The organism is Candidatus Desulfovibrio trichonymphae (assembly GCF_002355955.1).
Lineage (GTDB): Bacteria > Desulfobacterota > Desulfovibrionia > Desulfovibrionales > Desulfovibrionaceae > Desulfovibrio > Desulfovibrio trichonymphae.
This window is the reverse complement of record NZ_AP017368.1, coordinates 1288082-1345752: the sequence shown is the minus strand read 5'-3', so window position 1 is coordinate 1345752 and position 57671 is coordinate 1288082. Positions and strand designations below refer to the sequence as shown.

General features: G+C 52.4%; 48 protein-coding genes, 3 tRNA genes, 2 other RNA genes and 3 pseudogenes (2 of these 56 running past the window's edge). 21 read left to right on the top strand and 35 right to left on the bottom strand.

Annotation, left to right across the window (positions count from 1 at the left end):
- Both wbaP and RSDT_RS06515 read left to right on the top strand, forming a co-directional pair.
- A protein-coding gene (wbaP, locus tag RSDT_RS06520) for an undecaprenyl-phosphate galactose phosphotransferase WbaP (RefSeq protein WP_231941838.1) crosses the window boundary here: on the top strand, positions 1-34 show its 3' end. The gene continues 1346 nt to the left of window position 1, outside the view; 34 of the gene's 1380 nt are visible here — the last part of the coding sequence; its start codon lies off the left edge, out of view; its stop codon occupies positions 32-34.
- Positions 35-87: 53 nt separating this feature from the next.
- On the top strand, positions 88-600 hold the full coding sequence (locus RSDT_RS06515; RefSeq protein ID WP_231941837.1) for a hypothetical protein: 513 nt from the start codon (positions 88-90) through the stop codon (positions 598-600).
- Here the strand turns inward: RSDT_RS06515 and RSDT_RS06510 are convergent.
- From RSDT_RS06510 to RSDT_RS06490, 4 genes are all read right to left on the bottom strand, one after another.
- On the bottom strand, positions 516-1502 hold the full coding sequence (locus tag RSDT_RS06510) for a DNA polymerase III subunit delta' (RefSeq protein WP_231941836.1): 987 nt from the start codon (positions 1500-1502) through the stop codon (positions 516-518). The two genes, RSDT_RS06515 and RSDT_RS06510, sit on opposite strands and share 85 nt — an antisense overlap.
- Entirely contained in the window at positions 1492-2790 is a 1299-nt protein-coding gene (locus RSDT_RS06505) for an adenylosuccinate synthase (RefSeq protein WP_096400154.1), read from the bottom strand. The genes RSDT_RS06510 and RSDT_RS06505 overlap by 11 nt, the downstream gene beginning before the upstream one ends.
- Positions 2791-2853: 63 nt before the next feature.
- Positions 2854-3183, bottom strand: a complete 330-nt coding sequence (locus tag RSDT_RS06500; protein ID WP_231941835.1) for a hypothetical protein — start codon at positions 3181-3183, stop codon at positions 2854-2856.
- Positions 3184-3971: 788 nt separating this feature from the next.
- Positions 3972-4047 (bottom strand) — tRNA-His (locus RSDT_RS06490).
- Positions 4048-4194: 147 nt separating this feature from the next.
- Here RSDT_RS06490 and murA point away from each other — a divergent pair.
- Together murA and RSDT_RS06480 are read left to right on the top strand one after the other, a co-directional pair.
- On the top strand, positions 4195-5445 hold the full coding sequence (gene murA, locus RSDT_RS06485) for a UDP-N-acetylglucosamine 1-carboxyvinyltransferase (RefSeq protein ID WP_096400150.1): 1251 nt from the start codon (positions 4195-4197) through the stop codon (positions 5443-5445).
- 5 nt (positions 5446-5450) lie between these two features.
- Entirely contained in the window at positions 5451-5999 is a 549-nt protein-coding gene (locus RSDT_RS06480; RefSeq protein WP_096400148.1) for a BON domain-containing protein, read from the top strand.
- 516 nt (positions 6000-6515) lie between these two features.
- Here the strand turns inward: RSDT_RS06480 and RSDT_RS06470 are convergent.
- Positions 6516-7019, bottom strand: coding sequence for a cob(I)yrinic acid a,c-diamide adenosyltransferase (locus RSDT_RS06470; RefSeq protein WP_096400615.1), 504 nt, complete (start codon positions 7017-7019; stop codon positions 6516-6518).
- A gap of 339 nt (positions 7020-7358) precedes the next feature.
- On the opposite strand from RSDT_RS06470, the gene purM reads away from it, so the two are divergent.
- Positions 7359-8411 (top strand): phosphoribosylformylglycinamidine cyclo-ligase, encoded by a 1053-nt coding sequence (gene purM, locus RSDT_RS06465; protein WP_096400146.1) that lies wholly within the window; start codon positions 7359-7361, stop codon positions 8409-8411.
- 135 nt (positions 8412-8546) lie between these two features.
- Here the strand turns inward: purM and RSDT_RS06460 are convergent, their stop codons facing one another.
- From RSDT_RS06460 to RSDT_RS06440, 4 genes are all read right to left on the bottom strand, one after another.
- Complete coding sequence (locus RSDT_RS06460; protein WP_096400144.1) at positions 8547-8969, bottom strand: hypothetical protein; 423 nt, start codon at positions 8967-8969, stop codon at positions 8547-8549.
- Positions 8970-9707: 738 nt separating this feature from the next.
- Positions 9708-9827 carry an MvaI/BcnI family restriction endonuclease gene (locus RSDT_RS07955; RefSeq protein ID WP_197702135.1) on the bottom strand — a complete coding sequence of 40 codons (120 nt, stop codon included), beginning with the start codon at positions 9825-9827 and terminating at the stop codon, positions 9708-9710.
- Positions 9828-10127: 300 nt separating this feature from the next.
- A complete protein-coding gene (locus tag RSDT_RS07235) occupies positions 10128-10394 on the bottom strand; it encodes an MvaI/BcnI family restriction endonuclease (RefSeq protein ID WP_197702105.1) in 267 nt (88 codons plus the stop codon).
- A 1269-nt stretch (positions 10395-11663) separates the two neighbouring features.
- Positions 11664-11740, bottom strand: a tRNA-Arg gene (locus tag RSDT_RS06440).
- A gap of 94 nt (positions 11741-11834) precedes the next feature.
- On the opposite strand from RSDT_RS06440, the gene RSDT_RS06435 reads away from it, so the two are divergent.
- Positions 11835-12611, top strand: coding sequence for a sirohydrochlorin cobaltochelatase (locus tag RSDT_RS06435; RefSeq protein WP_096400140.1), 777 nt, complete (start codon positions 11835-11837; stop codon positions 12609-12611).
- 393 nt (positions 12612-13004) lie between these two features.
- Positions 13005-13223 carry a hypothetical protein gene (locus tag RSDT_RS07230; protein ID WP_197702104.1) on the top strand — a complete coding sequence of 73 codons (219 nt, stop codon included), beginning with the start codon at positions 13005-13007 and terminating at the stop codon, positions 13221-13223.
- 193 nt (positions 13224-13416) lie between these two features.
- Here RSDT_RS07230 and RSDT_RS06425 read toward each other — a convergent pair whose 3' ends face one another.
- The 3 genes from RSDT_RS06425 to fba form a co-directional block, all read right to left on the bottom strand.
- Positions 13417-14106: an anaerobic ribonucleoside-triphosphate reductase activating protein gene (locus RSDT_RS06425; protein WP_096400138.1), complete on the bottom strand. Its 690-nt coding sequence runs from the start codon at positions 14104-14106 to the stop codon at positions 13417-13419.
- Between the two features lie 35 nt (positions 14107-14141).
- Positions 14142-16244 carry a ribonucleoside triphosphate reductase gene (locus RSDT_RS06420; protein ID WP_096400136.1) on the bottom strand — a complete coding sequence of 701 codons (2103 nt, stop codon included), beginning with the start codon at positions 16242-16244 and terminating at the stop codon, positions 14142-14144.
- Between the two features lie 145 nt (positions 16245-16389).
- Positions 16390-17316, bottom strand: coding sequence for a class II fructose-1,6-bisphosphate aldolase (gene fba / locus RSDT_RS06415; protein ID WP_096400134.1), 927 nt, complete (start codon positions 17314-17316; stop codon positions 16390-16392).
- A gap of 441 nt (positions 17317-17757) precedes the next feature.
- Between fba and nifJ the strand changes: the two genes are divergently transcribed.
- From nifJ to RSDT_RS06400, 3 genes are all read left to right on the top strand, one after another.
- Positions 17758-21288, top strand: a complete 3531-nt coding sequence (gene nifJ / locus RSDT_RS06410; protein WP_096400132.1) for a pyruvate:ferredoxin (flavodoxin) oxidoreductase — start codon at positions 17758-17760, stop codon at positions 21286-21288.
- Between the two features lie 76 nt (positions 21289-21364).
- Positions 21365-23473, top strand: a complete 2109-nt coding sequence (gene pta, locus RSDT_RS06405) for a phosphate acetyltransferase (RefSeq protein ID WP_096400130.1) — start codon at positions 21365-21367, stop codon at positions 23471-23473.
- A 61-nt stretch (positions 23474-23534) separates the two neighbouring features.
- A complete protein-coding gene (locus tag RSDT_RS06400) occupies positions 23535-24746 on the top strand; it encodes an acetate kinase (protein ID WP_096400128.1) in 1212 nt (403 codons plus the stop codon).
- A 251-nt stretch (positions 24747-24997) separates the two neighbouring features.
- Here the strand turns inward: RSDT_RS06400 and RSDT_RS06395 are convergent, their stop codons facing one another.
- Positions 24998-25507: a peptidylprolyl isomerase gene (locus tag RSDT_RS06395; protein ID WP_096400126.1), complete on the bottom strand. Its 510-nt coding sequence runs from the start codon at positions 25505-25507 to the stop codon at positions 24998-25000.
- A 227-nt stretch (positions 25508-25734) separates the two neighbouring features.
- On the opposite strand from RSDT_RS06395, the gene mutY reads away from it, so the two are divergent.
- Positions 25735-26838: an A/G-specific adenine glycosylase gene (mutY, locus tag RSDT_RS06390; protein ID WP_231941834.1), complete on the top strand. Its 1104-nt coding sequence runs from the start codon at positions 25735-25737 to the stop codon at positions 26836-26838.
- A gap of 323 nt (positions 26839-27161) precedes the next feature.
- Here the strand turns inward: mutY and ybgF are convergent, their stop codons facing one another.
- Genes ybgF through ileS form a run of 4 tightly spaced genes read right to left on the bottom strand, consistent with a single transcriptional unit; the run spans position 27162 to position 31608 of the window.
- Positions 27162-28067: a tol-pal system protein YbgF gene (ybgF, locus tag RSDT_RS06385; RefSeq protein ID WP_096400124.1), complete on the bottom strand. Its 906-nt coding sequence runs from the start codon at positions 28065-28067 to the stop codon at positions 27162-27164.
- Positions 28068-28095: 28 nt separating this feature from the next.
- A complete protein-coding gene (locus RSDT_RS06380; protein ID WP_231941833.1) occupies positions 28096-28272 on the bottom strand; it encodes a hypothetical protein in 177 nt (58 codons plus the stop codon).
- Positions 28269-28775, bottom strand: coding sequence for a signal peptidase II (gene lspA / locus RSDT_RS06375; protein WP_096400122.1), 507 nt, complete (start codon positions 28773-28775; stop codon positions 28269-28271). The genes RSDT_RS06380 and lspA overlap by 4 nt, the downstream gene beginning before the upstream one ends.
- Entirely contained in the window at positions 28759-31608 is a 2850-nt protein-coding gene (gene ileS, locus RSDT_RS06370) for an isoleucine--tRNA ligase (RefSeq protein ID WP_096400120.1), read from the bottom strand. The genes lspA and ileS overlap by 17 nt, the downstream gene beginning before the upstream one ends.
- Positions 31609-32201: 593 nt before the next feature.
- On the opposite strand from ileS, the gene infA reads away from it, so the two are divergent.
- A complete protein-coding gene (gene infA, locus RSDT_RS06365; RefSeq protein ID WP_096400118.1) occupies positions 32202-32420 on the top strand; it encodes a translation initiation factor IF-1 in 219 nt (72 codons plus the stop codon).
- 56 nt (positions 32421-32476) lie between these two features.
- Here infA and RSDT_RS06360 read toward each other — a convergent pair whose 3' ends face one another.
- The 6 genes and pseudogenes from RSDT_RS06360 to RSDT_RS06335 all read right to left on the bottom strand — a co-directional run.
- Entirely contained in the window at positions 32477-32947 is a 471-nt protein-coding gene (locus RSDT_RS06360) for a phosphatidylglycerophosphatase A family protein (protein WP_096400116.1), read from the bottom strand.
- Positions 32948-33226: 279 nt separating this feature from the next.
- Entirely contained in the window at positions 33227-33949 is a 723-nt protein-coding gene (locus tag RSDT_RS06355; RefSeq protein ID WP_096400115.1) for an ABC transporter ATP-binding protein, read from the bottom strand.
- On the bottom strand, positions 33946-34713 hold the full coding sequence (locus tag RSDT_RS06350; protein ID WP_096400114.1) for an ABC transporter ATP-binding protein: 768 nt from the start codon (positions 34711-34713) through the stop codon (positions 33946-33948). The genes RSDT_RS06355 and RSDT_RS06350 overlap by 4 nt, the downstream gene beginning before the upstream one ends.
- Before the next feature lie 20 nt (positions 34714-34733).
- Positions 34734-35810, bottom strand: coding sequence for a branched-chain amino acid ABC transporter permease (locus RSDT_RS06345; protein WP_096400112.1), 1077 nt, complete (start codon positions 35808-35810; stop codon positions 34734-34736).
- Between the two features lie 12 nt (positions 35811-35822).
- On the bottom strand, positions 35823-36740 hold the full coding sequence (locus RSDT_RS06340) for a branched-chain amino acid ABC transporter permease (RefSeq protein ID WP_096400110.1): 918 nt from the start codon (positions 36738-36740) through the stop codon (positions 35823-35825).
- 29 nt (positions 36741-36769) lie between these two features.
- Positions 36770-37161: pseudogene (locus tag RSDT_RS06335) on the bottom strand (IS1595 family transposase); the annotation flags it as partial.
- 451 nt (positions 37162-37612) lie between these two features.
- Here RSDT_RS06335 and ffs point away from each other — a divergent pair.
- Positions 37613-37705, top strand: an RNA gene (gene ffs, locus RSDT_RS06330) — signal recognition particle sRNA small type.
- A gap of 295 nt (positions 37706-38000) precedes the next feature.
- On the opposite strand, the gene lepA is transcribed toward ffs, so the two are convergent.
- The 4 genes and pseudogenes from lepA to RSDT_RS07590 form a co-directional block, all read right to left on the bottom strand.
- Positions 38001-39803: a translation elongation factor 4 gene (gene lepA / locus RSDT_RS06325; RefSeq protein ID WP_096400108.1), complete on the bottom strand. Its 1803-nt coding sequence runs from the start codon at positions 39801-39803 to the stop codon at positions 38001-38003.
- Positions 39804-40598: 795 nt separating this feature from the next.
- Positions 40599-40674 (bottom strand) — tRNA-Thr (locus tag RSDT_RS06320).
- 197 nt (positions 40675-40871) lie between these two features.
- The gene (locus tag RSDT_RS06315) at positions 40872-42512 is read right to left on the bottom strand and encodes a CTP synthase (protein WP_096400611.1); all 1641 of its coding nucleotides are present in this window, start codon (positions 42510-42512) and stop codon (positions 40872-40874) included.
- A 12-nt stretch (positions 42513-42524) separates the two neighbouring features.
- Positions 42525-42687: pseudogene (locus tag RSDT_RS07590) on the bottom strand (IS630 family transposase); the annotation flags it as partial.
- Between the two features lie 254 nt (positions 42688-42941).
- On the opposite strand from RSDT_RS07590, the gene RSDT_RS06310 reads away from it, so the two are divergent.
- From RSDT_RS06310 to ispD, 5 genes are all read left to right on the top strand, one after another.
- A complete protein-coding gene (locus RSDT_RS06310) occupies positions 42942-43751 on the top strand; it encodes a phosphoribosylformylglycinamidine synthase subunit PurQ (protein ID WP_096400106.1) in 810 nt (269 codons plus the stop codon).
- Positions 43752-43805: 54 nt separating this feature from the next.
- Positions 43806-44600, top strand: coding sequence for a Nif3-like dinuclear metal center hexameric protein (locus RSDT_RS06305; protein WP_096400104.1), 795 nt, complete (start codon positions 43806-43808; stop codon positions 44598-44600).
- 16 nt (positions 44601-44616) lie between these two features.
- Positions 44617-45396 (top strand): zinc ribbon domain-containing protein, encoded by a 780-nt coding sequence (locus tag RSDT_RS06300; protein ID WP_096400102.1) that lies wholly within the window; start codon positions 44617-44619, stop codon positions 45394-45396.
- A 14-nt stretch (positions 45397-45410) separates the two neighbouring features.
- Positions 45411-45772, top strand: an RNA gene (gene rnpB, locus RSDT_RS06295) — RNase P RNA component class A.
- A 92-nt stretch (positions 45773-45864) separates the two neighbouring features.
- Positions 45865-47067, top strand: a complete 1203-nt coding sequence (gene ispD, locus RSDT_RS06290; RefSeq protein ID WP_096400100.1) for a 2-C-methyl-D-erythritol 4-phosphate cytidylyltransferase — start codon at positions 45865-45867, stop codon at positions 47065-47067.
- Positions 47068-47245: 178 nt separating this feature from the next.
- Here the strand turns inward: ispD and RSDT_RS06285 are convergent.
- From RSDT_RS06285 to guaB, 7 genes and pseudogenes are all read right to left on the bottom strand, one after another.
- Positions 47246-47989, bottom strand: a pseudogene (locus RSDT_RS06285) (1-(5-phosphoribosyl)-5-[(5-phosphoribosylamino)methylideneamino] imidazole-4-carboxamide isomerase); the annotation flags it as partial.
- Complete coding sequence (locus tag RSDT_RS06280) at positions 47986-48639, bottom strand: hypothetical protein (protein WP_096400096.1); 654 nt, start codon at positions 48637-48639, stop codon at positions 47986-47988. The pseudogene RSDT_RS06285 and the gene RSDT_RS06280, both read right to left, overlap by 4 nt.
- Positions 48639-49238, bottom strand: a complete 600-nt coding sequence (locus RSDT_RS06275; protein WP_096400094.1) for an imidazoleglycerol-phosphate dehydratase — start codon at positions 49236-49238, stop codon at positions 48639-48641. The genes RSDT_RS06280 and RSDT_RS06275 overlap by 1 nt, the downstream gene beginning before the upstream one ends.
- A gap of 41 nt (positions 49239-49279) precedes the next feature.
- On the bottom strand, positions 49280-50056 hold the full coding sequence (tatC, locus tag RSDT_RS06270) for a twin-arginine translocase subunit TatC (RefSeq protein WP_096400609.1): 777 nt from the start codon (positions 50054-50056) through the stop codon (positions 49280-49282).
- A gap of 311 nt (positions 50057-50367) precedes the next feature.
- Positions 50368-50682, bottom strand: a complete 315-nt coding sequence (locus tag RSDT_RS06265) for a twin-arginine translocase TatA/TatE family subunit (RefSeq protein WP_096400091.1) — start codon at positions 50680-50682, stop codon at positions 50368-50370.
- 6 nt (positions 50683-50688) lie between these two features.
- Positions 50689-52233 (bottom strand): glutamine-hydrolyzing GMP synthase, encoded by a 1545-nt coding sequence (guaA, locus tag RSDT_RS06260; RefSeq protein ID WP_096400089.1) that lies wholly within the window; start codon positions 52231-52233, stop codon positions 50689-50691.
- Between the two features lie 101 nt (positions 52234-52334).
- Entirely contained in the window at positions 52335-53792 is a 1458-nt protein-coding gene (guaB, locus tag RSDT_RS06255; RefSeq protein WP_096400087.1) for an IMP dehydrogenase, read from the bottom strand.
- 875 nt (positions 53793-54667) lie between these two features.
- Here guaB and RSDT_RS06250 point away from each other — a divergent pair.
- Together RSDT_RS06250 and RSDT_RS06245 are read left to right on the top strand one after the other, a co-directional pair.
- Entirely contained in the window at positions 54668-55663 is a 996-nt protein-coding gene (locus RSDT_RS06250; protein WP_096400607.1) for an OmpA family protein, read from the top strand.
- A 28-nt stretch (positions 55664-55691) separates the two neighbouring features.
- On the top strand, positions 55692-56213 hold the full coding sequence (locus RSDT_RS06245) for a translation initiation factor 2 (protein ID WP_096400085.1): 522 nt from the start codon (positions 55692-55694) through the stop codon (positions 56211-56213).
- 24 nt (positions 56214-56237) lie between these two features.
- Here the strand turns inward: RSDT_RS06245 and thrB are convergent, their stop codons facing one another.
- Positions 56238-56789: a homoserine kinase gene (thrB, locus tag RSDT_RS06240; protein ID WP_096400083.1), complete on the bottom strand. Its 552-nt coding sequence runs from the start codon at positions 56787-56789 to the stop codon at positions 56238-56240.
- Positions 56790-57345: 556 nt separating this feature from the next.
- Here thrB and larB point away from each other — a divergent pair.
- Positions 57346-57671 carry the 5' portion of a nickel pincer cofactor biosynthesis protein LarB gene (gene larB, locus RSDT_RS06235; RefSeq protein WP_096400081.1) on the top strand. Its footprint extends 460 nt past the window's final position, so 326 of the gene's 786 nt are visible here — the first part of the coding sequence; it begins with the start codon at positions 57346-57348; the stop codon falls past the right edge of the window.

The following is a 57671-nucleotide window of genomic DNA, read 5'->3' as shown; positions in this document are numbered from 1 at the left end:
GCCTGTGGCGCTCTCCGGCTATGGAGCCTATTGAGCCGGGATGCGGGGCGGGAGTAAGATCAAGCAAACAGGGAAAGGAACAACAAGATGAAAACATTTTTTCGCATCATTCTCACGGGCTGCGCCGTATTGTGCGCATTGACGCTGTGGGTACCGCAGACAAACGCGGCCCAGACGGCATCGCAGACTCCCGCACCGCAGTCAGGCAAGTCCGCACCGGACAAACCGGAAAAGAACATTGACCGCATTACCATGATCAGTGTACAGCCTGAGGGAACAGACAGCATAGGCGCACGGCTCGGCACACGGTTGAAAGAGCGTTTTAACAGCAGCAATTTATTCACACTCAACGATAATGAAGAAAAGGACACGCCAAGGCTGCTTCTGCTGCTTTCAACAAGTCCGGAATTTTCCGGTCGGCCCGGTGTTGGCTCCATCTATTCAGTGTGTTGGGTTTTCAGCCAAGGCAAGGGCTATCTTGGCTATCTTCTGGCGCGAGATATGGGCGCTGTGAATTATGAAGAAATTGAAGCGGTTGTTGACAAACTCGCGGAACGCACCGACGCCATTGCGGCTAAATACGGCAATCTTTGGAAATAAACGTAACCTCCACGCAATACAAAAAGCCGTGCGGCCAAAGCCTCCAGCACACGAGGGGGAGTAACGCTCCGGCGCAGGGCTTCCTGCGCCTCAATAAGCCATTGGCTGCAAACAACAAGGCCGTGCGCGTCAAAACCGGCAAACACAGCCTGCAAAGGCTCGTCCGGCACGACAGCTCCAGCCAGCGCAGCACTCAGAGCCTTTTGGCAGGCAAGCACAAGACGTTCGGCCAGACGCGCGTCAACAGCGCCTCTAGACACCACATCTTCCAAAAAACCCTGGCCTTCCTGCAAAAACACCGCCAGCTTTGCTTCCCACGCAGATATGTCCGCAGCCTGTACTCCGGTATCTTGGCATGGCAGCGTCAAGCAGCAGGAACGCGACACGAGCGTAGGCAGCAACTGTTCACGCTGTGAGGCGAGCAACACAAAAACCGTGTTCGGTGCAGGCTCTTCCAGAAGCTTAAGTATGGCGTTGGCCGCCCCAAAGCGGCTTTTATCAATGCCCATGATAAGCACCAGTCTGCAGCCGTTTCCGTGTGGGGCATCGCGCAGCCTGTGTTTGAGCTGACGTGTGTTGTCTACGGTAAACGCCCGGACAGGGCCGGGGTTATCTCTGTCTTCGGCGTTGCTGATACGCCCGTCATAAACGAACATATCCAAAAATTCGCCAGCAGCGATCTGCCTGCAGACCGGACAAGCGAGACAGGGGGGGTGGTGCGCGCCGCGTTGCGGACAGTTGCAGCAGGCGCCCCAATACCTGGCCATGTCGAAACGTTCTTCCTCACTGCCCCCTTCCAGCAGCAGCACCTGCGGCGGCGCGGAGCCCAGACGGCCCAACAGGGCCTTCAGACATTCAAAAGCCGATCCGACGACAGAGGGAAGTATCGTCTCATCCATCATGGGAGTGCGTCTGGCGTACAATGGTCTGCTTACGGTCAGCGCCCACGGAAATCATGGAAATTTTGACGCCCACAAGTTCTTCCACACGCAGAATATAAGACCGCACACTGCGCGGCAGTTCGTCAAACGACGTACAGCCCGCGATGTCGTCCTCAAAACCGGGCAATTCCTCATACACAGGCCTTACCTTGCCGAGCGCACCTTCCTCTTGCGGGATGCGGTCAATCCGGCACCTCTCATATTCATACGCCACACAAATCCGCAAAACCGGCAGATTTTGAAGCACATCAAGCTTTGTCACGGCAATGTCGGTAAAGCCGTTCAAGCGCACGCTCGCCCGCAGCACAACCGTGTCCAGCCAGCCGCAACGGCGTGGACGGCCGGTCGTGGCCCCGTATTCCCGACCCTTGTCACGCAGATACGCGCCTGTATCGTCCAAAAGCTCTGTAGGAAAAGGCCCGGATCCCACGCGGGTGGTGTAGGCCTTGGCAATACCCACAATGCGCGTGAAAAATGACGGCGCCGTGCCGCTGCCGGCCGCCGCATTGCCGGAAACCGTGTTTGAGGATGTCACAAAGGGGTATGTGCCATGATCAATATCAAGGTGTACGCCCTGCGCTCCTTCAAAAAGTGCGCTCGCATCATTTTGCGCGGCTTCATGGATGCGAGCGTCTACGTCGGTCAAATAGGGCGTGAGACGCGGGGCCAACGCCAATAGATCGCTGCTCACTTTTTCCGGATCCAGCGGCTTAAATTTATACAGTCCGTTCAGCAGTGTATTTTTCTCAAGCAGCGCGTAACGTACTTTTTCACGCACCAGCGCGGGATTGTTCAAATCTCCGGCTCGCAGACCAACACGGGCGGCTTTGTCTTCATAACATGGGCCGATGCCGCAGCCTGTTGTGCCGATTTGACGCCCGACGCGTTTAGCTTCGCGGGCCTTATCCAGACTTTTGTGGTAGGGCATGATCAGATGCGTCTTGTAGCTGACGCCAAGACGGGCGGGACTTACGTCAATGCCCCGGGCGGCAAGATTGTCTGTCTCCCCCAGAAAAACAGCCGGATCAAGCGCCACGCCGTTGCCGATAAGACACAGCGTTCCATTGTGGAGAATGCCCGAAGGGATGAGATGTAAAATTGTTTCCTCGCCCTTGACCCGTATAGTATGTCCGGCGTTGTTGCCGCCCTGGAAACGCACAATCACCCGGCTTTTGGCACTCAGCATATCAACAATTTTCCCTTTGCCCTCGTCACCCCATTGTGCGCCGATGATAACCGTATTCACCATTTTCCACCTGCTTAAAAATTCCGCCTTACGGCATGCTGTTTATTCCAGGCATGCTCTCAAACCTCACAGGAGGGGCTTAAAGGGCAGCACCCTGCAGCCGGGCGCTCCTTTTGCCGTGCCGTTCTCCGCTTCCAGTGCAAAATCGGGTGCCAGCACTTCCGGAAGATCAGCCGCCACTGCGCTCCCCTGTGTCTGCAACGACCAATAATAATTAAAAAGTTGATTTTTCCAGCGCTTTGCCTGTATCATCGAAAAAATCAGCGTCGCCTCTTCCCACTGTTTCGTAGGTTCAAACCGCCCGACAATGGTGGCGTACTCACTCCATAGCGACATGAGCGAAGCTTCGTCTATGGCGTCCAGTTGGTGCGCCAGCCTGACGAGCAGCTTTTTCATATACCCTCCCGGAATGCCGGCAAAAAAATTTGTCAAATCGCAACTCTTACAGCACTATATATGTATATTTTTTCGCGGTCTTCGTCAATGAAAACTTGCGCCGTGCGCAGAGCAATCGAATGAATTTCTAGACACTAGAAGTCATTTCAAAAGCAACCCAAACAAAATGAGCACGCAGCTAAATTGAACCATCGCCAAAAAAATTTCAGCATGAAATTCGTATGTTACAGCGGTCTTGCGAAAATTTTGCAGCCATACGAATATCCCTTCAGCTTTCCCGCGGCGCCGATAACGCCGAAGCCGGCCTCCCTCCCAGGATTTTCTACGTTTTCTCCGGATAAGGGCAATCTTGGATAAAAGTGCTGCGAACTGTTCCCATTGCTTATTTGTAATATCCATTTTGGTAGAGGAAAAACAATCGAAAATCTGGATACTTTCTAAATTAAACTCAAATTTGATTTTGAGATGGCTGTAAGCCACCTGACTGACCTATCCCCAGTTGCCTGAGATTTGTCTAGAATCAGCAAATTGTCGTTCTGCATGGATGCCGTTGCTTTCCATTGCATTATGTGTACTTGCCGCACACTTTTTCTCAGACATCCGCCGCCGCAAACGCTGCCTGCAACTATGGCACAGGTGCTTTTGGCAAATGGAATTACTCATTTGTTACTCACAAAAGCGACCGGATGCAGGTCGACGAAACCAGATGGCACTGGAATGGTGAACCGGCTAAAAACAAAGAGTCCATAGGGCTTTTCTGGCTTCTACGGACTCCGGTAAACAGGTGATGGGGCGAAAGATGGGACTTGAACCCACGGCCACCTGGGCCACAACCAGGTGCTCTACCAACTGAGCTACTTCCGCCATACTACGGAAGGCTTTATACGCAGGACAGCCGCTGTTTGCAAGCATTTTTTCCGGCCAGTCGTTCTGACTTTCTTTTTCGAAAAAAATTATATAAATGATATAGCAAGTTGATTTGAGCATGTCTTGCGAAAATAATGAGGGTATATGGACAAGCTGATCATTGAAGGCGGGGTGCCGCTGATCGGCAGTATGACAATCAGTGGTTCCAAAAATGCGGCATTGCCCATTCTATTCGCTTCGATTTTGCTGGATGAAGCGGCCACTTTGCGCAATGTGCCTGATCTGCGTGACATTCACACCACACTCAAACTGCTGGGCATGCTCGGTTGCTCCTGTGAATATCAGGATGAGCAGGTTCGTGTCAGGCCCGGCTCCCTGTTGCCGGAGGCCCCGTATGAGTTGGTGCGGACCATGCGCGCTTCTGTGCTGTGTCTTGGGCCTTTGCTGGCGCGCATCGGGCAGGCGCGTGTGGCTTTGCCGGGCGGTTGCGCCATCGGCGCGCGTCCGGTAGACCAGCATCTTAAAGGATTGGAACAGATGGGCGCCCGTTTCGAACTGGAGCAAGGGTATATTCTCGGCCACTGCCGCGAACTCAACGGTGCGCATATTACCTTTGACATGCCTACAGTAGGCGGCACGGAGAATTTGCTCATGGCTGCCGTACTGGCTGAAGGCGAAACCATTTTGGAAAATGCCGCCCGTGAACCGGAAGTTGTTGACCTTGCCCATTTTTTGCTGGCATGCGGCGCGCATATTGAAGGGCAGGGGACAAGCCGGATTCATATTGCCGGCGTGAGCAGGCTGCACGGCGCGGAATATGCCGTGATGTCCGATCGCATTGAAGCAGGCACTTTTTTGGCGGCAGCCGGCATTACCTGCGGCGAATTATTGTTGCGTCATTGCCCCGCTAACGAACTGGAAGCGGTGACTCTCAAATTGCAGGATATGGGAATGAAAATTACGACGACGTCCGAGGGCGTGCTGGTCAACTGCGCCCGGCCGTTACGCGGGGTTGATGTAACAACAAAACCTTATCCGGGTTTCCCCACAGACATGCAGGCGCAAATTATGTCGCTCATGTGTCTTGCCGAAGGCACCAGTGTTGTTGAAGAGACTATTTTTGAGAACCGTTTCATGCATGTGATGGAACTGGAACGTATGGGCGCACAAATCAGAACTTCCGGTCATATCGCTATGGTGCGCGGCGTCAGGCGGCTTGCCGGCGCGCCCGTGATGGCTTCAGATCTGAGGGCCAGCGCCTCACTGGTGCTTGCAGGTCTGGCCGCAAACGGCACTACAGAGGTACGCCGCATCTATCATCTTGATCGCGGCTATGAACGCATTGAAAATAAACTCAATTCAGTTGGTGCCCGTATACGGCGCGAAAAGGAATAGTTCCTATGCAACGTTTGTCTGTTTTTATGCTGCTTGCTGGTCTGACGTTTTTGCACGGTTGTACAGTGTACGGCATTTATAAAGATCAGCGGCTCGTGGATACCATTACTGACGACAAAACACTGTCAGCCGGCATTAAGTCCGAACTGCTGAAAGAAAATTTTACCGGCGGCTGGTCTGTCGCTGTCTACAGTTATTACGGCAATGTCTTTCTGATTGGCGAGGCGTCGCAAAATGTGCAGAACAAGGCTCTGGCAATTGCCCGACGTCATAAGCCGCGCTCGGTGACGCCCCACTGGTTTGCGCCGGCCAAAAGTGACGTCAGCGACATTGTTCTGGCCACATCGTTACGGAAAGAGCTGATTCAGACCGGGGGGCTGTCGTCCACGCGTATTGACACCGAGGTTAATGCCGGCCGGGTTGTTTTGCTGGGCGTGGTCGGGGATGATGATGAAAAACGTCTTGCTGTTCGTACTGCCCGGGAGGTCAACGGTGTGACGTCGGTAACAAATTATTTAATGCTGCCCAGCACGCAGAAGCGGACAACTGAATAAATCAGCGGAAACGCCGCATGCATTGACATAAACGACACACCGCCTCAGATTCCAAATATAAATTCTGCGGGAGACTGCCGGCATGCGCCGCAACTTTGCTGACAATCGCCAGTGCCTCTTCGACGCTGTGCACCTAGATAGTGACAGCGCCGTGCAGCATAAGGCCGGATCCTTCCAGCGGGCCGCGAATGCCCAGTACCGGCACCCCTGCATCAACGGCAAGACCAATTTCGACTCCGGGCATCCTGTCCGGACGCGCCGTAATAAATGAGCAAATCTGCAGTGACACAGGTGTTTTTACAGAAAGCATATACCTGACCGCCGTCTCTGTCCGTATCCACCCATATCCGGCACTCTGCCGGGGTCAGGCCAGGCGGCGGCACAGCCTTTTCCGTCCACAGTTCAGGGCGTGCAGTTCCCGGCCGAGCAAACGCACTCCGTGCTTGTGTTTGAAGGAGGCTGCGATATAAATGGGCAACGGAACAACGTCCGTCAGGTTTTGAGTCAGCATGGCGTTTAGAATTCAATACCTAGCGCGGCCTTGAGTCCTGTATGCCAAGCATGTTTGATTTCGCGCAGTTCTGTGACAATGTCAGCGGATTCAATAAGCCAGTCAGGCGCATGACGGCCGGAAAGCACCAGATGCCGATTTTGCGCGCGCGACTCGGCAATCAGGCTTTCGAATTCTTCTCTTGTCAGAATGCCGGCGTTCAGCGCATAGAGCGTTTCGTCCAAAATCAGCATGTCCACCGTTGTCAGGTGCTCTCTAGCCCAGTCAAGAGTTTTGAGTGCCGCATTGCGGTGCGGTATACGGTCTTCTCCCCGACGAAGAAAACCTTCTCCTGCGGCAAGAAAACGTGACCCCAACAAGTGCGACAGCATTTTTTGTTCGCCAGCCTGCCCGTCACGCTTCATAAATTGACCGAATGCCACTTCCATGCCCTGTCCGAGGGCGCGTACAGTCTGCCCTATGCAGGCGCATGTTTTACCTTTGCCGTTACCGGTGTATATCAAAAGCATGCCGTATCTCTTGTCAATCGGGAAGATGCTGTTGGCCTTGTCAGTCGCTGTGGCGTTTGTCCGGTCTATTTCCAGATTCCGGACAGAAGGGCATCTGCCCGCTACCCGCCATAAGGCGGACATCATACCCACGGCGTTCAACGGCCCCAACTCCGCAACTGACCAGCACAGAACGAATATCTGATATCCCCGGCAAGGCCTGCATGTCAATTCCTTTTCTGCTGCCTGCTGCGTTGGCATAAATAATAGTGGCTTGATCTAGGAAAAAATATAAAAAAGACGCTTGGGCTTCTGCAGGAAAACTGATATACTCTTTTCAAGGGAAGGGGGGGGTAAGGAATGACCAGCGACCGCGCGGAAGCATATGCCAGAGCTGGTGTCAACATCCAAGCAGGCAACGAGCTTGTTGGACGCATCAGACACCTGGTGGCAAGCACACAGACAAGGGGTGTTATAGCTGAGTTTGGTAGTTTCGGAGGCATGTTCCGACCGGATTTAAACGGGATGAGCGAGCCTGTGCTGGTTTCTTCTGCCGACGGCGTCGGCACAAAGCTCAAGCTGGCTTTTGCTTTTAACAAGCATAACAGCGTTGGTGTGGATCTTGTGGCCATGAGCGTCAACGACATTCTGGCTCAGGGCGCTCATCCTTTATTTTTTTTAGATTATTTTGCTACAGGCCGTTTGGATGTGGATATTGCCCAGACGGTGATCAGCGGTGTAGCCAAGGGGTGTCGCCAGGCTGGTTGTGCGCTGCTTGGCGGAGAAACCGCAGAAATGCCTGATACGTACGCTCAAGGTGAATATGATCTGGCCGGTTTTTGCGTCGGCATTGTGGACAATGCCCGACTGATCGACGGTTCCGACATTCAGGTGGGTGATAAAATTGTGGGGATCGCCTCTTCAGGTCTGCATGCCAACGGTTTTTCTCTGGTGCGTAAAATTCTTGCAGAAACAGAACTTGCCGCAGAGGACCCCTTCCCTGAGGGGGAAGGCGCAAGCGTGAAAGATGTGCTCTTGACGCCTACAACGATTTATGTCAAGGCTGTTCGTTCACTGTTGCGCGATATGAACGTCAAGGGGATGGCGCACATCACCGGCGGCGGTTTTTATAATAATGTTCCACGCATATTGCCGGCCCAAGTAGAGGCACGCATCAATTTCGGCTCATGGCAGAAACCGCCTGTTTTTACTTGGCTCAAAAGTGCCGGGAAACTTTCCTGGCCAGAAATGTTTCAGATTTTTAACTGCGGCGTCGGGTATATTCTGGTGATGCCTGCTGAACAGGTTGAAGAAGCGGTCAACCGCATCCAGGCATTTAATAAACCTGCCTGGTGCATAGGCGAAATATCCAAGCGCTCCACGGACGGAGAACAGGTTGCGATCAGTTTTTAAATACTGTTCCATGATTGTGTTTTTCTGACGCATGTATCTTGTGGGACAATACTTCGAGGGAGATCTTTACCTGACGCTCAACAATGAATGATCTGATTGACTCGTCGCTGTTTTCTCAGAGCGGCAGTTTGTTTTCTAATATGCCTTGATATATCCGTCCAGGTTGGTGGCAGAACAGTTGCGGCTGACCCAGAATGCCGAAGCCCAGACCATCAGTGCGGTGGCCTGAGTGTCGTCGAGTCCTTTCAATTTTGTCTCCATGCTGGCTTTGCTGGCCCCGTGGCGTAAATGGATACTGTTGTTATCACAATCGTCTGTGATATGTAACAAAAGATAGGACAGGCGGGTATGGTCAGGCATGAATTTCATGTCCCTATGGGCTTCCACAATGGTTTTAAGCTCGGCCGCGCTGAACAGATGTTTGATATTGGTGATTGCCCGAAAAAAAGTGTCCACTGCCCAAGGCAAGATAAATTCCGCCCCAGCGCTTTTGGTGCGCAAATAATCCTTGAGCCAGCGTTCCTGATCATCATTGATGCGGGCTGCGACCTGCGGCATGAATACCCCCGTTGCTTGCGTACGTCATTGCCTGGAAATCAGACTTTATTCCACACATTTTCTCTTGTAACTTTATAGTACCTTTGAAAAAAATTCAAGAGATGATCTAGAAAGAAATTCGGAAATATTTTTTTGTGCAATGAAAGAATTTTGTTCTAGCTACATTAGTTATAAGTTATAATGGGAGCACTTTGTATTTGTAATAATTTTGACAAAAAAGCTGATTTTCGCTGCTATCCAATAAAGTATTTAATATGTGTATAGACAAGTCAGAAGGAATCACCTCCAGTATGCTTGACTGTACTAGTGAGGCATATACTCAATTTGATGCGCTGCTCAATAAAACCTACAAAATCATTATGAACAATCATTGCTGCGATGCCCTAAATATAGAAACGTCGAACCGACATGAGCAATTTCTTGATAATTATTCCATGTTATCTTTGTTCTCTTTTCAAAATTTTCGTCACTTCAAATCTACGCAAAATATCCAATAGTGATACCTGGTTTTGGCAAAATGCGGAATACTTAACTATACACCAGAATAAAAACCGCTGATTAAACCCGTCATAATCCCAATAAATACATTACTTGAGATTAATCCATTTATAAAATCGAGGTTAAGCATGTTGTCACTCAAGTAAATTGTTTTTTGACATTGCTGGCATTGGCGGTATCGGCACTGAAAGCATTAATCAAGTACAATTCAATCCTCACCTTTCAAACTGGAATAACGGTTTAATAATTTATAGATTCAGCGTATAATTCTGGAATATATTTTTGACTAATGCGGAATTTAGTCCCGTGGTTATGCTGAGTCCTTGCATCAAAATCTACAAAAATTTTCCCATCTTCTATACTTCAAATTATTATTTTATCTTTTGATATGTTTTAACGCATCAATATTTCAGTCAAATTAACGTATTTCAATCTATCTTCTTTTTTAATTTTTGCTTTCACGAAAAAGCAATTAAGCAATTTTGTACCTGCCTTGTGAAACAAATCATTAAACCACAACAACTATGGTTTATTGTTTAATATTTCACCGTCATTCTTTATAACTGCATCCCGCCAATCATGGTGGCAAAGTCAACACTTATTCGTTCATTATCATGCTCAACCTTTACGTAAAATCCTCTGTCTGAAACATTTGTTGCTTTAATCGTTTGCCGGAAACTTTTTCACCGGGTATGTTAATGTTAACCCAGCTTGTTTATGTGCCCAGCCGTATACGGGTAATAATATTTGTGTTACAAAATTTAAGGCAAGTGGGGATAGATTACTCTCTTTAATCCCGAGCAAATCTTCCAGTGTATTTCCCACCGCATCATTGTTTCTGGAACACACACTTTTAATCCAACCTTGTGAGCGGATATTTATCAAGGCTTGAATAAGGCTTTCTTTTGTATATGTTTCTACAGCCATAACAGTGACTCCTGCTGAATTATTTTGTGTTTATATTTTTGATTAATCTTAACATTTCTGTGAGGCAATTACGCTGCCACCTTGAATATTCTTCATGTGGCATACAATCTACATGGTTTGAATAACCATGTACTAATCGTGCATTTGCCCATTTTCCACCACGCCCGTCTTTCATTCCATTACCAGTAGAATTTTTCAAATTATAATGAGTCACCGCATAAAAATTTGTTGATGCAATCTTCTAGTTTGAGTTCTTTATCTTCTTGCAATTGCTGCATATACATTTCACAAACTATAAAGTAGCATAGTTGTATCAAATTGTAGACGTTAATAGCAGGAGTGCTAAAAATGTCTTTGCAGAATTAAAACTTTTTAAGGTTGTTTCAGCACAGAGAAAAACAAAGGCACAATTTTAAAATATGGAAAATTTTCAGACCTGCAGCTCTCATCCCTGTTTTTACAGGCCAGTATTCGGCTGATATAAAAAAATTTGTCAGGGACACCAAGATAACTGTCTCCAGTATACGCAAAGGCAAACACATTATTGGTGAGGGTTGTTTATATGGCGTAAGCTTCATATTTTCATCCTGCCAGTCGTTAGTTTGGTATCCTAGCGTTAGGTAAACTGACAGACAAGACATTCCCAGAATAAAAAAACGGTACGAGGGAAAACCCGTATGCCAACACATAGGGGGTTAAGGTTATTTTTTGTTATGCGGCATATTGCCGTGTATCACGAACTGTGGTGAATTAGCCGAATTTATTGATATAACAACATTTGGTGTCATTGCCATCCAGCCAATTTTTCAATATCCGTCCAGTTTGAACGTCTACTGATTATCAAACAAGCCTGTGCGATTCTTAAACGAGGTAGCACCTTACAGCCCTCCAAGAACTCCTGCATGTCATCCGCAGAATACCAGATTGGCCCAATTGGCGTTAAGCCTATGAAACATAGGACGATACCCCCGTATCGCCATCCCTGCACAGTTTTTACACTAACATTCAAAAATCCTGCGGTCTCTCGTTCATTAAATAAACCTTTATCAGTGTCATTGACGATAATTCTAACTCCAAAAGCTTACTAGCCTAAAAGTAGAGGGTAAAAACAACCAATAAATGTCCAATAATGGATCGAACTCCCCAATATGGACAGTATTGGTTTTGGGCTAAAAGTCAAGAGAGTGGATGTACAGGCTGATGTTGTGCATATTATGAATGGTGCTATGACGAAGGGCTTATTACGATTTTACCCGTAATCCCTAAAAATGGTGCGCTCGACAGGAATTGAACCTGTGGCCTACAGCTTAGGAGGCTGTTGCTCTGTCCGACTGAGCTACGAGCGCATTGAAGATATGTAGAAGTGCTTATGAGGCATGTCAAGCGTCGGGCGTGTCCGGGTGTTGTTTCTCGCGCTGACGTGTCGTACAAAAAACATGCATGAAACGCGTAATTCTTTTGGTAGCTTTTGGCGCGAGCAGCGTCCAAGGCCGAAGCGCCCTGCAAAACTTTGATGCGATGGTCCGGGAACGCCTTGCAGGGCTGCCTGTACGCTGGGCATACACGTCGCTGCTGTTGCGCGAACGTCTGACGCAGGCCAGACAGAAAAGTGATTCTGTGGTCAAGGCATTGAACAGGCTTACCTTTGAACGCTTTGATGAAGTTGCGGTGCAGCCTTTACAGACCGTCGGCAGAGAGCATGCTGCAGTTTGCGCAGCCGCGGGCGAAGTCGCTGCCGGCGGCGGCATTGACTGTCGTGTCGGCATGCCGCTGTTGACGACAGCGGCTGATGTGCAGGCGGTGGCGAGGGCGATTGTGCGGCATCTGCCGGAGCAGCGTAATCCGGCGGAAGACGTCGTTTTTATGGGGCACGGCGCCAGATATGCAGCTGTTGCCCTCTATGAGGATCTGGCGTGCGCCGTGCGCAATCTGGACGAGCATGTGCATATCGGCGCCATGAATGGCGCGACAGGGCTGGAAAAGATTTTGTCCGCGCTGTCTTCTAACAGGGTATGGCTTATGCCACTGCTTTCTGTGGTGGGGCGACACGCATTGCAGGATATGGCCGGAGAACACAAAGCGTCGTGGCGGTCACGCATAGAGGCCGACGGACGACAGTGCGTGCCCGTGCTCAAGGGCATAGCGGAATACGACGGGTTTGCCGAAATCTGGCTGGGGCATCTTGAGGATCTTGTTCAATCTTTTACGATGGGATGAGGTATGCGCAAGTATGCTACGGCGATACTGTGTTTTGGGTTGTGCCTGACAGGGTGCAGCCCAAAAGAGAGAGCGCAGTCTGCTGCCCCCGGCAAAGGAATAAACAGCTTCAATCCTTACCGACATGAGCGTTTGCCGAACGTCCGCGCTGCGTCGGCAGCGGATGAGCAATTGAAGGGGAGGCGGCATACCGGCAGCATTGGCCTAAGGAACTGTATCCCATTGTTTTTGGCGATCTGCGTGCGCCTCACGGAATTTTGGTGCTGCTTGACTTTGCCGCGCCGCAGAGTGAAAAAATATGGAAGACTGTGATAGAGACAAGTCGTTCTTTCTCCAGCGCAGACAAAGATTCTTGTTTTAGCAAACAGCAGAGAAAATTACGGCACGGATCTGATGGGGCTTGCCATATGGATTTCCTACGCGCGCTCAGGTCAGGCAATGCCGTACTTAAGCCATGCGCTTTCACGCTGGAATATGATCAAGGCAGAGCAAAAGCGCGTCAAAGGTCATGCTGTGCCGTTTACCAATGAGTACGACGCCGCTGTCAACAGATTATCCCATACATTACGAGTAGATAACAAAAGTGCGGCCACCTGTTCCGACACAGGATGAACTTGCGGTGGCAAAATATTGCTATGATGCGAGGAATGTCAATCTGTATTAGGCTGTGCAGATAAGCTGGTATTATGGCGTTAAGAGCCTGCCTGCCGTGATTGTGGACGGCAAGATTCTGGGGTCGATTTCCACCGACGCTATTGTCATGCGCTGAAACAGCCCTGACGCGCTCTGCAGGGAAGAGAAGGCATCAGCGTATGTGGCACGGCTGCCCGCACAGTACCGCCTGTTTCTGCAGCGCTTCCATTTCTTCAAAAGTCAGGGGTCGTCCTTTCTTGCTGCAAAAAACAGGGTCCAGCACACGCCCCTGCCGAACTTTTTGCAGAAAAAGGGGCGCGATGCCTCCTGTAAGCTCCAGTATGACCGCAAAGCTTTCCGCATCTATAAAGGGAGCGACGCAGGGAACGCGAAACTCATGCGCCACGCGGCACTCTTTGAGAAGCGCCATGCTTCGCGTAATTGCCCCCTGTAAAACGCCCAGGCAAATATCTTTTGGATATTGCCGCGGATCGGCTTTTATATCCATAGCCACATAATCCACAAGCTTCAGCTCCAACAGACGTTTCAACACCTCCGGCCTGCTGCCGTTCGTATCCAGCTTGACGGCATACCCAAGATGTTTGCAAAACGCGCAAAAGTCCGCCAGATCACTTTGCAGCGCGGGTTCCCCGCCTGTAACGACAACACCTTCCAGCACCTTCTTGCGTTTCGTCAAGAATGCCGCCACTTCTGTGAAAACAAACGGTTCGTCCCTGCACAAAACCAGCCCTGCATTGTGGCAGTAAGGGCAAAGAAAATTACATCCCTGTGTAAAGACAACAGCACTGACCTTGCCGGGAAAATCCAGCAAACTCGTTTTTTGTATTGCGCCTATCCGCATCACATTATGCCAGCGATTGTGACAAAAAAATGGCGTTATACAACATACGGCGTTCTGTTCGCGTACTCTGCCCTTTTCCCATCATTCCAACGCGACACAGGCCGCAGATACCCCACCACCCTTGAATAGACTTCCGTTTCTCGACTGCACACCGGGCACATCGTCTGTTCTCCCTTCAGGTAGCCGTGGTCGGCGCATATGCTGAACGTGGGCGTCAACGTGAAATAGGGCAAACTATAATTGTCTGTAATGGCGCGTACCATGTTTCGCACTGTTTTTGTATCCGTGACTTCTTCCCCAAGATAACCATGAAGCACAGTTCCGCCGGTGTAGCTCCCTTGCAGTTTGTCCTGTAAATCAAGCGCGTCAAAAATATCTGTGGAGTAATTGACAGGCAGATGCGTGGAATTTGTATAATAAGGCGCCTGCGTCGCGGCAGCAGACTCTTCCCCTGCTTTGCCGTTGGCAAAAAGAATTTCCGGGAATTTTTTCTTGTCCAGCCGCGCAAAACGGTATGAGGTTCCTTCGGCGGGGGTTGCTTCCAGATTAAAAAAATCGCCTGTTTCTACCTGAAATTCTTCCAATTTTCTGCGCATGTGGGCAAGAACCCGCAGAGAAAAATCCTGGCCTTCAGCGGTTGCAATGCCCTTGCCCATGAGGTTCAGGCACGCTTCATTCATGCCGACGATGCCGATGGTGGAAAAATGGTTGAACCAATATGCGTTGTGACGGGCATTCACATCCCGCAAATAAAATGTGGTATACGGGTAAAGCCCGCAGCCTGTGAAGCGTTCCAGTTCCTTGCGCTTGATGACAAGGCTGTCTTTGGCAAGTTTCATCAAGGCGTCCAGCCGGATCAGGAAGTCTTGTTCGTCCCCGGAAAGATGGCCCAGACGCGGCATGTTCATTGTGACAACGCCGATGGAACCGGTGAGAGGGTTGGCTCCGAACAGTCCGCCGCCACGTTTGCGCAATGCGCGGGTGTCGAGCCGTAAACGGCAGCACATGGAACGTGCGTCTTCCGGGGACATATCCGAGTTTACAAAATTGGAAAAATAGGGGATTCCATAGCGTCCTGTCATTTTCCACACGGATTCAAAGCGTTCGCTGCCCCAATCAAAATCCTTAGTGATATTGTAAGTCGGGATCGGAAATGTAAACACACGGCCTTTGTTGTCTCCAGCCATCATAACTTCTGCAAACGCACGATTCAGCACATCCATTTCAGCCTGATAATCCCCGTATACTGTGTCCTGATCTCTGCCGCCGATGATAACGGGAGTATTTTTCAGAAGCGACGGCACATTCATATCCAGCGTAATATTTGTAAACGGCGTTTGAAAGCCTACCCGCGTAGGAATGTTGATATTGAATACAAATTCCTGCAAAGCCTGTTTCACTTCTTCGTATCCTATGCCGTCAGAGCGAAGAAACGGCGCGAGCAGTGTATCAAAGCTGGAAACGGCTTGCGCGCCCGCGGCTTCGCCCTGCAGGGTGTAAAAAAAGTTTGCGAGTTGTCCCAAGGCTGAACGGAAATGCTTGGCAGGGGCGCTTTCCACGTTTCCCGCAACGCCTTTGAAGCCTTGCCGGAGCAGGTCGGCAAGATCCCAGCCCACACAATAAACGGACAGCAAACTCAAATCGTGCAGGTGAAAATCGCCGTTGGCGTGGGCTTCGCGTATTTCAGGCGTATAAATACGATTAAGCCAGTATTCTGAGGTAATGTCAGAAGAGATATAGTTGTTCAGCCCTTGCAGAGAAAAGCCCATGTTGCTGTTTTCCCGCACCCGCCAGTCCATCTTGTTGAGGTAGCCTTCGAGAAGGTCAACGTTGGCCATGGTTTTGATGCTGCGCAATTGGGCGCGTTGTTCCCGGTACAGGATATAGGCTTTGGCCGTCGCCCTGAACGGCGAGTCCAGCAAAACCTGCTCAACCACATCCTGAATGCTCTCTACGTCCGGCGGATTCGGCAAATGCATGGCTTTTGCCAGAGAAAGCACCTGCATGGTCAGCCGTCTGGCCTCGCGTTCTTCAAATTCTCCTGTTGCTTTGCCTGCTTTGTGCAGCGCGGCAGTGATTTTGGCGACGTCAAATTCCGCAACGCGTCCATCCCGCTTTGTAATGGCGGAAAAATACATAGAAAACTCCTGCGTTATGTGGGGGATTACGAAAAATGGGCATAAAAACCTCCACCCCCGAAGGGCGGAGGAAACGAATTTATCCTACAAGAAACCGCATGGCAAAAGCCCCGTGCCAACGGCTTGTCCCTCTGCAAAAGAAATGTCAGGCTTTGCCGGAAGAACCCATCACGTTGCGAATTTTGTGAACCACCATGCTTTTAACGGCTTCACGCGCCGGCGTCAAATACGATCTCGGATCGAACTGATCAGGATGTTCAGCTATAAACTGCCGTATAGAAGCAGTCAGCGCCAGACGAATGTCCGTGTCCACGTTGATTTTGCAAACGCCCATACCGGCGGCCTGACGCAGCATGTCTTCCGGAACCCCTTTCGCGCCGCCGACTTGACCGCCATATTTATTGCACAATGCAACAAATTCCTGCGGCACGCTAGAAGCGCCGTGCAGCACCAACGGATAGCCCTGCAATTTTGCGCTGATGGTTTCAAGGCGGGCAAAATCAAGTTTGGCATCGTCCTGAAACTTGTAAGCTCCATGGCTTGTTCCTATAGCCACTGCCAAAGAATCACAGCCTGTCCGGCGAACAAAATCCACAGCCTGATCCGGATCAGTGTAGACATGTTCAGCGGACTTAACATGCTCCTCCACACCGGCCAATTTGCCAAGTTCCGCCTCAACCCAGACATTCTTTGAATGCGCGTAATCAGCGACCTTTTTTGTCAGGTTGATATTTTCCTCATAAGGCAGATGGGAACCGTCAATCATGACTGAGGAAAAACCGCCGTCTATGCAGTCGCGACACATTTCAAAACTCGGCCCATGATCAAGGTGCACCCCTACGGGCACGGAAGAATCCTCTGCAAGAGCAGCCTCCACAAGCTTCATTATATACGTTTGACCCGCATATTTTCGTGCGCCGGCCGAGACCTGAAGTATCACGGGGGATTTTTCCTCGGAGGCTGCGCGCATGATGCCCTGCACTATTTCCATATTATTGACGTTAAATGCGCCGACAGCATACCGCCCTGCATATGCGGCGGCAAACATTTCACTGGGTCCCATAAGCGGCATGGCTTCCTCCCGGATACGTTAAAAGTTCAAGCATTGCTGGCTCAAGTCACATGAATGAAAGTTGGTGCGTATTATAAAAAAATCTTCAAGGGGGAACAGAGAAAAAAGGTTGTCAGATTTTTTGTTTGACTGTTCAAAAAAACAATTTTATGCTTGTTCACAGGTTATCAACAAACCACACGCAAGTCACCATGAGACCTGCCGACCTGATTTGCCTGAAGCATTTTTATGGACGTCTCCCCCACGTTTTCAGATTAACTACTTCCATCATATTGCGCATTATCCGTCCCGGAGGGTCACGTGGATTGTCAGATGCACGTCCTTACAAGGATGACGGCATCCAGCATCTCTGCCAGCGAAAAACGAGGGAAGCCAGCGGTACAGATACATAGAAGACCTCAAACAACATGCATGCCTTCAAAAAGCGCCTAGGAGGAACCGATGGCTAAGATGCAAACCATGGACGGCAACAACGCGACTGCGTACATTGCCTATGCTCTCTCTGAAACAGCAGCTATTTATCCCATTACACCCTCTTCCGTCATGGGCGAAGTCATGGATGAAATGGCGGCAAAAGGTCAAAAAAATCTTCTGGGGCAAACGGTTCTTGTGCGCGAGATGCAGTCTGAGGCCGGCGCGGCCGGCGTTGTACACGGCATGCTGTCAGGCGGCACACTCACCTCGACTTTTACGGCTTCCCAAGGCTTGCTGCTGATGATCCCTAATATGTACAAGATTGCCGGCGAACAGATGCCCGGCGTTTTCCATGTTGCGGCTCGCGCTCTTGCTTCTCATGCCCTGTCCATCTTCGGCGATCACCAAGATGTCATGGCCTGTCGCCAGACAGGTTTTGCCTTCCTCTGCGCCTCGTCAGTACAGGAATGTATTGACATGGCGCTAATTGCACATCTTTCGGCCATTGACTCCGGTGTTCCCTTCTGCCATTTCTTTGACGGGTTCCGCACTTCGCACGAAGTGCAAAAAATAGAACTCATCGACTACGAGGATATCAAGGGCCTCGTGAACTGGGACAAGGTGGCGGACTTCCGCTCCGACGCCCTGAACCCGGAGCATCCACACATTCGCGGCACAGCCCAAAACCCTGATATTTATTTCCAAAATCGTGAAGCGGCCAACCCCTACTACAGTGCTGTGCCGGCCATCGTGCTGGAAAACATGAAAAAAGTTGCAGCCATCACCGGGCGCAAACACCATCTGTTTGACTATATGGGGCATCCTGAGGCTGACCGCGTTGTCATCAGCATGGGGTCATCCTGCGAAGTGCTTGAAGAGACGGTCAACTATCTGAACAAATTCGGCCAGCGCGTTGGCCTTGTCAAAGTACATCTCTATCGTCCGTTCTCGGCCGAACATCTTCTGCAGGCCATTCCAGCCGGTGTTGCAACCCTTGCCGTGCTTGACAGGACGAAAGAAATGGGCGCGCCGGGCGAACCGCTGTATCAGGATATCTGTACCGCCTGCCTGGAAAACGGCGAGGCGCCGAAAATTATAGGCGGTCGTTACGGATTGGGCTCCAAAGATTTTACGCCCGGCATGGCAAAAGCCGTGTATGACAACATGCTGAGCCTTGCGCCGAAAAATCACTTCACTGTCGGCATTCATGATGATGTAACCAACCTGTCACTTGATGTGGAAGAAGAAATTGACACTATGCCTGAAGGCACAGTGCAGTGCAAATTCTTCGGCATCGGCGCTGACGGCACAGTGGGCGCGAACAAGCAGGCCGTCAAAATCATCGGTGACAACACAGACATGTATGCTCAGGCATACTTCGCTTACGACTCCAAAAAGTCAGGCGGATTTACAGTGTCGCACCTGCGTTTCGGCAAACAGCCGATACAGTCTTCCTACCTGATCACGCAAGCCGACTATATAGCCTGCCACAAAGCGGCGTATGTAACGCAATACGAGGTGCTGGACGGCATCAAGGACGGCGGCGTCTTTGTGCTCAATTCCAACTGGTCGCTCAAGGATATGGAAAAGCATCTGCCCGCCTCCATAAAACGGATTATCGCCCGCAAAAAGCTCAAATTTTACAATGTGGACGCAGTCAAGGTAGCGCAGGAGGTCGGTCTTGGCGGCCGTATCAATATGATTATGCAGACGGTCTTCTTCAAGCTTGCCAAGGTTATTGACTTTCAGAAAGCCTGCGACCTGCTCAAGGAATCCATCAAAAAGACTTATGGTATTAAGGGCGACAAGATCGTCAATATGAACATTGCCGCTGTTGACAAAGGATCGGACGCCCTGCAGGAAGTCAAGTACCTAGATTCCTGGGCAAATGCCGTTGACGAGGCGGCAACAACCTGTTGCTGTGAAGACGAATACATCCGCGACTATATCCGTCCCATTCTGGCGCAACGCGGCGACAAGCTGCCTGTCTCAACCATGCACCCGGCCGGCTTTATGCAGCCAGGCACAGCGGCATGCGAAAAACGTGGCGTTGCCATTGACATCCCCGAATGGCAGTCGGCCAACTGCATCCAATGCTGCCAATGCTCTTTTATTTGCCCGCACGCAGCCATCCGGCCCGTTCTGGCTTCCCTCGATGAACTGGCAACATCCCCAAAAACCTTTGAAACAAAAGACGCTATCGGCAAAGAACTCAAGGGCTACAAATTCCGCATGCAAATCTACCCTGAAGACTGCCTCGGCTGCGGCTCCTGCGCCGATATTTGCCCGGTCAAAGAAAAAGCGCTTGTCATGAAGCCGCTCGAAACCCAAATAGAAGCGCAAAAAACCAATCTTGATTTTGCTGATGGCTTTATCTCGCTGAAAGACGACCTCATGCCCCGCAATACGCTTAAAGGTTCGCAGCTTCAGCAGCCGCTGCACGAATTCTCCGGCGCATGCGGCGGGTGCGGTGAAACGCCCTATGTCAAACTGCTCACCCAGATGTTCGGCGAACGCATGTTGGTGGCTAACGCCACAGGTTGTTCCTCCATCTGGGGAGCCTCATCGCCGACAACGCCGTACACCACAAACAAAAACGGCTTCGGCCCGGCCTGGGGCAATTCGCTCTTTGAAGACGCAGCCGAATACGGTTACGGCATAGGGCTCGCGTATGTTCAGCGTCGCGCGCGCCTTGCCATGATTGTTCAAGAAGCAGTCAAGGCGGATGGTGTTTCAAAGGATATCAAGCCAACCTTGCAAGGCTGGCTCGACAATAAAGACGATTCCGAAGGCTCGCGCGAATATGGCGAAAAAATTGTAGCGCTCCTCGACGGTCTTGACAACCAGCATCTGGCTTCACAACTTTGGGATATGGAAGACCTCTTTACCAAAAAGAGCGTCTGGATATTCGGCGGTGACGGATGGGGCTATGATATCGGATACGGTGGACTGGATCATGTTCTGGCCTGCGGCGACGACATCAATGTTCTTTTAATGGACACTGAAGTGTACTCCAATACAGGCGGTCAATCGTCCAAGGCAACCCCGCTCGGCGCTGTGGCGCAATTTGCGGCCGCCGGCAAGCGTACCGGCAAAAAAGACCTGGGCCGCATGGCCATGACTTACGGTTATGTATATGTGGCGTCAATCGCTATGGGTGCCGACAAACAGCAGGTGCTTAAGGCCTTCCGTGAAGCTGAGGCGTATAAAGGGCCTTCGCTGATCATTGCCTACGCGCCTTGCATCAATCATGGCCTGCGAAAAGGCATGGGCAAGAGCATGGAAGAAGCAAAAATGGCCGTCCAAAGCGGCTATTGGCCTCTATACCGCTTTAACCCAGAACTGGCAAAAGAAGGCAAGAATCCCTTCCAGCTTGATTCCAAGGAGCCTGCTTCTCCCTTGCTTGACTTCCTGGAAGGCGAAGTGCGTTTCTCTTCCCTTGAAAAAATAAATCCTGAAGCCTCAAAAGTGTTGAAAGCCGAGCTGGCCAAGTCGTATGCCGAACGGTATGCCCTGTACAAGCAGCTTGCGGACATGCCCAGCCTCTCTGTAAAATAACTTTCTGTCAATACGGACTCGCCCGGCCTTTGTGGTCGGGCACCCTGTCAAAAACATTGCCGGGAAATGGAGACATATGCATAACGGCCTCTACATTACCGCGACATCGCAGCGCAACGGAAAAAGCGCCATTGCCCTCGGCACAATGCAGATGCTCCGCCGCACTATGCGCAATGTGGCCATATTTCGACCGATTATCAGTGAACCACAGCTTAATGACCTTGATCCGGACATCAATCTGATGCTTCAATATTTCAAAATCAACATGAACTATGCCGACACCTTTGCCTACACATACACTGAAGCGCGCGAAATCATCAACCAGGGTTCACGCAATCTGCTCGTGGAAGATATATTGCAAAAATACAAAAAACTTTTACGGGAGCATGATTTTGTCCTCTGTGTCGGGACGGATTTTCTGGGTAAGGATCCTGTGCTGGAATTTGAACTCGATGTCGAAATTGCGGCAAATCTGGGCTGCCCCGTGATGTTGGTGACAAGCGGCGAAAACAAAACAGCGGATGAAGTACGCGAATCCCTGCAATTTGTCCTGGACGAGCTTGCGCAATACTCTGTGGATGTGGTGGCTATCATTATCAACTGGTGCAACCTAACACAGACAGAGCTTGATGAGCTGCGACAGAATTTCAACAAAGACAGTACAAATCCCCCGCTCATATACACCGTGCCCAACGAACCCGCCATCGGCAAATCCACCATGAACGATGTGAGAAAAACCCTCAAAGCCGAGGTGCTCTTTGGGCACAACCATTTGGACGCTTTGGTGGACGACTATCTTGTGGCGGCAATGCACGCGGATAATATGCTAAAATACATCGCAAAAAACCAGTTGATTATCTCCCCCGGCGACCGCACGGATGTGCTTCTTGTTGCCATTGCAACTCGGCTCTCCGCTACAAAACCCGACGTTGCCGGAGTACTTCTGACCGGCGGACTGCGACCGCCTGCGGAAGTCTGCAACCTGATTGAAGGCTGGACCGGTTCGTCTTTGCCTATTCTGCTCACGCAGCACAACACATATAAAACCATACTGGCGCTCAGGGAAGTCTGTAACCTGATTGAGCCTGACGATCTGCGTAAAATCAACACAGTGCTCGGCCTTTATGAGCACTATATCAACGGCAAGGAAATATCTGGCCGTCTTGAGACAAAACGCGGCAGCCGCATGACGCCGATGATGTTTGAATTTGAACTCATTGAACGGGCCAAGAGCAACAAAATGCGCATTGTTCTGGCTGAAGGCGTTGAAGAACGCATTCTACGTGCAACAGATATATTGCTGCGCCGGGAAGTGGCCGACATTATCCTCTTGGGTGATACGGACAAAATTGCTCACAAAGCCAATGCCCTGGGACTGAACATCACCAAGGCCACCCTGATTGATCCTGTAAAAGCGCCTGATTTCGACGACTACGCACAAAGCTACTACGAGTTTCGCAAAAGCAAGGGCGTCACTCCTGAGCAAGCACGCGACGTCATGGTCGACGCCACCTATTACGCCACAATGATGGTGAAAAAAAATAACGCTGACGGCATGGTTGCAGGCGCAGTAAACACGACAGCCCACACCATCCGTCCCTCTTTTGAGTTCATCAAGACAAAACCCGGCTGTTCAGTGGTGTCATCCGTATTTCTTATGTGTCTTAAAAACCGCGTTCTTGTCTTCGGCGACTGCGCTGTAAACCCGAATCCCACGGCACAACAGCTGGCTGAAATTGCCATAGCTTCGGCCCATACAGCCAGTGTCTTCGGCATTGAACCGCGCGTCGCCATGCTCTCGTATTCCACCGGCACATCCGGCAAGGGGGCTGATGTGGATCTTGTTGTGGAAGCAACAAAAATTGCCAAAGATATGGCCCCGGATCTCGCACTTGAAGGACCGTTGCAGTACGACGCCGCCATCGACCCCACTGTCGCAAAAACAAAATTGCCCGGCAGTCAGGTTGCAGGTCAGGCGACGGTTTTCATTTTCCCGGATTTAAACACCGGCAACAACACATACAAAGCAGTACAGCGCGCTGCGCAAGCACTGGCCATAGGTCCTGTGCTGCAGGGACTGAACAAACCTGTTAATGATCTCTCACGGGGATGCACTGTCGCCGATATTGTCAACACGGTGGCCATCACAGCAGTGCAAGCAGCAGCTGAAAAACAGAAGAAATAAGGCCGTTGTATCAGACTGTTTTGTTGTTAATCATCCAAACAACGCATCAAGGATTATGACTATGAAAGTACTGATAATAAACGCTGGTTCCTCGTCATGCAAATACCAGCTGCTGGAAATGGACACGCGCACTGTGCTTTGTTCCGGTCTTGTTGAACGCATCGGCTGCTCGACAGGATGCCTCACCCATAAAAATTTTTCAGGCGACAGGCAAGAGCAAATTGTACGCGAACATGCTTTCCCGACGCATGTCAAAGGCATGGAAGAAGCCATAGCCCTGCTGACGGATTCAAAAGTCGGCGGCGTCAAAGACAAAAGCGAAATTGTGGCGATAGGTCACCGTGTGCTGCACGGCGGAGAATTCATCACGGATACCGTACTGGTTGATGCCCACGTCAAGGATATTATCCGTGAGCATTTTGTGCTTGGGCCGCTGCACAATCCGGCAAACCTCATGGGTATTGAAGTTGCGGAAAAACTTTTCCCGGGCATTCCCAACGTGGCGGTATTTGATACGGAGTTCGGCATGGGCATGCCTGAAGAAGCCTTTATGTATGCCTTGCCGTATCAACTGTATGAGGATTTGAAAATTCGCCGTTATGGCTTCCATGGCACATCACACAAATATATTGCCCATAAGACCGCTGAATATCTTGGCAAACCGCTCAAAGAACTGCGTTCTGTCACCATGCATCTGGGCAACGGCTCCTCCATGACTTGCGTTAAAGACGGTAAATGCTTTGACACCAGTATGGGGCTGACCCCCTTGGAAGGCCTTGTTATGGGCACGCGTTGCGGGAGCGTCGATCCCGCCATTGTTCCCTTTGTCATGGAAAAAAAAGGCCTTTCCCCTGCTGAAGCTGACAGATTGATGAACAAAGAATCCGGTCTGCTTGGCCTTTGCGGCTACACAGACATGCGCGATGTGCACAGCCAGATTGCGGCAGGCAACAAGCGTGCGGAGCTGGCGCTTAAAATACTCGTGCGCAGCGTTAAAAAAATGCTTGGCGCATACGTGGCTCTGCTGGAAGGCAAAGTTGACGCCATGGTCTTTACTGCCGGCATCGGTGAAAATGACAACATCACACGTGCAAAAGTGTGCTATGGGCTTGAGTATTTAGGCGTCAAACTGGACGAAGCGGAAAATAACACGCGCAAAGCCGGAGCACGCGCCATCTCCACACCCGACAGCAAAATACCTGTGCTGATTATCCCCACAAATGAAGAACTGCAAATCGCCATGGCGACTGTGGAAATAATAGCACGAAAATAGCTGCTTGTTATATATGGGTAAAAATTCCGGACAACGCCCGGAATTTTTACCCATATATAAAAAAATCCATTACCATGACCGTGTGCGCAATCTGCTGCCAGACAGGCCAACCGCCGTTTTTTTCCGCCCATCCATATATTCTCAGGACAGATATCTATATATTCCGCCAATAAACTATACGCCCGATCAAAATGCCCCTGCGACGCCAAAACTGTTTCACGAGACATACATAATCACTCCTGCACGCTATTTTACTCAAAACGGCTTGCGCCGGTTATCAATACCATATCAACAGGCACGTTTTCGTGTATTCCCTGATTTTTTGTCTTCACCTTCGCTATCTTATCCACAACATCCATCCCTTCAACAACTTTGCCGAAGACACAATACCCCCACCCGTCAGGCGTTGGCGCGCTATGATCCAGAAAGCTGTTGTCCGCCAGATTGATAAAAAACTGCGCCGTCGCGCTGTGCGGATCAGCAGTGCGGGCCATAGCCACGGCGCCGCGCTCGTTGGGCAGCCTGTTGTCGGCTTCATTCTCCACCGGGATTCCGGTGTCTTTTTCCTCCATACGCGCTGAAAGACCGCCGCCCTGAATCATAAAACCTGGAATAACGCGATGAAAAATGGTATTTTCATAAAAACCCACATCAACATACTGTAAAAAATTAGCAACAGTTTTCGGCGTCTTGTCCGGGTAAAGTTCCAATAAAACATCCCCTGATGAAGTTTCAAGCAACACTGTAAGATTATCTGCCATACCTGCTCTTTATCAAATGCTGAACATGCTGTTCGCCTGCGCACGATGCTGAAATTCCACAACAGTCCAAACAAGATATTCCAAGCATAGACGGGATGACAATACATGAAGAGCTGTCTATTATGTATTCCATGCAGCCGTCAACGACAAATAGATTCTCGCAATTTCCTCTCACGAGGCTACAATGCAACTCATCCGCCCGGCGGCATTGCCCCCCCAAAACGCATTTGTCAGAGCTGCAAAAGGGATTGCTTGACTGGTTTGCCGAACATAAACGACCATTGCCTTGGCGCGCCAGCTATACCCCTTACGAAGTCTGGATTTCAGAAATCATGCTCCAACAAACACAAATGGAACGCGGCGTTCAGTACTTCAAGCGCTGGATGACGCGTTTCCCCGATGTGAGAAGCCTTGCCGCGGCATCTGAAGATGAAGTGCTGCGGCTTTGGGAGGGCTTAGGCTATTATTCCCGCGCGCGACACATTCTTGCCGCTGCCCGCCACATCGTGCAAGAGCACAAGGGACGCTTTCCCTCTGATCTTGCTGCAATTCGAGCCTTGCCCGGCGTGGGCCCGTACACGGCAGGGGCTATAGCCAGCATTGCCTTTGGAAAAAAACTGCCTTGCGTGGACGCCAATGTGGAGCGTGTGCTGGCACGCATCTTGAACATTGACACTCCAGTCAAACAGGAGCCAGCTGCCTCAAATATTCGTGAGACAGCACTGAAACTCGTACCGGAGGGCAAAGCACGTGAACACAATCAGGCAATAATGGAACTTGGTGCGCTTGTTTGCGCCAGAATCCCCAGATGCGACCGCTGCCCTGTGTCTGTGTATTGCATCAGCAACTACGAAGGCCTAACGGACAAACGTCCCGTGCCCGGCAAAAAAATAGCTGTCAAACCGTTTGTTGTGGCAACAGGCGTTTTGCTGCATCGTGGCAGAATATTTGTTCAAAAGCGTCACATCGGCAGGGTTTGGGGCAATCTTTGGGAATTTCCCGGTGGCAAAGTCAACGAAGGTGAAAACGCAAAAACCGCCGTAGTGCGAAAATTTCTGGAGGAAACAGGCTTTGCGGTATACACGGCGCAGGAATATGGCATCATTCGTCACAGCTACACCACATATAAAATCACTATGCACTGTTTTGGAGTGGAGCTCAAAAATCCCCCCTGTCTGACAGACAGCCTGCCTCCCCCACCGCTGCTGACGGCAGCCTGCGCTTGGCAATGGGCCGATCCGGCAGCAATTGAAACCTTGCCCATGCCCGCGCCGCACCGCAAGCTCGCGCAGCAAATATTTGCGACAAGTGAGCAGCAATGTCTCAACTAGAACCTGTCAACACTATTTGAGAGTCTCAACATTGAGGACAAAAACAACAAAAGCAAGAAACTTGACCAAGCTTGTCATACTTGAGGCAATGCTGTCCGGCTAAGGGATGAAAATGCTGTGCATATCCAGAGTGATACGGCTCTCAGATTTTATTTGCTTCCGGCCTGCCAAAAATTTTCAAGCCGTTTCAAACGCTCCGTACAACAGCTTTTGGGATTATCCCAATTGACCTGTTTTGAACAGCTTCTCTCGAAGAACTCCTGAATCCAAAACGACGAAAACCATATGCCCGCTCCCCGTTGGCTCAATTGTTGTCGCTTCGATTATTTATTGGTCTTCAAAAATGTTTTGGCGCGCGCTGCTTCAAGAGAATTGGGGAATTTTTTGATCAATTCCTGCATACGAGTTTTGGCCGCTGCTCCCTGATTGAGCTTGCTGAAGCATATCCCCTGCTTCAAATAGGCGCCGGGCGTGGATGACGACGAAGGGTATTTTTTGATCACTGTATCATACGCAAGCGCCGCATCGGCAAACTGGTTACGCTGGAATTGACATTCCGCCAGATAAAACTGCGCTTCCGAAACTAAATTGTGCGTTTTGTAATTTTTCAGAAAATCAGAGAAAGAACGCTGCGCCTCAACATAGTTGCGAGCGTTATAGGAATTGACGCCAGCGTCAAACAGGGCCAAGGATATGTCTTTTTGCGGTGCCTGCACAATAGGCTGCGGCGACGGCTGCCCCCACACGGCGGAGCTGGGGGCCTGCGCGCCGCCCGGAAGCGAAGGGTCTCCGTATGTCGGTTGCGGCTGGGACGACGGCGTGACCGTGCTGGCCGTAGGAATGCCCACTGCGGGCGCGTACAGCGGCGTCATGGGCGAGCCTGTCGGCATCGACGCGTCACCAAGATTGAGATCCAGCACCATACTGTTTTCCACCTGACGCAATGCCGCGTCGTGCCGGTTGACACGATCCACAAGCGCGCGCACGCCGCCCGCGTTATGCAGATCGTCCATTTGTCCCTTAATCTGGTTCAATTCCTGACGCATGGCCTGCACCTGGCTCCAGACATCCGCCTGTGCAGGCTGCAATTGCCGCAACTGCATATCGTGCTGCTGCACCTGCTGGTCCAGGTTAAGGCTGCCGCCTGCAGAAGAACTCTGCAGGCAGGCGCTCAACAAAAAAGTGACGCACACCAAGGTGAAGCCGGAGAAGAAACGCAGGATCTTCATAACAAGCCTCGTTTAACATTGAATTTTTTTAGGGCTTTTTGACGCCCGATAAAAATGCCGAGACCGGCAAAAACACTGCGTACACAAGCCACAGCGCCCGCTGCAGGGGATCTGCAAACTCATGATCCCAGATATGCCGGATACTCCGGACAACAGGGAGCATAGGGATGAGTGCCGCCAGAAGATGCCACCATGCGAATGTCACAGCACTGTTCCTTCCCGGCTGACCACGGCTGCCGACGATTGCCGCCAGTGAAGAAGACATGCCAGAAAAGCGCCCATGCAGATGGACATGTCGGCTACATTAAAAGCAGGCCAGTGCAGGCCGCCGATATGAAAATCCAAAAAATCCACTACTGCCCGGAAACGCAGGCGGTCCGCAAGATTGCCCAGCGCCCCGCCGAGCACAAAACCCAGACAGGTGAAGAGCCAAGGCTGGTAGCGCGCCGTGCGGACAAGGGCAAATATTGTCCAAGCAGCCACAACAGTGGCGGCCAAGAAAAGCCAGAATTGCCACTCAATATCCGAGCGGTTTAAAAAACCAAACGCGGCCCCGCGATTGCGTATATTAACCAGATCGAACAAATCGGGAATCACCATGACTGAACGGTATTCCGGAATAAATGCCATAATCAGCCACTTTGAGGCCTGATCCAGCACAAAAACCAGCACGGCCATGCCGCCCAGAATTTTATAGCGATGTCGCATTCCGTCGTCCTTGGTTTATCTTGGCACTGCCCCGAAGCACACCCGCGCAGCGTGGGCAAAGCCCAAGGCGGGCGGGGTCACTGCCTAGTTCTGTGCTGTAAATCCAGCATCGCTCGCATTTTTCGCCACGGGCTTTTTCCACGCCAATAGCAAGACCTGCCACATCAGCATCACGAAAGGCCGACTGCGGCGCTACGGACAGGTCAGCCACTTCCAGTTGGGACACAATGCACACTGCGCGCAAGTCCGTATGCAGTGCGTCAAGCTGACCACGCAGCCCATCCGATACAAAAAGCGTTACCCGCGTGTCCAGAGAATGCCCTATGATTCCGTCACGCCGCAACACCTCAATCGCTTTTGTCACAACACCGCGCACGGACAAAAGCGCTCTCCAGCCGTTCCTGCGATCCTCATCAAGCTTGCAGGCGTCAAGAGAGATGGGCGGAAGGGCAAATACCGTCGGCGCAGACCCGCGCAACGCCGCAGGGAGATGGCTGAAAATTTCCTCAGCCGTGAAGGAAAGCACCGGCGCCATATCGCGCAACAACAGGGAGAGGATGTGCCAAAGGGCCGTCAGAGCGGAGCGACGGAGCGTGTCTTCCGCTCCCTGTGCGTAGAGACGGTCTTTGACAATATCCAGATATATGGCGGAAAGATCTGTCACACAATAGTTGTGCAGGCAGTGATATACCTTGTGGAATTCAAATTCCGCATACGCCTCCTGCACGCGTTTGTGTGTCCGGACTGCCGCGTCAAGGGCAAAACGATCTAGGGGCGTCAGCGCGCCAAGCGGCAGCAGTGCCTGCGGGACCAGATCAGTGAGATTACCCAGAATAAAACGGCAGGTATTGCGAATGCGACGGTAGGCGTCTACAAGACGGCCCAGAATTTGATCGGAAATGCGGATGTCTTCGCGGTAATCTACAGAAGACACCCACAAGCGCACGATTTCCGCGCCAAATTTTTCAATCAGTTCCTGCGGGGCGATCACATTGCCGACAGATTTTGACATCTTTCGGCCTTCCCCGTCCACAACATATCCGTGGGTCAGCACAGCCCTGTACGGCGCGCGGCCGCGCGTGCCTAGCGAAGCGAGTAGGGAAGAGTGAAACCAGCCGCGGTACTGATCCGAGCCTTCCAGATACATATCCGCCGGGAAACGCAGTTCCGGGCGTTTTTCCAGCACAGCGGCAAAACTCGTGCCCGAGTCAAACCAGACGTCCAGAATATCCGTTTCTTTTTTCCAGCAGCGGCCGTCGCAGTGCGGACAACGCAAGTCTTTGGGCGTTATTTCACGTATGTCGGCTTCAAACCAGTAATCGCAGCCGGTTGGGTGGCTGACGAAACGATCGGCCATGTCCCGCATCCAGGCCGGGTCATTCCACGCCTCGCCACAATCTTCACACAGCAGGGCCATGATAGGAACGCCCCATTGGCGCTGGCGTGAAATGCACCAATCCGGCCGGGATTCAATCATATTATAAATGCGCTCACGGCCCCAGGCCGGAATCCAGTGCACGTCACTATTGATGGTTTCCAAGGCGCGGTCGCGCAAATCATTTTTTTCCATACTGATGAACCATTGTGTGGTGGCGCGAAAAATTACAGGCTGTTTACAGCGCCAGCAGTGCGGGTAAGAATGCTCCAGTCTGCCCTGCCACAGCAACGCACTGGCTTCTTCCAGTACGGCCAGCACAGCGGGATTGGCTTCCATCACGTTCATGCCCGCAAACAGTGGAACAGCAGGTAAAAAACAGCCGTCGTCGTCCAATGGAGAATAGACTTCAAGTCCGTATTTCAAGGCCACGTCATAATCTTCGCGGCCGTGCCCCGGCGCGGTGTGTACGCAGCCTGTGCCGGCATCCAGCGTCACGTGGATCCCGAGCGTCAGGGGAGAGGGTCTGTCATAAAAAGGGTGACGGGCCACAAGCCCTTCTAACTGCGCACCGGATGCGCGCCCCAGAATATGGGGATGTTTCCAGGCGAACAGGTCGGCGCACGGCGCAAGACGGTCTTCCGCCAGCAAAAACTGCGCGCCGTTTATCTCCACAAGCAGATAGACAAACTCAGGGTGCAGGCAGACGGCCATATTGTCCGGCAGGGTCCAGGGCGTTGTTGTCCAGATGACCACGCTGGCTCCGGCAGGGTCAGCCATGGGAAACAGCTTTGACAACGCCGCATCCGGCAACGGAAAAGCCACATAAACGGACGGCGAAATACGGTCGTGATATTCCACTTCCGCTTCGGCCAGAGCGGTATGACACGAACAACACCAGTAAATGGGCTTCTTGGCGCGCAGCACGCTGCCTTTTTCTACAAAATCGGCGAGTTCACGGGCCGTGGCGCCCTCATAGGCCGGATCCATGCTCATATATGGGGCGTCCCATGCGCCGAGCACGCCCAGTCGTTTGAATTCCTTGCGCTGCACGTCAATCCAGCCGGCCGCGTACTCGCGGCACAGTTTACGCACAACATGGGTGGACAGCGTTTTTTTCTTTTCTTTGAGCTGCTGCTCCATCTTATGTTCAATGGGCAGGCCGTGGCAGTCCCACCCAGGCACATAGCTGGCCGTAAAACCTTGCATATTGCGTGATTTAACAATGATGTCCTTGAGTATCTTGTTCAACGCCGTGCCCAGATGGATGTGCCCGTTGGCATAGGGGGGGCCGTCGTGCAGCACGTATTCGCCCCTGTTTGACGAGGCCTGCACCATTGCGTCAAAAGCACGCGTCTCTTCCCATTTCTTAAGAATTTCCGGTTCGCGTTGAACGAGGTTTGCCTTCATGGGAAAGTCTGTCTTCGGCAGATTCAATGTTTTTTTATAATCACTCATGCTGGTTCCCGGCGTTTGTCCCACACCCTGAAAAATAACGGCATTATGCTTGTAGAAGAATAGTAAATATGCAGAACGCGCCTACCAAAGTCAAGAAAGCAGCATAATGAAGAGATTCACTTTCACAATAATTTGACATCAGTGCCTAATTATTAAAAATTTCGAGCATTATTTTCAAACTGACTGCCCTTGACATCACGCTTTCTTATACAAAAGGCTTTGCAGTTTCGTTGTAAGCGGAGATAAAGCGTTCCATATGAACGGCAAGTTCTTCCTGCCCCTGAATCTCTTCCTGCGCACAGACTTCCGGGACAAAATACCGAACCGTATTCCCTCCATGTTGAGTCGGCTTGCGCTTGTCGGCGTGTAGTGAAAAAATACGTTCGGATGTTTTTCAAGTCAGGCTTCATGCCGCTTGTGATTGTCGAAATTTTAGCAATTAGACACTAATAATCAATTGTTTTGCTTGATAAAAATATCAAAAAACATCACAAAGGTGAACCTCTCGCAAAGTAACACGGCGCTTCTGTTGACAGCGTGTCATATTTTTGCAAAGGTTAACGCCGTTTATTTATATCGTTTGCGGAGGCTGCATGGCTAAAGAAGGGTCTATTGAAGTTGACGGAGTTGTCCAGGAAGCACTGCCGAACGCCATGTTCCGCGTGGAGCTTGAAAATGGCCACGAAGTGCTGACTCATATTTCCGGCAAGATGCGCAAATTTTATATACGCATTTTACCCGGTGACCACGTCAAGGTGGAGCTTTCACCCTATGATCTCATGCGTGGCCGCATTACCTACCGGATGAAATAAGGCAAAGCACGCGCCTCCAGCTTGCCGCCCGGCCATGGGCGCTTCTCGCCGTGGCCTTATACAATATGTAAAAAGTGCAGCACCAGCACGCAGAGCAATGCCCACAGCCCGGCAAACGCGTCGTCCAGCATGACGCCGAAGCCGTCCGGCAGCCAGTTTTCCGAAGCACGCACAGGCCAGGGCTTCCAGATGTCAAACAACCGAAAAAGCGCAAAGGACGCTACAAAAATTCCCGGCCCCGGCTTTTCAAAAGGGGAGAGTGCAATCCAGACGCCCAGAAGCTCATCAATCACCACCTCACCGGGATCTTTGCGGCCCAACAGCTGTTCCGCGCGCATCGCCGCAAGGCCGCCTGCAATAAAAATCAGCACCAGCGCAAGAACGCGCCCTGTGTAAGAGAAAGGCAAAAACACAAAAGGCGCCAGCAGGCAGGCTACAGCACTGCCCCATGTGCCCGGCGCTTTCGGCGCCAGCCCGGCCACGCCCAGCCGACAGAACGCCAGAACGCACATATCCTGAAAACGCATAACCTCTCCTCAAGTATTGTACGCTTCACCTGTGGATGATACAGGCGCGGCGCGTACTGACATTTTTTTGTCAGACGGTTGCGAGAAAAGCTAGGGCAATTGAATGAATCAAACAAAAGGCATTGCGCAGCGAACCAGTCAATCAGGGCAATCGCTTAACTACGCTCTGCTGTTGTGTACCTTCTGTAACAAACACCCTAATTGGGCAGCCTGTTCAGTCCAGGCAAGGAACAGGCTGTGATACCACAATGTAGGTTTGATGAAAAAAATAATCCGCCTCTATCCCCCCAGATAGGCGGCTTTGATTTCCAGATCCTGAAGCAATTCAGCGCAATACCCTTCGGCCACGATTTCGCCTGTGTCCAGAACGTAACCCCTGTCCGCCACCTGCAAAGCCAACTTGGCGTTCTGCTCGACCACGATAATGGTCAGTCCTTTAGAATTAAGCTGCTTGAGTGTACGGAACATATCGTACATAATCAGCGGGGCCAGCCCCATGGACGGTTCGTCCAGAAGCAGCACCGAACATTTTGTCATCAACGCCCGGCCCACGGCCAGCATCTGCTGTTCGCCGCCGGAAAGCGTATTGCTGCGCTGTCTGGCCCGCTCGGCCAGACGCGGAAACAACTCAAAAATATGCTCTATATCCTTTTTGGGAGACTCGCGCCTCCTCGTCCAGGCCGCCAGAGTCAGATTTTCCATAACCGTCAGATTGCCAAAAATATGCCGGCCCTCTGGCACCAGAGTCATTTTCAGCTTGTCCACAACATTATGCCCTTCCATCCCCAGCATGGACTTGCCTTCAAAGACAATCTCCCCGCCGGTTACTATGGGCGACTCTGGAGGAGCAAGACGCATGAGCGCTTTCAGTGTGGTGGATTTACCCGCTCCATTGGCCCCGATGAGCGTTACAATTTCCCCGCGCTCCACATGAAAGGATATACCGTGCAGAGCCTCAATTTTACCGTAGGCCGCCTTAAGAGCAGTCACGCTCAACATCAGATTACATCGTCTCCCAGGTAGGCGCTTATTACATCCGGATTGCTCTGAATCTCCAGCGGAGAGCCCTTGGCTATTGTCTGCCCGAAATTAATCACCATCAGACGCTGACACAGCGACATCACCATCTTCATCTGATGCTCAATCATCCAGATGCTGATGTTGAATTCGTCGTAAACCCAGCGGATATAACGGATAAGATCGTCTACGTCCGCCGAGTTCAACCCGGCTGCCGGTTCATCCAGCAAAAGCAGCTTGGGACGGGTCGCCAGAGCCCTAGCTACCTCCACCCTGCGCTGCAACCCATAAGGCAGATTTTTGGGCAGATCCTGCGCATAGTCCAGCATATCCATGCGCTCCAAAATATCCATAGCCCGCCTTTCCGCCATCCGCTCCGCTGCTCTGTATAGTCTGGTGCGCAAAATTGCGTCCAGAAAAGTATAGCCCAAGCGGTGATAACGGGCTAGGCGGATGTTATCCAGCACGGTCATGTCCGGCCAGAGCCGGATATTCTGAAAGGTACGCGCCAAGCTCAGGGCCGTGACCTGATGCGGCTTCAACCCGCGCGTGGGTGTGCCCGCGAATTTTATGCTGCCCGCGCTGGGAGTGTAAAACCCGGAAACCAGATTGAACACCGTTGTTTTGCCTGCGCCGTTGGGACCAATGAGGCCCACCAAATCGTGATCCCCAATGTCAATACTGAAGTCCGTAAGCGCCTGCAAACCCCCAAAACGTTGGGTCAAGCCTCGTATTTCAAGCAGTGCCAAAAGAATAACTCCTTTGACGGCTATCTAAAATAAATCCAGCGTCTCAGGCGCGGAAAAATATGCGTCAATTCCCGATTGCCGAAAAAACCCTCAGGCCTGAACTGCATAAGTAAAATCAAAATAAGGGGAATGATTACCCATTTCCAAATCTGGCTCACTTCGAGATCCGCCGGGAGCAGACTCATCGCGTGCAGGGTGCCGTTGAGCATGGGGATGAAAAAACGCAACATTTCAATGAGCAAAGTGAACACAATGGCCGCCAGCAGCACTCCGGAAAGTGACCCCATGCCGCCCAGATATACCATAACCAGCCCTTCGGTGGATTTCAAAATATTGAAAGCTTGGGCGTTCACATAGCCGTAAACATGTGCATACAACGCTCCTGAAAGCCCGGCCATACCGGAAGAGACCATGAAGGCCATGATTTTCACCCGGTTGGTGTTCACGCCCATGATCTCCGCCGCTACCTCATTTTGGCACACCGCTGCAATGCCCTTGCCGTAAGTGCTGGTCACCAGCCTGTACAACACGGTAATGCAAATCACTGTGCTGATAATTACCCAGATAAGCATCCAAGGAATGTCTATCACCCCGTGCATTGCGTTGATGGTCTTTTTCATGCCCGAAAAACCGCGCGGCCCGCCAATGACGTCAATATTCTCCACAATGGAGATAATAATGTAGTTGGCCGCGATGGTGATAATGGCCAGATAGTCATCGCGGGTGTGAAAAGAAGGCAGAGCCACGATCAGCCCGAACAGGGCGGAGACCAGCGTCGCCGCCAGCAGGACCAGCGGAAAAAGAAAGGGCGCGAGTTCCGGCGGCAGCAGCGGCCCGCCGAAAAATTTGCTGCTGGTGAACAAGCCCACGGACATCAAAGAGCCGACATAAGCGCCCACACACATGAACCCGGCATGACCGCAGGAAAACTCGCCCATGTAGCCGTTTACCAGATTTAAACTGGCCGCGAACACACAGTTAATGCCCATGAACATCAAAATGGTCAGGGTATAGTTATCCAGAAGACCGAGATGAGCAGCTATGACCAAAGCCACAGCGGCCAGAAGAAAAATTATATTGAGAGTTCGGCGTTGCATGAAAATTTTTTCCTATATCTTCGTCGTCTGGGGCAAACCGAAAATTCCCGTGGGCTTTACCCACAATATAAGCAAAAGTATGGAAAAAGCGAACAAGTCTCGAAAAGTGGACGGCAAAAAGGCAGCGACCATTATCTCCACAAAAGCCAGCAAAAAACCGCCCACAAAAGCACCGCGAATATCGCCGATGCCGCCAACAACCGCTGCGATAAAAGCCTTCCAACCGGTCATGGCCCCCATGTACGGCTCCAGTACCGGGTAAGACATGGCAAAGAGCATACCGCCCAACCCGGCAATGCCCGAACCCAGCACAAAAGTAAATACAATCACGCTGTCCAGCGGGATGCCCATGAGCGGCAAAGCGAATCTGTCCCAGGACACAGCCCGCATGGCCATGCCGATGCGCGTTCTTGTCACCACAAAATGCAGAATGAAAAACACCAGAAAAGCCGTGAGAATGACCCAGAGCTTGAGGTTGGTCACCGCAATGCTCCCAATCATATACACTTCTTTGTCCATAAGCTGCGGCAGAATTCGACGGCTGGCCCCCAACAGGGCCAAATTACCGTTTTCCAGCACCAGACCGCACATCAGAGCCGTTATGACAACATACAAACGGTGTGCGCCCTTGCGCCGCAACGGTCTATAAGCAATGCGCTCCAAAGCCACCCCCACAAAGGAAGTCAGAAGCACGACCAGCGGAATAGTCAAAATCAAGGTCAGCTCACGCGAAAAATCAAACCATCCGTCCGTCGCCAACAAAGTCGTGGACACAAAAAACGAAATATACGCACCCACCATAAAAATATCGCCGTGCGCAAAATTGATTAACCGTAACACCCCATAAACCAAAGTATAACCCAAAGCAATCAGGGCATAAAAACTGCCCCACTGCAGGGCGTTGACGCATTGTTGGAGGAATTGTTCCATGTCTACATTTTTTTGATAAATATTTGGGGCTATGCTTGGCTGAGAGGATTTTCCCTAAGCACTTTGAGTACCATTTTGTATAATTCCTTTTTTCTATGCTTAAAACGAAACTCACATTCCTTCAAGTGAAAATAAAAAGTATGTTCTTGCAGATCCCTGAAGCGTACCTGGTTTTGGCAAAAGCCAAAAACTTTCTATCCCGTTATTATGCAACTGTTTATTGTCAAACTCATTCTTCCCGTGTTCAATCCGAAAATGCTTTTGACAGCCCATGTCCATGAACCCATCATAACGCCACCCGTCAGAATGGATAATGCTTTCCGGTTCACGCGGCCACGGATAATGCCTTGCAGGGTACCTCAGAACAGTCTGGAACAATTCCCGCGTAAACGCGATTACGTTTGAATAAGCCGAAAACGATCCCGAAACAAACGAATACGACGGCATCTGGACGGGCAATTTCATCCGTTCCGTCACGTCCAATCCTGCGTGGGTGATGTATGATCTGCTCACGAATCCCCGTTATGGTTTGGGCAGGGATATCAATCAGGTGGCAGTAGACAAGTGGCAGCTGTATGCTATCGGTAAATACTGTGACGAGATGATCCCGGACGGAAGCGGGGGCGAGGAAAAGCGATTTACATTCAACGGCGTAATCAATTCACGGGAAGAGGCATATAAGGTTTTGACGCTGTTGTGCGGTACGTTCAGGGGCATGATCTATTTCGGCATGGGCAGTGTCATAGCTGTTCAGGATTCACCGCGGTCGGAGCGTATTCAAAGAATCCTTGACTCGGGGGAGGCTGGTCTATACATGCCTTGGCAAAACCTACGGCGCACATTGACAGCTGGCCGCTTTGCAGGTAATGCTTGTGCAGGCTGGACGGCGGCAACCACTGCCAACCCCGTCAGGTCCGAAAGGAAGCAGCGGCAGCAGATGTTGCCGGGTGTCCGGCCTGTCACCGCAACAGGGTTTCTGTTGCGGTCAGATATTTGTTGTCAAAATTCAAATTCGATTGTGAACTGTCCGACTATTAAGCGTTCCCTATGACGGGCACAGGCGGCAGGATTGGCCAACCACCTGTCCGCATCCGCTTCCGCAATCTGGGCAGGCTTTGGAACACGGCCTGAAATCGGCTCACGTCATCGGGACGCCACGCCCGTTCACCCCTGATACTCTCTTTGAAGCAATTTAGAAAGCTTTTGAAGTCAGTTAGGGTCGACACATGTGGATGATTTAAAAGCTGTAGATATTCTCAGCTAATCCTCCACTTTCAGAGCAACCAAAAAGGCCTCCTGCGGCAGTTCAAGATTGCCCATACGCTTCATGCGCTTTTTCCCTTCCTTCTGTTTCTCCAATAATTTACGCTTACGCGTGATGTCCCCGCCGTAACATTTGGCCGTGACATTTTTGCGGAAGGCTGAAACCGTCTCACGGGCAATAACCTTCTGGCCGATGGCTGCCTGAATGGCTACCTCAAAGAGCTGGCGCGGTATTGTGCGTTTGAGCTTGAGGGCCAGAGAGCGACCGTAGGCGTATGCCCTGTCGCGGTGAACAATGGTAGCCAGCGCGTCCACCGGATCGCTGTTGAGCAGGATATCAAGTCGCACAAGATTGGACGTGCGATAATCCAGCGGCTCATAATCCATAGAGGCATAGCCGCGCGTCACTGACTTGAGTCTGTCGAAAAAGTCATAGACAATTTCGGCAAACGGCAGCTCATACGTTGCTACAACACGGTTGACAGAAAGGTAGCGTAGATTTTTCTGCGTCCCACGCTTCTCTTCGCACAATTTCATGATATTGCCGACGTATTCATTGGGCACATGGATATCCATGCGTACATACGGCTCATAAAGGGCCTGTATCTTGACGGCGTCCGGCAGGCGGGAAGGATTGTCGATAGACAGATTTTTGCCGTCAGTTGTCTCCACCCTGTATACAACTGACGGCGACGTGGCAATAAGGGCCATTGCAAATTCCCGCTCAAGACGTTCCTGAACAATCTCCATGTGCAAGAGCCCCAAAAATCCGCAACGGAAACCAAAGCCGATGGCCTGCGATGTTTCCGGCTCAAAACTGAAGGCGGCGTCATTGATCTGCAATTTTCCCAGCGCTGCCTTCAGATTTTCGTATTCATCCGATTCTGTGGGGTACAAACCGCAGAAGACCATGGGTTTCACCTCCTTGAAGCCGGGCACTGGTTCTGTGGCCGGCTTATCTGCCGAGGTAAGGGTGTCGCCCACGCGCGCGTCGTTCAACGCTTTGATAGAACCGCTCAAAAAACCAACTTCTCCGGCGCCCAGCGAGCGCACATCAACAGATTCAGGGGAAAACACTCCCAGGCGCAGCACTTCATATTCCTTTCCCGTGCTCATCAGACGGATGCGGTCATTCACGCGCACAACCCCGTCAACAACCCGGAACAATATTACAACGCCCTGATAGCTGTTATACCAGGAATCAAAAACAAGCGCCTTCAATGGGGCGGAAGTATCTCCTTCGGGCGCCGGCAAACGGCGCACAATAGCCTCAAGCACTTCGCGCACGCCAAGGCCGGTCTTCGCTGAAACCGCCAGCGCTTCGGCGCAGTCAAGGCCGATGCCTACTTCAATTTCTGCCTTCACACGCTCCACATCCGCACTCTGTAAGTCAATTTTGTTAAGTATGGGTATGATTTCGTGATTGTTATCCAGCGCCAGATACACATTGGCGAGGGTCTGCGCCTCCACTCCCTGCGTTACGTCAACTACCAAAAGCGCACCCTCGCAGGCAGCAAGGGAACGTGAAACTTCATAATTGAAGTCAACATGTCCAGGCGTGTCAATAAGGTTCAGCTCATAGACAATGCCGTCAGCCGCTGTATAGGGTATGCGTACAGACTGAGCTTTAATGGTAATGCCGCGCTCCCGCTCAAGATCCATTTTATCCAGATACTGCTCGCGCGCCTCACGCACGCTGACAAGTCCTGTCAGCTCCAGTATGCGGTCGGCCAGAGTAGATTTACCATGGTCAATGTGCGCTATAATACAAAAATTGCGTATATGTTCCTGTTTCGCCATACCAAATAGAGCCTTTTTCGCTTAAAATTGCTCTTTGTGTCCAAACATACCCATTTTAATCTTAACTATGCCATAATCAAATGAAAATTTAAAAATATGTATCCATCAAGGTTCATTTTGGACAAATAGTCATACCCCCAAATTGGAGGATTAAAATAGGGGTAAGAAAACTCGTACAATTCGTACAGAAGGCCTTACCCCATATCTCTGACTAATACTGCATTAAGAGCCATTAAGCCAGTTCAAAAACAACAAAAATGACGGCAAGCGGGCTTTATCTTCTCGTTTTTCCTTCGGACACAAAAGCCGGCGTCTCAAATATCGCTTTCAGGGCAAAAAAAGCTGATTTCTCTCGGCAACTATCCTGCCGTTTCCTTCAAAGTAGCCTTCGGCTATACAGGGGGCGGATCAGGTACGCAGCCTGTATCAAACATGCTGGCGCCGGTGGATTTGCATGTCGTTCGTTCGCAGTATAATTCGCTCCTTTGCGACAGCGCAGCGGTGAACCATGCGGAGCTTATCCCGCGCTCAAAAGGGAATCAAAACTCGAAAGTTGCAAATTGGGATTGCGTCAAAGGGCGACCTCCATTGTTTGAGACGGCTGTGGTATCCGTTCACGTTTCGGATAGTAAAGATCGGGGCGCGTTCTATGGATATGTCCGAAGGCGGGTTATGATTTTACAGCTGACACTTCCCCTTACCGGGCCTGTGGCGGACTTACACCACCAAGTTCGTACGCCATGCCGGCGCACAACAAAAAAAGCTTGTGATTTCCTCACAATCTATTGATATTTCTGGAGCCAACTGAGAGACTTGAACTCTCGGCCTGCTGATTACGAATCAGCTGCTCTACCAACTGAGCTAAGTTGGCGTTAAGCAACGCGCGGCTGAATTCTTTACTCTTCAAAGCCCCGCCCTGTCAAGGCAGCAGAGACTGAAAAAATTCACTTTCGCAATGATTTGACACTAGTAATTAATTATTTTCGCTTGATAGAAATATCAAAAAACATCACAAAGGTAAAACTCTTAAGAGTAACGCGACGCAAGAAGCCGCATCATGCTGCGGACTCATCCGGCGCACTCTTTCGCGGCGCGGATAAATTCCCTGAACAAGGGGTGCGCCGCCATGGGGCGCGACTTGAACTCAGGGTGAAACTGACAGCCTAAAAACCAGGGGTGATCCGCCAACTCCATAATTTCCACAAGAGAATCGTCCGGCGCAAGACCGCTGAAAAGCATGCCCTTCTGGGCCAGTATTTCCTTGAAGCCGTTATTGAATTCATAGCGATGCCTGTGGCGTTCTTCCACAAGAGTCTTTTTATAGGCTCCGTTGGCTTTGGTGCCCGGCAATATTTTGCAAGGATAAGCGCCGAGCCGCATGGTCCCGCCCTTGTTGCTCGCGGCATCGCGCTTTTCCAGATTCTTTGTACGAAAATCAAACCATTCGGTCATCAAATAAATGACCTTGTGCGCGGAAAGGGGGTTAAACTCTTCTGAATTGGCGTCCTCAATGCCCGCAACATGCCGCGCGAACTCAATCACCGCGCACTGCATACCGAGACAGATGCCGAAAAAGGGCACACGTTTCTCACGGGCGTAACGAATGGCCGCAATTTTGCCTTCCACGCCGCGATAGCCAAAACCGCCGGGCACCAGAACGCCGGCGCAGCCCTTCAGCAGAGAGGCGGCGTTGGCGTCACCCACTGTTTCCGAATTAACATAGCGCAGTTTCACAGCTGTCCTGTTTGCGACGCCGCCGTGGTGCAGGGCTTCATGCAGGCTTTTGTAAGCTTCTTTCAGATCAACATATTTGCCCACAACAGCAATAGTTACCTGCCCCTGTGGCTTCGCGCAGTCGTGCACAAGCTTCTCCCAAGCTTCCAGGTGCGCGTTGCGCGCTGGCAAACGCAGCATAATCGCGACCTTCTGGTCAAAACCCTCTTCATAGAATTTCAGGGGCACTTCATAAATATTGTCCACGTCCACAGAGGCAAAAACAGCGTCCTGATCCACATTGCAAAAAAGTGCAATCTTGCGGCGCAGTTCCTGCGGAATGATCTGTTCGCAACGGCAGAGAATGATATCCGGCTGGATGCCGATGGAAAGCAGCTCCTTGACGCTGTGCTGCGTGGGTTTTGTCTTGTGTTCGCCGGCGCTGCGCAGATAGGGCACGAGCGTTAGATGGATGTTGAGGCAATTGTCGCGCCCGAACTCCGAACGCAACTGGCGTATAGCCTCCAGAAAAGGCAACCCCTCAATGTCGCCCACCGTGCCGCCGATTTCAATAATCGCCACGTCCGGCGCGTTTTCTCCCTCAGCGAGAGAGAGCACTATTTTCTTGATCTCATCAGTAATGTGCGGAATAACCTGCACAGTGGCGCCCAGATAATCGCCACGCCGTTCCTTGACGATGACGCTGTTGTAAATGGCGCCGGAAGTGGTGTTATTTTTGCGCGACATGGGCACGTCAAGATAGCGCTCATAGTGGCCCAGATCGAGATCCGTCTCCGCCCCGTCGTCCGTCACAAAAACTTCACCGTGCTGAAAGGGATTCATTGTGCCCGGGTCAACATTGATGTAAGGATCAAGCTTTTGTATGGTGACGGACATACCGCGCGTCTGCAAAAGCGCGCCCAATGAGGCGGCCGCCAGACCTTTACCCAGTGAGGACAGCACGCCGCCTGTGACAAAAATAAATTTTGTTTTCATGGCATCTTCCTCAACAAAAGGATTTGCGGTTTCGTTGTAAGCGGAGATGAAGCGTCCAGTATGAACGACGAGTTCATCCGTGCCCTTGAAGCTCTTCACTGCGCAAAGACTTCCGGGACAAAATACCGAACCGTATTTCTAGCATGTTGAGCCAGCTTGCGCTTGTCGGCGTGTAACCCTGACTCAATAAAGCGCCCTTTCCAACGTACTGTAGCTGCACTGGTATGGAGACGCTTTACGGTGCTTTGTACTGTCTCTCCCGCCATGCGGACCAACACTATATCCAAGCCGGCTGAACTATGCCGGATGGCTCTGTTCAGACACGAATATCAGATAATTGAAATTTTAACAATTAGACACTAGCATTGACTATGCCGCACAACTCATCTATTATTTCTTTTCATTACAGGCGATGGAGGCTTTTCCCGCATGGCGGTCAACGCGCTCGTCATTACAGGTTACGGTACAAATTCACATCTGGAAACCGCGTACACTGCCCGTCTTGCCGGTGCGGACAAAGCCGATGTGGTGCATTTTGCCGACATTGTCACGGGCAAAGCATGCCTTGCGGACTATCATTTTCTTATTTTTCCCGGCGGCTTTCTGGACGGGGACGATCTTGGCGCAGCGCAAACAGCTGCCATGCGGTGGCGCTATCTGCGCCACAGCGACGGCACGCCGCTTTTGAACAGCCTTCAGAAATTCATTGCGCAAGGCAGGCTGATTCTCGGCATATGCAATGGTTTTCAACTGCTCGTCAAACTGGGAGTACTGCCCGCGCTTGACGGCAAACTTTTTGAACGTCAGGTCTCGCTCGGACATAACGATTCCACGCGGTTTGAAGACCGCTGGGTGCGCCTGCTGCCGAACCCTCAAAGCCCCTGTGTTTTCACAAAAAACCTGCCCATGCTGACTATGCCCGTGCGCCACGGGGAAGGGAAGCTCGTCGCCCGCGACGCGGCCTGCCTGCAGCGTCTGCAGGACGAGCATCTCATTGCCCTGCAATACGCCGACCCGCAAACAGGCGAACCCACGCAGATCTACCCGCACAATCCCAACGGTTCTCCGTGGGCCGTTGCCGGAATTACCGACCCTACAGGGCTGATATTCGGGCTCATGCCCCACCCCGAAGCCTTTCACCACGTGACCAATCACCCCGGCTGGACAAGGGGAGAACTCGACCCTCCGGGAACTATGCTCTTTGTCAACGCAGTGCGCTACCTGCGTACCCTACAGTGACAACAGACTTGACAATCACGTTTTTTACGATTAATAATTTATTAAAGGGAATAAATGCAACTTGTTGAAATAACTTCTGTTTTAGAAAAAATTGCCCCCCTGTCAGCTGCCGTGCCCTGGGACAATTCAGGTATGCAGGTAGCTTGCCGCAGAACATCGGCCGCCTCGCTGGCCGTCTGCCTTGACCCCACGCCCACGTCTGTGCGCCGGGCACTCGACAGCGACGCACAGTATATCGTCAGCCACCACCCGTTGCTGCTCAAACCGGCACTCCCCAACCGCCTTGACGCTTACCATGAGGTTTTACGGCTTCTTTTCAATGCCGACGTGCCGCTTTACGCCGCGCACACGTCACTGGACGCCAATCCAGAAGGCCCCGCCGCTTGGCTTGCACGCGAACTCAATCTGGTTAACCTCTCCGTGCTGGAACCGACATCCCCCGCACCCGCCGCCGACGGGCTGCCGACGGGCTTCGGCCTTGCAGGCGACCTGCCCTGCGCGCACACTCTTAAAGCAATCATCAGCACGCTTGCGCGCCATATCAATCTTTCCAGCGCCATACTCTGCGGCGCGACGCCGGAGACCGTCACGCGTGTGGCCTATTGCACAGGCTCCGGCTCTTCCCTGCTTGCGGTCGCCCGGCGAGCCGGCGCGCAGCTCTTCATCACAGGCGACATCAAGTACCATACCGCGCTGACGGCTGAAATCTGTTTGCTTGACGTAGGCCACCACAGCCTAGAAGAAGAAATGATGCGCCGTCTGAGCCTCGTTCTTCAGCAGCAGCTTCCGTTGCTGACGGTTTTTTTCGTGCCGTCCGAGTCGCCCATGCGCCCGCTTGTTCTTGCATGACTCCAAGGAGGAAAACATGTCTGACGCTATCTATTTCAATCAAATAAAACAATTAGTTGAACTTCAAAAAGTGGATGACGCCATCTTCACCATACGGCAGAACATGGAACGCACGCCGCGCGAACTGGAAGAGCTTCAGCAACATTTTGAAAACAGCGAAGAACAACGACGACGCATTCTGGACAAACTTGAGCATCTTCAGGAGCAGCAGAAGCGTCTCGCACTTGAAATTGAAGACGACACGACCAGAATCAAAAAAAGTAAAAACAAGATTATGCAGGTCGGCAACACGCGAGAATATCATGCCATGATGCGTGAAATGGACAGCATGGAAAGAATCAACCGTTCCAGGGAAGAAGAAAAAACAACGCTTTTTGAAGAACTGGAAGCGCAAAACAACGCGCTGGCGAAACTGGACAGTAGCCATTCATCTCTGCAGGCGGAACTAAAAGTCAAGCGCGACGGTCTGGCAGAACGACTTGAGAAAGCGCGCGCGGAGCTTGACGAGCTGGACAAAAAACGTGTACAGGACAGCAGGGACATTCCGCAGCCGATTTTCAGACGATATGAGTTCATTCGTTCACGGCTGGAGCACCCGGTCATTGTTGCCGTCACGGAAGGCATCTGCTCCGGCTGCAACATAGCCGTGCCGCCGCAGACATATATTGAGATTCAGCGCGGCCAGCAAATTTTAAGCTGCCCCAACTGCCAGCGCCTGATCTTCTGGAACAAGCATTTTGCGGAAACTCCCGTCGCGGAAGCGGAAGCGGCAAAATCGAAAACGGTAACAGAATAGCGAACACGCAAGCGGGAGCCGGACAAACCGTCGCTGCGGGCCACACGCCCGGAGAGGAAAGTCCGGGCTCCACAGGGCAGGACGCTGGGCAACGCCCAGGGGGGGTGACCCCGGGAAAGCGCCACAGAAAACAAACCGCCGCGCCAAAAGCGCGGTAAGGGTGAAACGGTGGGGCAAGAGCCCACCAGAGGCGGCGGCGACGCGGCCTGTTAGGCATGCCCCGTCTGGAGCAAGACCAAATAGGGAAGGCGGCTTGCCCGGCCAGAGCCTTCCGGGTAGGTTGCTTGAGGGCGCGGGCAACCGCGCTCCTAGAGGAATGACGGTTACATGCGCCTGCGGCGCATGACAGAACCCGGCTTACAGTCCGACTCCCGCTTACCTTATGCTGTTTATTGTTCGCGTTGCCGCTTTTCCCCTAAGGAAACGATGCGGCAACGCGAACAATAAACAGCAGGATACGGATCAGGAATGCCCTCAACATCTCACACAGAAAAACCATGGGCACTGATTATGGCGGCCGGCCGGGGGAGCCGTCTTGCCGCCGCCATCGGTGAAGCGTACAAACAGTGTCTGTTATGGCACGGCGCGCCTCTTTACTGGCACGCCGCGCGCGCCCTGAGCCGTAGCGGCGCTGTGGCCGGCGTCGTTTTTGTTTTTCCCGAACAGCGTCTTGAAGACGAAAAACAGCTGCTGCGCAAATTGCACGCTAGAGAAGACCTGGGCATGCCTTGGCTCACGGCCGGCGGCGGCGAGCTGCGCCAAGATTCCGTACATCTTGGTCTGGCCGCGCTGCCGCCACGCACACGTTTTGTGCTGATCCACGACGCGGCCCGGCCATTTGTCAGCCCGGCTTTGGTGCGCAATGTCTGTGAGTCGCTACAACAGGGCGCGTTGGGCGTTGTTCCGGCACTGCCAGTTACAGACACTATCAAAACGGTAAAAGCGGACCACGTCCTCGCCACGCTACCGCGTGAACAGTTGGTCGCTGCCCAGACGCCGCAGGGCTTTGACGCGCGGCTTCTGCTCAAGGCCCATCAGCACGCCCGCGGCGCCAGCCTCGCCGCAACGGACGACGCAACCCTTATGGAAATGGCGGGGCATGCCGTCCGTGTTATCACGGGAGAGGCCAAAAACGTAAAAATCACCCGGCCGGAAGATCTTGCTCTGCTGGAGGACGCGCCCCGTCAGAGCCGCCGCATCGGCATGGGCTATGACGTTCACCGTTACGGCAAGGGACGTCCGCTGAAACTCGGTGGCATTGCCGTGCCGGAAGGTATGGAAGTTCTGGCGCATTCTGACGGAGACGTGCTGCTGCACGCACTCATGGACGCGCTTCTGGGCTGCGTCGGTCTCGGCGACATCGGCGCGCTTTTTCCAGACAGCGACGCCTGCTTTGACAACATTGCTTCATCCGTTTTGCTCTGTAAAGTGCTCGCCATGACGCGGGAAGCGGGAATGCATCCCGAACACGCAGATATGACCATTGCAGCACAAACGCCCCGCATAGACCCCTACCGTGAAAAAATACGCAACAATATCGCCAGATTGCTGAATCTGCCCAGAGAAAGCGTCAACGTGAAGGCAACCACGGAAGAGGGAATGGGCTTTATCGGCAAAGGCGAAGGCATCAAGGCCTGGGCCGTTGTCAGCGCGGTGACGGATTATGGATAAACGCCAGTGGTTTGATTTTTATGAAGACTTTGTTGAGCCGGCTTGCGTTTGCCGGCGTGTAACCTTTGATACTCTCTTTGAAATAATTGAAAAAACTTTGAAGTCAGTTGCCGCGGCCGACACATGTGGATGGTTTGCAACCTGTGGATGTTCTCAATAGCAAATGCTCTAAGAGTTCAGACTGTCGTGTTTTCTGTACGTCAATCCAGACGTTGGCCTCGGCAAGGTCAAGCGTGCCCTTATACAGCGCGCGGCCGCTGACGGCGCCGACAAGACTGGTCTCAAGCGTCAGCGGGTAAAGCTTCTGCACGTCGGCCAAGGTGGCCACGCCGCCCGCCGCAATCGCCGGAATGGGGGAGATCCGCGCCAGATGCGTCAATGCGGATATATTAACCCCGCTCTGCATGCCGTCCCGTTCAATATCCGTATAGATGACAAAGGCTGCGCCGTCCCCGACAAGACGCGGCAGTGCCTCATCCACGGTAAGACCTACCTCCGTGACCCATCCCCGGCTTTTAAGGCGGCCGGCCTCCGCGTCCAGCGACACGCCTATACGGCCGGGAAACGCGCGGCACAACGCGGCGAATGCCGCCGGCTCCTCCAGGGCCAAGGTGCCGATGATAAGACGCGTCACGCCCGCATCCAGATACGCCCGCGCTGTTTCCTCGTTGCGAATGCCACCACCGAGTTGCACGGGGACGCCGACCACGCGGCATATCTTCTGCACAATGTTCCGACTTTGCGCCACGCCAGCAAATGCCCCGTCCAAATCAACCACATGCAGCCATCTGGCCCCGCGTTCCTCCCACATCCGGGCAGCCTGCACAGGGTCTTCAACAAAAACGGTTGCTTCTCCCGCGCGGCCCTGTTTCAGGCGCACCGCCCTGCCCTGCTGTATATCCACCGCAGGGAACAGAATCATAAACCCAACTCTCTGACAGCCTTACGCATGCCTTCCGCCGCCAGAACATCCGCCGTAACCCAGACGCCGCGCCGCTGAATAAAGCTGCCGACCGTCAGCAGATTTTCCGTCAGGCCTACCTGCTCTTCCTCAAAAACAGAACGCCCCGCCAGCGCGCCTTCGGGCACGTTCAGCAGAAAAAATTCAACGCGCACATGGGCCGCCCTGGCAACACCGGCGTTGGAGCCGTCGCGTTCATTCCAGTTCAGCACCTGCGGGATCAGCAAAAGCTTTGCCCCCTGTTTTTTCCCGTACGCCACCCAAAGCGGCAGCGCCTGCGGCTGCTCTGACGTGTGGAAGCGCGTCATATCCGGGATGCCGTGCGTACGGGCAAACCAAGCGCACCCGCGTTTTGTATCGGCCGTCAGCACTTCGCGCAGCTTTTCGTCCAGCGAGAGCAGCATGTCGCGCGGAATGCGGCCCTGCTGTTCGGGAATGAATCCTGTGATAAGCTCGCTCGTGCTGACAGGCTGGGTGAAGGGTGCTACATAGATGATCTGGCCGAGCACCGTTGTGCTCGGCTCCCCGGCGTTGCGCGCCTGCCGGGCGCAGGCGAGAACGCCGAAGCAGCAAATAAGCGCAAGTATTGTTGTGATAAATCGAACACGCATCAGTCAAGACCTCCCTTGGTGCTTCGGATGGTTGTGCCTTGCAGCCGCACGGCCTGCCCAAGGGCGAGACCAAGGCTCTTCGCCGCTGATTCCAGCAGGTGGTGGCCATTTTTTCCATACAAAAACGCAACGTGCAGATTGCAGCGCGCACTGCTCGCAAACGCCTTGTAAAATTCCCGCCAGAGGTCTTTTTCCTCTCCGGCGAGCGTTGGCGGCAGAAGGTCGTCTCCGCGCCATTCCAGCCAAGGCCGTCCGGAAAGATCCAGCGTGACTTCACTCAACGCCTCATCCATAGGCACACGGCCATAGCCCACACGCGTAATGCCGCTCCTGTCGCCCAGCGCGTCCAGCAGGGCGCGGCCGAGCGTCAGGCCCACGTCTTCGGCGCTGTGGTGTGCGTCCACCGCCAGATCGCCTCCGCAGACAATCTGTAAATCCATGCCGGCCCAAAAGGCGCTCAGGGCAAGCATGTGATTGAGCAGGCCGATGCCGGTCTCAATGCTTGTCTTACCCTGTCCGTCCAGATTCAGGACAAGGGAAACACGGGTCTCGGCGCTCTCGCGCTCTTGCTCGGATACACGGGGTTTGCAGGCCTTCATGGATTCCTCCGTGGGGTTACCTGAAACAGACATATTGTACGTCATAACGGCCGCAGCCGCCGGGATCGGCTATATTGCTTCTCTTCCGCTTTGTCTTCTCCGGCATTCGACTTTACGCCGCCACGGCCGAAGGCGGATGCCACAAGTATGCTCACCTCATACAACATAAGCATGGGACAAACCATCAGTAGTTGAGAAACCACGTCCGGCGGGGTTAAAATGGCGGCAACGATAAAAATGGTCAGCACGGCGTACCGCCTGACTTTGCGCATTATGACCGCTGTGACCAGACCCATGCGTGCCAAGAAAAAGGCGAAAAGCGGCATTTCAAAAATCAGGCCGAAGGCCAAAATCAGTTTGAGCACAAAGTCCAGATAGTCGCTGATTTTCGGCATAATCACAATGGATTCTGTGGAAAAGCCCACAAAAAAACTGAATGCATAGGGAAAAACCACAAAATAGCAGAACGATCCCCCGGCGGTAAAGAAGAAGGCGGAAACCAAGGCGATGGGGATGATGAAGCGTTTTTCCTCATCGTACAGCCCCGGCGCGATAAAACACCACATCTGGTAAAAAATGACTGGGCTGGCCAGAAACAGGCTGCCCACAAAGGCAATGAACATGCGCGTGAAAAAGCCCTCCGGTAGCGTGGTGTATATGGCTGTGGAATTGGCCGGCAAAACGGCCAACAGCGGGTTGACCAGCGTGTCGAAAATGGGGTTCACCACCGACCAGCAGACAAAAAAGGCAAGCCCCACGGCAATGCAGCAGCGCACAAGACGCACGCGCAACTCGAAGAGATGTTCCATAAGGGTCATCTTCGAGGCGAGGCTTTTCTTCTGCCCGGCCGGAAGGTCATCCGCGCGTGTCGCCAGCGTGTCTGCGGAAGCCGGCTGCACGGCATCCGTCACATAAGGAGCGGACGGCGGTGGCCCACCCGCGGAATCCTGAGCGAAACCGACCGGACTGTCGCTGTGTGAAGCGGCGCTTTCAATGTCATCTTCGCTTAAGGGGGCGTCCGACCGCCATTCCGGCCCGGAAAAAACGTTTTCCGTAAAGTCTTCGGCGGCGTTCGCATCGGATGCTCCGCCTGCGTCAGACGCGTTTTGCTGCAGCGCGTCTTTACTGCTCATGCTGTGCCGTCGCCGCCTGCGGAAGGGCGATTCGTGTTCGCTTCCAGGTCTGCTTTTGCAAGGACTTCAGCGAGCGGGCTGCCTGCCAGCGGCTCCGCGACGGACGCGGCAGCGCTTTCTTTTTTACGCTGCATCTCTTCTGCCTCTGCCGCCTCGGCATTGAGCGTGCGCTGAAAATCTGTGGAGACGCGACGGAATTCACCCAAGGCCTTGCCCAAAGAGCGGGAAATGCCGGCAAGGCTTTGCGGGCCGAGCACAATCAGCGCCACAACAAGAATGACAAGAAATTCCGTGCTGCCTATACCGAACATGGCCTTTCACTCCCACTCGATAGTGCTTGGTGGCTTGGGGGACACGTCATAGACAACACGGTTGATCCCCTTGACCTCATTGATGATTCTTGATGAAATGCGCCCAATAAGCTCCGGCGGCAGGCGCGCCCAGTCCGCCGTCATGGCGTCCACGCTGTCTACCACGCGCAGGGCCACAACATGCTCATACGTACGGCCATCGCCCATAACGCCCACCGTGCGCAGGGGCAAAAGTACGGCAAAGCCCTGCCAGACCTTACGGTACCAGCCTGAGTCGCGCAGTTCCTGCTGCACGATGTCGTCCGCGCGGCGCAGCACGGCAAGACGCTCTTCCGTCACTTCGCCGAGCACGCGAATGGCAAGGCCAGGACCGGGGAAGGGATGCCGATGGACGATAAAGTCCGGCATGCCGAGTTCCGCCGCCACCCTGCGCACCTCGTCCTTGAAAAGTTCGCGCAGTGGCTCAATAAGTTTGAGCTTCATGGTTTCTGGCAGGCCGCCGACGTTATGGTGGCTTTTGATAACCGCGCTTGGCCCCTTACGCGACACGGATTCAATAACATCCGGGTACAGTGTGCCCTGCGCCAGAAAATCCGCCTTCGGCAGTTTTCTGGCTTCCTCGTCAAAAATTTCAATAAAAGCACGGCCGATGATTTTACGCTTTTGCTCCGGCTCTTTCACTCCTTTCAGACGGGAGAGAAAGCGCTCCTGCGCCTGCACAAAAGTGAGATTTATGTCAAAATGCCCGCACAGGTAAGCAATGATTTCCTTGCCTTCGCCAAGGCGCAAGAGCCCGTTGTCCACAAAAATGCAGTGCAGCCGGTTGCCTATAGCGCGGTTGAGCAGCACAGCCGCCACTGTGGAGTCGATGCCGCCGGAAAGAGCGCAGATCACATGCCTGTCGCCGACGCGTTCAGCCATTTCCCTGACGACACTGTCCACAAAAGAAGCCATTGTCCAGTCCGGTACGAGCCGTGCCGCCCGGAATAGGAAATTACGCAACATGCGATCGCCGTCAGCACTGTGGTGCACTTCAGGATGAAACTGCACGGCGTAAATTTTGCGGTTCTCGTCGGCGATGGCCGCGACTTCCAGTGTGGACGTACTGCCCGTCACCACAAAGCCAGGCGGCGGCACAAGCACCTTGTCGCCGTGGCTCATCCAGACACGGGTGGAACTGGCGACGCTGATCCCATCCCAAAGCGCGCAGGGCGCTTTAAAATGCATGTCCGCCGGACCGTACTCCCTTGTCAGGGATATGACCAGTTCGCCCCCCAGATGTTGCGCCAGGAGCTGCATGCCGTAGCAAATGCCGAGAATGGGCACATTCAGCGCGAGCAGGCCAGGGTCAAACACGGGGGCGGCTTCTTCCCCCACGCTGGCTGGCCCGCCGGACAGGATAATGGCGGTGGGCTTCATCGCGGCCACTTCCGTTGCACCTGTCACGCAGGAATGTATCTCGGAATACACCCCGGCCTCACGCACCCTACGGGCGATAAGCTGGGTGACTTGGGAACCGTAGTCGATAATAACAACTTTGCTGTGGGGCATGGCCGCATCCCCTGATGCATCACGTTGCGCACAACGTGCTTTTGACGCATTATAACTTGCTGCAATCGCCTTTGGTCATTGTGCAACAGGCGTTCAGAACGCTAGTTGTCTATGCGGTAATTGGGGGCTTCCTTAGTGATGATGACGTCGTGGACGTGGCTTTCCCGCAAGCCTGCGGCGGAAATTTCGCAGAACGTGGTGTTGTGGAAAAGGTCTTCCAGATTTTTTGCCCCCACATAGCCCATACCGGACCTGAGGCCGCCCGTCAGCTGATACACGGCTTCCATAACCGGCCCACGGTAAGGCACGCGGCCCACAATGCCTTCAGGCACCAGCTTTTTGCTGCGTTCCTGAAAGTAACGGTCGCTGCTTCCCTCTTTCATGGCGTCAATGGAGCCCATGCCGCGATAAATTTTATAGGTGCGCCCTTGGTAGAGAATGATTTCGCCGGGGCTCTCTTCTGTGCCGGCAAACAGCGAGCCTATCATCACCGAATGCGCGCCCATGACCAGTGCCTTGACAATATCGCCGGAAAACTTGACGCCGCCGTCAGCCACGCAGCAGCAGTTCATCTCTCGCGCGGCGCGGCTTGCGTCCATCACTGCCGTTACCTGCGGCACGCCCACGCCGGCCACAATGCGCGTTGTGCAGATGGAGCCTGGCCCGATGCCCACTTTCACGCTGTCGGCCCCGGCCTCTAAAATGGCGCGCGCGCCTTCATACGTTGCCACATTACCTGCGACAAGCTCGCAACGGGGAAAGCTCGCCTTGACAGCGCGGATGGCGTTCAGCACATTCAGGGAATGCCCGTGGGCGGAATCAAGCACCAGTACGTCGGCCCCGGCTTCCAGAAGCTGTCCGGCCCGCTGTTCACTGTCCCTGCCGATGCCTATGGCGGCACCGACGCGCAGGCGGCCCTTGTCGTCTTTGCAAGCGTTGGGGTATTTTTGCACCTTGTCTATGTCTTTCATTGTGATCAGGCCGCGCAGGCGCTTGTTTTCATCCACGACAAGCAGTTTTTCTATGCGGTGTTCGTGCAGGTGGCGCTTGGCGTTTTCCAGCGAGGTGCCCATAGGCACGGTGACAAGTTTGGAACTGGTCATTACGTCGGCCACACGCACTGCCTGGGCGTCTTCCACAAAACGGACGTCCCTGTTTGTGAGAATGCCCACAAGGCAGTCATCGTCCACCACGGGCAGGCCGGAAATGTGGAAATCGGCCATGACTTCCAGCGCCTCTTGAACGGAGCTGTGCGAAGCAATCGTCACCGGGTCAAGAATCATGCCGCTTTCGCTTTTTTTCACCCGTTCGACTTCAATCCGCTGTTTTTCCACAGACATATTTTTATGAATGATGCCTATACCTCCCATGCGCGCCATAGAGATAGCCATGGCCGATTCCGTCACGGTGTCCATGGCGGCGGAGAGCAGCGGAATGCGCAACGGAATGGAAGGGGTGAGCCAAGTGTTGATGTCCACCGCGTCGGGAGTTATTTCAGAATGCCTTGGGACAAGCAGAATATCGTCAAAGGTCAGCGCCTTGCCGCGATTTGTAAACATGCCCCACCATAACCTGACTAATATATTTATTTAAGCTATAATTAATCAGTATATCTTATTACCGATTGCCTGTCAATGCGTGCATCTGAAGCGCCCAAGGTATTAGCCGCCCCCGAGTCAAGAATCTTTGAACTGACGGTATCGAATGCTATCCATAGTATTCTGCATCATTGCAGGGAATTTTCCAGGTGCCATGTTGATATCCGCACTATGGCTCCCAATTATAATGGGCGCCAAAATATGGCGGCAGGTCATGAATAGAGCATAGTTCATCGGACTGGACATTGCCAAGAACGCTTTCAAGTTTTTCTGGCTGACGACAAGTGACGCAAAATCTCCAACAAGAAGCTGAGCCGCAAAAAAATATGAGCGGAATATGACGGAATTGATCAATAAAATGGAATGAATTCAGTGGAGATTTTCAGGCTATCTTACAGTGAAGGCAACATCTTGTAACCTCTCGAGTTATCGCGACCCTTAAGCCAGCGGAGTGATTTTACGTCCATACCAATGCGAATCGGGGTTTGATGAACTACGGTCGGATCATCTGGGAAACCCAGACCGAGGGCAAATATCTTCAAAAGACCTGTCGATTGATTGGGAGCCATAGTGCGGATATCAACATGGCACCTGGAAAATTCCCTGCAATGATGCAGAATACTATGGATAGCATTCGATACCGTCAGTTCAAAAAATCCTTGACGCAGGAGGCGGGTCTATACATGCTCTGGATGCCGTGCAATTATGTCTTGCAATTTGTTTGGAAGACGAATATGACAAATATGAAGATATTGGCATTTATGTTGTTTCTGCCGGATAAGGCAATACGGCTAGCTGGTAAAAATATCCACAAACCACACACCTTGGGAGGCAGTATGAAATCTTTTCATCTTCTTGTTCTTGCTACGGCTCTTGTTTTAGGCTATGCCGCCGTCGCGGCCGCAGCCCCGTTGTGCAACAAAAAAATTGAAAGCTTTGATTTTGTCGTGGACTATTCCGGTTCCATGATGGTGCAGCACAAGCAGTTGAAACAGGATAAAATCATTGTGGCCAAAACCGCGCTCACGCGCGTCAACGCGGCCATTCCTGCGCTGGATTACAACGGCGGCCTGCACACCATGTCGCCCAACAGCACACTGATTCCCCAAGGCCAGTGGGATCGCACTTCTTTGGCGGCCGGCATCAAAAAGCTGCGTTCCGGGTTCCAAATTTTCGGACGCATGACCACAATGGGCGACAGCATCCAGAAGTATGAACCCTTTCTCTCCAGCATAAAGCGCGACGCCGCTCTCATTCTCGTGACCGACGGCGACAACAACCGCGGCACGGATCTGGTTGAAGTGGCCCGTCAGGTGTATGCGAGCCAGCGCAATCTTGTTATTCACATCATTTCTTTGGCTGACACGAAAAACGGCGAAGCCACCGTCAAGGCCATAGCGGCCATGAATCCGTCAAGCGTGCTGGTGCGCGCTGAAGAACTGGCCACAAGCGATGCCGCTGTGGAACGCTTTGTTCTTTCCGTCTTCTGCCGTGACGCGGACGTCATCGTGCTGCGTGGCGTAAACTTTGCTTTTAATGCCTACACATTGGACAACAAGGCCATCGCCATTCTGAACGAAGCCGCATCTCTCATCAAGGCCAACCCTAACAGACAGGTGCGTCTGACCGGCTGGACAGACTACATTGGATCCGACGCTTACAACCAGAAGCTCTCGCAAAACCGCGCCAGCGCCGTGAATGGCTATCTGTCCAAACAGGATGTTCCTTCAAGCCGCTTGACCGTCATCGGCAAGGGCAAATCCTACAAGTACGACAACAAGACTGAAGAAGGCCGCCACATGAACCGCCGCACCGAAGTTTCCTTCGACTAAGTGGTTACCGGCGCGGTTGAGGAACGCCATGCGCAATTTTCTATTTCTGATTCTTCTCAGCTTTGCTCTTGTGACCGGCTGTGTCTCTTCCGGCGCCAATGACGCTGACGCACCAAAAACTGCCGCAGCGCTGGGCAGCGCTGCGGTAAAACCCACGCCGGCGCCCGAAACACCCCCAAAAGCCCACAAAGCCACAAAAACGTCTGCCAAAACAGAGGCGGAAATTCGTGCCGCTCTAGAAGTGACGGCACACAAGCTGACAGCCCAGGCGGCCAGAACCGTCATGCCCCACAAATCTTCCAAAGAAGTAAAGATGGAGGGCGAAGAGTATGTGGCCGCTTATATTGAAGTGGACATTGTAAACGTCGCCATGGAAATGCGCCCCGGAACGAACGCCGGGCATTATGTGGGCGCCATACGGTATCAGGAGAACATATACGAATGCCGCGGCCCCAATAAAAATGCAGCCCTTTCCGCGCCCTGCAAACAGGTGGGTAAGCGCAACATCACAGAACTGATCAACTTTGACGGCAAAACCTGGCAATTCTAGGGCAATGATACCTGGGGGCGGCCGCTATCCCCGCACCACTTCCGGAGGCAGATCCCTGATAATGCGCCTGGCGCATTCCCCGGGGCTGTCTGCATGCACTGCGCAGTGAAACGGCGCCCAAGCGTTATACAGATCTGCGCGTTCATAAAAAAGGTCGGCCAGCGACTCTCCCGGCGCAATAGCGAGTCCGCGGTCGGGTTTGGCAGCAACGCGTTTTTCTATGACGACAAAGGGCGCGTCAAGATACACAAGCGGCCCGAGAGCAGTCAGGTGGCGCATGGCGGCATCTCTGTAAACCACGCTGCCGCCGGTGGCGATGACGGTGCGGTTAATACGCAGAGAGCGGATTATCTCGCATTCGGCGTCAATAAAGGCGTCCTTGCCGAGCGCATCGGCTATTGTCTGCAGCCGCGCGCCGTATATAGCTTCTATTATGGAGTCGCTGTCCAGAAAAGCCCAGTCCAGCGCACGCGCGATCGCCTCCCCCACAGTAGATTTACCGGCACCTGCCATCCCGATGAGGACAATACAGGGTGCGAGCTTGCGCGGCGCAGTTATCAATGAGTCTATCGGCATAACTTCTCTGCCTCTGCATACTCCCTGCAAAATAATTGCGCCGGATGCAATAACCCTTCTCGAATCATACGGGAATTTGCAAAAAATTGTGCACAAGCGCACTGCCCCTGTCAAGATGACTATGGAATGCCGCCAAGGCAACGTATCTAAATTTTGGCTCTACGCAAACGGCTCTTTCCATCAGACTCAGAACTTATCCGTAAATAAGCAGACATCCCCCAGAAGTAATATATGCTTTTCTTCAAAGGAAAATAATCGCCATTCAAGAAGCGGAAATACTCTCTCACACCAGTACACAAGCACGTCAAGGATAAGCAAACAGACTATGCGTGCTTTACCTTGGGACAAGGATTGTTGCTTCTTTTTGCATACTATTGCCTAACACAAAGACTATGGCTAGAAAAAAATCCCTGTCGGGTAAAATAGGGACTTTGTCAGCAGTCTGAGTGTAACGCTGTTGCACTTTTCCTTTCAATATATCCCGTAACATCTTATCTCACTCGTGAACAGCGAAAAACTGTTTACATTTTGCTGTGCGCATACTACGAGAGAGGGCATGGAAAAAAACGTTCTGCGCCGTATACTCACTCTGACGGCTGAGGGCAGTCTTTCACCGGACGAAGCTCTGGAACAGACATACGTCGACAGCGTGCGCGCCACGCTGGCCGAACTTACAACCGGCATCACGCTTGACCCGGAGCGCGGAACGCGCACCGGCATCGGAGAAGTGGTTTTTGCGCAAGGCAAAAGCGAAGACATGCTTTTGGCCGCAGTAGAGGGTCTTTCCCTTGCCGGCCCGGCTCTCGCAAGCCGCGTCAGCGCGGCACAGGGGCTGAGCCTGACGTCGCGCTTTCCTGAGGGAGATTATTGGCCTCAAGCCGG

Excerpts from the sequence above, each read along its gene's own strand:
- RSDT_RS06515 (WP_231941837.1), top strand. The coding sequence starts at position 88 with ATGAAAACATTTTTTCGCATCATTCTCACGGGCTGCGCCGTATTGTGC.
- RSDT_RS06510 (WP_231941836.1), bottom strand. The coding sequence starts at position 1,502 with ATGATGGATGAGACGATACTTCCCTCTGTCGTCGGATCGGCTTTTGAA.
- RSDT_RS06505 (WP_096400154.1), bottom strand. The coding sequence starts at position 2,790 with ATGGTGAATACGGTTATCATCGGCGCACAATGGGGTGACGAGGGCAAA.
- RSDT_RS06500 (WP_231941835.1), bottom strand. The coding sequence starts at position 3,183 with ATGAAAAAGCTGCTCGTCAGGCTGGCGCACCAACTGGACGCCATAGAC.
- murA (WP_096400150.1), top strand. The coding sequence starts at position 4,195 with ATGGACAAGCTGATCATTGAAGGCGGGGTGCCGCTGATCGGCAGTATG.
- RSDT_RS06480 (WP_096400148.1), top strand. The coding sequence starts at position 5,451 with ATGCAACGTTTGTCTGTTTTTATGCTGCTTGCTGGTCTGACGTTTTTG.
- RSDT_RS06470 (WP_096400615.1), bottom strand. The coding sequence starts at position 7,019 with ATGCTTTTGATATACACCGGTAACGGCAAAGGTAAAACATGCGCCTGC.
- purM (WP_096400146.1), top strand. The coding sequence starts at position 7,359 with ATGACCAGCGACCGCGCGGAAGCATATGCCAGAGCTGGTGTCAACATC.
- RSDT_RS06460 (WP_096400144.1), bottom strand. The coding sequence starts at position 8,969 with ATGCCGCAGGTCGCAGCCCGCATCAATGATGATCAGGAACGCTGGCTC.
- RSDT_RS07235 (WP_197702105.1), bottom strand. The coding sequence starts at position 10,394 with ATGGCTGTAGAAACATATACAAAAGAAAGCCTTATTCAAGCCTTGATA.
- RSDT_RS06435 (WP_096400140.1), top strand. The coding sequence starts at position 11,835 with ATGAAACGCGTAATTCTTTTGGTAGCTTTTGGCGCGAGCAGCGTCCAA.
- RSDT_RS07230 (WP_197702104.1), top strand. The coding sequence starts at position 13,005 with ATGGGGCTTGCCATATGGATTTCCTACGCGCGCTCAGGTCAGGCAATG.
- RSDT_RS06425 (WP_096400138.1), bottom strand. The coding sequence starts at position 14,106 with ATGCGGATAGGCGCAATACAAAAAACGAGTTTGCTGGATTTTCCCGGC.
- RSDT_RS06420 (WP_096400136.1), bottom strand. The coding sequence starts at position 16,244 with ATGTATTTTTCCGCCATTACAAAGCGGGATGGACGCGTTGCGGAATTT.
- fba (WP_096400134.1), bottom strand. The coding sequence starts at position 17,316 with ATGCCGCTTATGGGACCCAGTGAAATGTTTGCCGCCGCATATGCAGGG.
- nifJ (WP_096400132.1), top strand. The coding sequence starts at position 17,758 with ATGGCTAAGATGCAAACCATGGACGGCAACAACGCGACTGCGTACATT.
- pta (WP_096400130.1), top strand. The coding sequence starts at position 21,365 with ATGCATAACGGCCTCTACATTACCGCGACATCGCAGCGCAACGGAAAA.
- RSDT_RS06400 (WP_096400128.1), top strand. The coding sequence starts at position 23,535 with ATGAAAGTACTGATAATAAACGCTGGTTCCTCGTCATGCAAATACCAG.
- RSDT_RS06395 (WP_096400126.1), bottom strand. The coding sequence starts at position 25,507 with ATGGCAGATAATCTTACAGTGTTGCTTGAAACTTCATCAGGGGATGTT.
- ybgF (WP_096400124.1), bottom strand. The coding sequence starts at position 28,067 with ATGAAGATCCTGCGTTTCTTCTCCGGCTTCACCTTGGTGTGCGTCACT.
- lspA (WP_096400122.1), bottom strand. The coding sequence starts at position 28,775 with ATGCGACATCGCTATAAAATTCTGGGCGGCATGGCCGTGCTGGTTTTT.
- ileS (WP_096400120.1), bottom strand. The coding sequence starts at position 31,608 with ATGAGTGATTATAAAAAAACATTGAATCTGCCGAAGACAGACTTTCCC.
- infA (WP_096400118.1), top strand. The coding sequence starts at position 32,202 with ATGGCTAAAGAAGGGTCTATTGAAGTTGACGGAGTTGTCCAGGAAGCA.
- RSDT_RS06360 (WP_096400116.1), bottom strand. The coding sequence starts at position 32,947 with ATGCGTTTTCAGGATATGTGCGTTCTGGCGTTCTGTCGGCTGGGCGTG.
- RSDT_RS06345 (WP_096400112.1), bottom strand. The coding sequence starts at position 35,810 with ATGCAACGCCGAACTCTCAATATAATTTTTCTTCTGGCCGCTGTGGCT.
- RSDT_RS06340 (WP_096400110.1), bottom strand. The coding sequence starts at position 36,740 with ATGGAACAATTCCTCCAACAATGCGTCAACGCCCTGCAGTGGGGCAGT.
- lepA (WP_096400108.1), bottom strand. The coding sequence starts at position 39,803 with ATGGCGAAACAGGAACATATACGCAATTTTTGTATTATAGCGCACATT.
- RSDT_RS06315 (WP_096400611.1), bottom strand. The coding sequence starts at position 42,512 with ATGAAAACAAAATTTATTTTTGTCACAGGCGGCGTGCTGTCCTCACTG.
- RSDT_RS06310 (WP_096400106.1), top strand. The coding sequence starts at position 42,942 with ATGGCGGTCAACGCGCTCGTCATTACAGGTTACGGTACAAATTCACAT.
- RSDT_RS06305 (WP_096400104.1), top strand. The coding sequence starts at position 43,806 with ATGCAACTTGTTGAAATAACTTCTGTTTTAGAAAAAATTGCCCCCCTG.
- RSDT_RS06300 (WP_096400102.1), top strand. The coding sequence starts at position 44,617 with ATGTCTGACGCTATCTATTTCAATCAAATAAAACAATTAGTTGAACTT.
- ispD (WP_096400100.1), top strand. The coding sequence starts at position 45,865 with ATGCCCTCAACATCTCACACAGAAAAACCATGGGCACTGATTATGGCG.
- RSDT_RS06280 (WP_096400096.1), bottom strand. The coding sequence starts at position 48,639 with ATGCGTGTTCGATTTATCACAACAATACTTGCGCTTATTTGCTGCTTC.
- RSDT_RS06275 (WP_096400094.1), bottom strand. The coding sequence starts at position 49,238 with ATGAAGGCCTGCAAACCCCGTGTATCCGAGCAAGAGCGCGAGAGCGCC.
- tatC (WP_096400609.1), bottom strand. The coding sequence starts at position 50,056 with ATGACCCTTATGGAACATCTCTTCGAGTTGCGCGTGCGTCTTGTGCGC.
- RSDT_RS06265 (WP_096400091.1), bottom strand. The coding sequence starts at position 50,682 with ATGTTCGGTATAGGCAGCACGGAATTTCTTGTCATTCTTGTTGTGGCG.
- guaA (WP_096400089.1), bottom strand. The coding sequence starts at position 52,233 with ATGCCCCACAGCAAAGTTGTTATTATCGACTACGGTTCCCAAGTCACC.
- guaB (WP_096400087.1), bottom strand. The coding sequence starts at position 53,792 with ATGTTTACAAATCGCGGCAAGGCGCTGACCTTTGACGATATTCTGCTT.
- RSDT_RS06250 (WP_096400607.1), top strand. The coding sequence starts at position 54,668 with ATGAAATCTTTTCATCTTCTTGTTCTTGCTACGGCTCTTGTTTTAGGC.
- RSDT_RS06245 (WP_096400085.1), top strand. The coding sequence starts at position 55,692 with ATGCGCAATTTTCTATTTCTGATTCTTCTCAGCTTTGCTCTTGTGACC.
- thrB (WP_096400083.1), bottom strand. The coding sequence starts at position 56,789 with ATGCCGATAGACTCATTGATAACTGCGCCGCGCAAGCTCGCACCCTGT.